The sequence below is a fragment of the Klebsiella sp. HN106 genome (genome assembly GCF_051209435.1).
Lineage (GTDB): Bacteria > Pseudomonadota > Gammaproteobacteria > Enterobacterales > Enterobacteriaceae > Klebsiella > Klebsiella oxytoca.
In genome coordinates this window covers 1-57,159 of sequence record NZ_JBLURD010000009.1, presented here as the reverse complement: position 1 = coordinate 57,159, position 57,159 = coordinate 1, and the positions used below count along the sequence as shown (strand labels likewise).

Genomic DNA, 57,159 nt, shown 5'->3' with positions numbered 1-57,159 from the left:
CATGTCGCCCGCAATACCGCGCTGGCGGGGCTGGGCGCGGCGATTGTTTCGAGCTGGGCGGTAGCGGAGGATATTGCCGCCGGGCGGCTGGTGGAGCTATTCCCGCAGTGGCGTGCCTCTCCGCTGCCGGTACATCTTGTCTATCCCTGGGCACGCTATTATCCGACGCGGTTGCGTAAGTTTCTCGATTTGATGCGCGAGGTTATGCCGCAGATTGCGGGGATGCAGCGACCGGAAGGGGAATAAAAAAAGACCGGCCGCTGGGGCCGGTCTGGTAGGCGTTACTCTACGGGCTGCGGACGGGTAGGCCCGGCAGCGGCTTTATGGGTCGCGCTATGGCCACCAGCAGCGCCCTTACCGTCAAAATCAAAGCTCGGGCGAACCCAGTCGCTTTGACGAGGCGCTTCAGGGACGTAGTCTGGCGCAGGCGCGCGGGTCATCGGCGCGGTGGCGTGACGATTGGCGACCTTAACGACCGGCACAGTCGTGACAACAGGTTGAGTCTTCACTACCGGCTCTGCCGCCGGTGCCGGCTCAACCACCGGTTCGGAGACGACAGGCGCTTCTTCAACAGCGGCCGCGGCTTCTTCAACCGCAGCAGGTTCAGCGACCGCTGCTTCCGGCTCGACAGCCTCTTTCGCCACGACGTCGACAGCTTCTGCGACAACCTCTTCGGCGACGGTTTCATCAGCCTCGGCAATCAGCTGCGGCTGTTCATCAACCGGTGCGGCGATAGCTTCCGGGTGCGTGGTTTCGACAACCGGAGCTTCAGGTTCGTTCATCATCGCCACAGGCTCAGAGATGACGACCGGCTCAACAACGCGCTCTTCAACTATCTCCGGGGCAACCACTTCAGAGACAGCCGGTTCAACGGCGGCCGCAGGGGTGATAACGGGGTCAACCGCGGTGGTAGCGAACTCCTGTACCTGCGCTTCTTCTTGCTGCTGGTCCTGCGGGCGAACGACAGGGTAACGGATCCACACTTTACCAGATGCCATTTCCGGCGATGCGCAGGCTACGGTCAGCGGCATCGGGGATTGCGTCGGGTAACGCTCATCACGGTAGCGACGACGGCGTTGGCCGCTTACGCGCAGGTGACGAGGGGAACGGCGCGAACGACGCGGCATACCGTTAGCTTCGCGTGCTTCGCCAGTATCGTCATGTTCCGCAGCGGTTTCAACAACTGCCGGCAGGTCGACTTTCGCCAGTTCCGTGCGCGGAGCTGCGGCCTCGGGTTGGACGGCTGGCGCTTCGATGACCTGAGGCGCGGCTACCGGCTCGACAACCTGCTCAGCGGCAGCAGATTCAATACGTACCTTCTGCGACAGCTGGCGCGGCTTGCGGCGCGGCATGGTCTGCACGCGTTCTTCCTGCTCGCTATCCTGTACGACCGGTTCTTCACGAGTTTGCGCTTTAGCTTCCTGCTGAACCTGACGCTTCTCGTCGTTACGACGGCGATTGCGTTCACGGCGCGGCGGTTGATCATCGCGAGCTTTGCCTTTATCGCTATCTTCTGCCGTTGTCTGGCGGATGTCGCGAGGTTCGACGTTCTGCTGCTTCTCGCGGCGGTTACGGCGGTTTTCTTCGCGAGATTCACGAACTTCGCTATTCTCGGCACGATTGTCGCGGTTGTCACGATTATCGCGGTTATCCCGATTATCGCGGCGGTCGTTGCGATCGCGGCGGTTGTTGGCGCGCGGTTTGCGACGTTCCTGCTGGCGCTCGGATTTCTCCTCCGCTTTTTTCTCAACCTGGACTTCAGCCGGCTTAGTTTCTTCTGCGCCGGAGAAGATATTTTTCAGGGCGCTGAAGAAGCGTGCAACCAGACCCGGCTGCGCTGGCGCTGCCGACTTAGGTGCGGAAGCGGCTGGTGTTCCGACGGCAACCGTAGCTTTAGCAGGCTCTTGCTGAGCCGGCGCTGGTGGGGCATCAGGCATGACAAAAGCGGCCAGCGCCGGTTGCTCCGGAAGTTTACGCTCGGCCGGCTCTTCATCAGAAGGCATAGCCATCTCTTCTTCGTGCAGTTTCGGCAGCAGATAGCTCAGCGTGGAGGTCTCTTCACCCTTACGTACGCGCAGAACGGAGTAGTGCGGCGTTTCCATCTGATCGTTTGGCACGATGATGACGCGTACATCGGCCTGGCGGGTTTCAATGGCGCTTACCGCAGCACGTTTTTCGTTCAGGAGGTACGAAGCAATCGGCACCGGAACGATAGCGTGAACTTCTTTAGTGTTCTCTTTCAGCGCTTCTTCTTCGATCAAGCGCAGAATGGAAAGCGACAGCGATTCGTTATCGCGTACGGTACCCGTTCCGCTACAGCGCGGGCAGACGTGATGGCTGGACTCGCCAAGCGACGGGCTCAGACGCTGACGCGACATCTCCAGCAGGCCAAAGCGTGAAATGTGGCTGATCTGGATGCGCGCTCTGTCCTGGCGTACGGCTTCGCGCAGGCGGTTTTCTACCGCACGCTGGTGACGTACCGGGGTCATATCGATGAAGTCGATAACGATCAGACCGCCGAGGTCGCGCAGGCGCAGCTGGCGAGCAATTTCATCGGCCGCTTCCAGGTTGGTGTTAAACGCCGTTTCTTCGATGTCGCCGCCGCGGGTAGCACGGGCGGAGTTGATATCGATAGCGGTGAGCGCTTCGGTGCTGTCGATTACGATAGAACCGCCAGAAGGCAGGCGCACTTCACGCTGGAAAGCGGATTCAATCTGCGACTCGATTTGGTAGTGGCTGAACAGCGGAATTTCACCGGTGTACAGCTTGATTTTGCTGCTGAAATCCGGACGCCCAAGAGCCGCGATATGCTGGCGCGCCAGCTCAAGCACTTTCGGGTTGTCGATAAGAATTTCGCCGATATCCTGACGCAGATAGTCGCGGAAAGCGCGCACAATCACGTTACTTTCCTGATGGATCAGGAACGGAGCAGGGCGGCTTTCAGCGGCTTTCTGGATGGCTTCCCAGTGCTTCAGGCGGAAGCTTAAGTCCCACTGCAGCGCTTCGGCGGATTTGCCGACGCCAGCGGTGCGAACGATAAGTCCCATGCCATCCGGCAGCTCAAGGCTGGCCAGCGCTTCTTTCAGCTCGGTACGATCGTCACCCTCGATACGGCGTGAAATACCGCCAGCGCGTGGGTTATTCGGCATCAGTACCAGGTAGCTGCCCGCCAGGCTGATAAAGGTGGTCAGCGCGGCGCCTTTATTGCCGCGCTCTTCTTTATCAATCTGCACAATCACTTCCTGACCTTCACGCAGCACGTCCTTGATGTTAGGGCGGCCGTGGGAACTGTAGTTGGCAGGGAAGTATTCGCGGGCAATTTCTTTAAGAGGGAGGAAACCATGACGCTCGGCGCCATAATCAACAAACGCGGCTTCGAGACTAGGTTCAATACGAGTGATTTTGCCTTTGTAGATGTTCGCTTTTTTCTGTTCGTGCCCGGGGCTTTCGATATCCAGGTCGTACAGGCGCTGCCCATCAACAAGGGCGACGCGCAACTCTTCCTGCTGAGTTGCGTTGATTAACATTCTTTTCATCGTAACTTACTCATTATTCTTACATTGACGACTAAGCTACGGGCAGAGTAACGCCTTACCGGGGGAAACCGATGGCCTCGTGTCTGTTTCACGTCGCCAACCTCACGGTTGTCGCGCGCTTAAGAGGCGCAGAGTGTCGGTCGCCTGTATTTCAAACGGAAACACAGCGCAATTATCAGGGGAACTGCCTGGGATGTATCACCAGAGAAGATTCCATTTATACCCATCGTTTTTCAAGCAGCAGGCGTGGCGGCTTAACCTGCTCATTCTAATCATTTGATCGAAATGAGCGCCGGGATATCCCAGTGTGAACGCCTTCCTGCGACGTGAAATCCATAGAGCCTGTACCGGTAAGGACTGCAACCCGCAGCCCGCTAACTGTCTGAAAGATCAATACGTCTTACGCCATTGCTGCGTTGATGATCGGTCAGACAAAATTGGTCATTCCGCTAATTTCTTGTTCTAACAAGTTTCAGCACGGAAAACGGCATCATTATTCCATTGCTAAGCTCGTTATAGCAAGTTGACTTTCACCTTTTATCACCCGGTTACCCACAGTTTTTTCACCCGCGTATACGGATTGTTCTAATAACAAACAAAACGATGATGAAGCATGCGGCGAAAACCGGATGATAATAAATATAAGCATATAAAAATGAGTGGCGCTAATGCGTCGGGCTATTTAGAATCGCGCACCATGAAAACTGAGATCCCAAGCGTAAAAATGGTTGCCATTGCTGATGATGAAGCAGGGCAACGTATCGACAACTTTTTGCGTACGCAGCTGAAGGGCGTACCAAAGAGTATGATTTATCGCATCTTGCGAAAAGGCGAGGTGCGGGTCAATAAAAAGCGCGTCAAGCCTGAGTATAAGCTGGAAGCCGGCGACGAAGTGCGCATTCCGCCGGTCCGCGTCGCGGAGAAAGAAGAAGAGGCGGTCTCTCCCCACCTGCAGAAAGTTGCTGCGCTGGCCGATGTGATTTTATATGAAGACGATCATATTCTGGTGCTTAATAAACCTTCCGGGACAGCGGTACACGGCGGCAGCGGGTTGAGCTTCGGCGTGATTGAAGGTCTGCGCGCGCTGCGCCCGGAAGCGCGCTTCCTTGAGCTGGTGCATCGCCTCGATCGCGATACCTCTGGCGTTCTGTTGGTCGCCAAAAAGCGTTCCGCGCTGCGTTCCCTGCACGAGCAGCTGCGCGACAAAGGAATGCAAAAAGACTACCTGGCGCTGGTGCGCGGGCAGTGGCAGTCCCACACTAAAGTGGTGCAGGCTCCGCTGCTGAAGAATATTCTGCAGAGCGGTGAACGCATCGTGCGGGTTAACCAGGAGGGGAAACCGTCGGAAACGCGTTTTAAAGTCGAAGAGCGTTATCCCCATGCGACCCTGGTGCGCTGCAGCCCGGTAACCGGCCGTACCCATCAAATCCGCGTGCATACCCAATATGCCGGTCACCCTATCGCTTTTGACGATCGCTACGGCGACCGGGAATTCGATAAGCAGCTGTCAGGCACCGGCCTTAACCGGCTGTTCCTGCATGCGGCGGCGCTGAAGTTTACGCATCCGGGGACAGGGGAAGTGATGCGTGTTGAAGCGCCTTTAGATAACCAGCTTAAGCGTTGCCTGCAGGTTTTACGTAACACGAAGTGATACGGACTTGCTCAGGGCTTGAGCCACTTATCAAGCCAGGGGAACACTTCATCCTGCTGTTCTTGATAAAAGACGTGGCCCAGTTCCGGCCACGTTCTGGTCTCCAGCTTATCCTGCGCGTTCTGTGACGCCCATACGTTATGCACCTTAGCGAAGGCGTCATTAACGGCTGCAGCGGGAAACAGCTTATCCTGCCCTCCGCTATAAATCAGCATCGGCCTGGGCGCTGCAATGCTGGCGATGTCGGGAATATCAAGATGTCCGGCCAGGCCCGGATGAAGCATATAAAACGCCGATTGACCGCGCAGAACGTTGTTGCCTGGCTGCATCAGGCCGTTCCAGGTACCGAACCAGGAGATCGCGGCAGTGGCGGCGACTTTGTCAGACAGGGCGGCCAGTTGCCAGGCGCGAAAACCGCCCATTGAAAAACCCAGTACCCCGATGCGTTTATTATCAACCTCTTTTAACGTACTGACGAAATCCACGGTTCGCAGATCTTCATAGGCGACTTCCCCTGCCAGCGAGCGCCCAAGGTTAAAATAGTTACTGGCCAGCGCCTGCTGCTGCTCGTAGGTCATGGGGCCGCGATCCCCCCAGCCCGGGCTATCAATGGCGATGACAACATACCCGCGCTGCGCCAGCTCATCGCCGATGAACCGACCGCTGAAAAATTTATCTGCCCATGCCTCGGCGCTGGCCAGGCGTGCGGCATCCCGCAAAGGACGAATCAGTTTCTCCTTGCCTATGTCAAATTTTGAGCCATGGTCGTGCAGCAGGACAATGGCCGGGTGAGGGCCTGCTGATTTGGGCGTTAACATCAGAGCGGCAATCCGGTTTTCATCTGTGACGTTAAATGCCAGTTTCTCGGCGCGATAGGTGCCCCGATCTTCGCTCATCAGCGTTTGTGGGGTGAACGGGCTTGCTGATGTCGGCGTTAGCAGGGATTGCCGAAGCAGCGTGCGGGCGTGCTCTCGCCATTGATCGAAATGACGATACTTTCCAGAGAGCCACGAGTCCGGATACGTCATCTGCGCTTTCAACTGTTGCCAGGAGGCGGGTAAATTGCCTTCTACGACGCCCTGGCGCTGCCAGTCGCTCGCGTTGACGCTGGCGGCGGCCAGCAGGGTGAGGGTCAAAAGCGTAGCGCGAAAAGGCATAGTGGCTCCATTTTTAAAATAAAACGTTGTTTTATTATTTTAATGGTGCGGCAAAAATAAACTGTGACAGGTAAGGCATTACTGTTGTGGGGGAGTACGCGTTGAACTGCTGCGTGGCGTTAAACAAACTCGACGCGGATGGATCTGTGACTTAAGTTATTGATAAACGGCGTTATGGCATCGGGAAAAACACACCCTCTCCGATGCCATGCGTCATTATGTTCAGGTGAGCAGGGGATTGAATCCTTCCCGGCGCAGCATTTGACATAACGCGATGAGCGGTAAACCGACCAGCGCGTTAGGATCGCGGCCCTCGAGTCTCTCGAACAGCGTGATGCCTAATCCTTCGCTTTTGAAACTGCCGGCGCACTGCAGCGGATTTTCTTTGCGGATATAGCTTTCAATTTCCCGATCGCTTAAATGGCGGAAGTGGACGTCAAAGGGTTCACATTCAGTTTGTAGATGACCCCTGGCAGAGTTATATAGCGCGAGGCCGGTGTAGAACGTGACGATGGTGCCGCTGGCCTTTCTCAACTGGCGATGGGCGTTCTCTTCGGTATGCGGTTTGCCGGTAATTTCACCGTCCAGGACACAAACCTGATCGGAGCCTATAATGAGGTGCTGCGGATAGCGTGCGGCGAGGGCCTGCGCTTTTGCCTGCGCCAGACGCATCACCAGCTGGCGGGCGGGCTCGCCGGGCAGCGGGGTTTCATCTACGTCCGGCGCCGCGCATTCAAAAGGCACCGACAGCTTTTCCAGCAGCATTCGCCGCCAGGGCGAGGTTGACGCGAGGATCAGTTCAGACATATTTTTTCATCCACATATAGCGCTTCGCAGAGCATCATTTTAAACTATGCGCCGCAATGTGTGCGAATAAATGGCAAAAGGCAACCTGAGGCTGCCTTTTTCTTTGACTCTATGACGTTACAAAGTTAATATGCGCGCCCTATGCAAAAGGTAAAATTACCCCTGACTCTCGATCCGGTTCGCACGGCTCAAAAGCGCTTAGATTACCAAGGTATCTATACCCGTGATCAGGCTGTGCGCGTCGCTGATTCTGTTGTCAGCGTGGACAGCGATGTGGAATGCAGCATGTCGTTCGCTATTGATAACCAGCGTCTTGCCGTTTTAAGCGGCGATGCGACGGTGTCGGTAACCCTCGAATGTCAGCGTTGCGGGAAACCGTTCCCCCATCATGTTCACACAACGTATTGTTTCAGCCCCGTCAGAAATGACGAACAGGCCGAGGCACTGCCGGAAGCGTATGAGCCGATTGAGGTTAACGAATTCGGTGAAATCGATCTGCTGGCGCTGGTTGAAGATGAAATTATCCTCTCCTTGCCTGTAGTTCCGGTGCATGATTCTGAACACTGTGAAGTGTCCGACGCGGACATGGTCTTTGGTGAACTGCCTGAAGAGGCACAAAAACCAAATCCATTTGCCGTATTAGCCAGCTTAAAGCATAAGTAATTGAGGAGTAAGGTCCATGGCCGTACAACAGAATAAACCAACCCGTTCCAAACGTGGCATGCGTCGTTCCCATGACGCTCTGACCGCAGTCACCAGCCTGTCTGTAGACAAAGCTTCTGGTGAAAAACACCTGCGTCACCACATCACTGCCGACGGTTTCTACCGCGGTCGCAAGGTTATCGCTAAGTAATCACGCATTACTCCATGGATTTCGCGTTGCAAGAAGACGCAAGCGAGAGAAGCGCCGGGAGCATAGCTCACTATGTGACTGGTGTGAACGAGCGCAGTCAACGCACTTGCAGCGCGAAAGACGAAGAGTAAAAGCGTGATGAAGCTTAGTGAGGATCTCCCCGGGTAACTGGGGAATAACCGAACCGAGCAGCGACGATACCTTGACACGTCTAACCCTGGCGTTAGATGTCATGGGCGGGGATTTTGGCCCTTCCGTGACAGTGCCTGCAGCATTGCAGGCACTGAACTCTAATTCACAACTCACACTTCTTTTAGTCGGCGATCCCGACACTATCGCGCCATTACTTGCCAAAGCTGATTTTGAACAACGTTCACGTCTGCAGGTTATCCCTGCGCAGTCAGTTATTGCCAGTGATGCCCGGCCCGCGCAAGCGATTCGCGCCAGCCGCGGTAGCTCAATGCGCATTGCGCTGGAGTTAGTAAAAGAAGGGCGGGCGCAGGCCTGCGTCAGCGCGGGTAATACCGGAGCGCTAATGGGGCTGGCGAAGCTGTTGCTCAAACCCATTGAGGGGATTGAGCGCCCTGCGCTGGTTACCATGCTGCCGCACCAGCTGAAGGGCAAAACGGTGGTGCTGGATTTAGGCGCCAACGTGGATTGCGATAGCACTATGCTGGTGCAGTTTGCCGTCATGGGGGCGGTCCTTGCGGAAGAAGTTATTGGTATTAAGGATCCCCGCGTTGCGCTTCTGAATATCGGCGAAGAAGAGATGAAAGGTCTCAGCAGCATTCGCGACGCGGCGGCCGTTTTGAAAACTTTGCCAACCCTCAACTATATTGGGTATCTGGAAGCCAACGAGTTGTTGACGGGGAAAACGGATGTGTTGGTTTGTGATGGATTCACGGGCAACGTCACATTAAAAACGATGGAAGGTGTTGTCAGAATGTTCCTTTCACTGTTGAAATCACAGGGAGAGGGGAAAAAAAGGTCGTGGTGGCTGCTTTTATTAAAGCGTTGGTTACAAAAAAGCCTGTCGAGGCGATTCAGTCACCTCAACCCCGACCAGTATAATGGTGCCTGTCTGTTAGGATTACGCGGTTCCGTGATCAAAAGTCATGGGGCTGCCAATCAGCGCGCTTTTTGCGTGGCGATAGAGCAGGCAGTGCAGGCTGTGCAGCGGCAGATTCCTCAGCGAATTGCCGCTCGCCTGGAATCTTTATACCCTGCAGGTTTCGAATTGCCTGAGGACGGCAGAAGCGGGAACGCCAGGCCTCAAAGCCCGGTGACCGGAAACGACTGACGCCTCGCAGTTTGAGTTAACCAGGTATATTACCCAAGAGTGACTGAGCGTACATGTATACGAAGATTATTGGTACCGGCAGCTATCTGCCTGAGCACGTGCGTACGAACGCTGAACTGGAAAATATGGTCGATACGTCAGACGAGTGGATTGTCACTCGTACCGGTATCCGTGAGCGTCGTATTGCCGCGCCGAACGAAACAGTTGCTACCATGGGCCTTGAAGCCGCTAAGCATGCGCTGGATATGGCGGGCGTAAAGCCGGAGCAAATTGGTCTGATTATTGTTGCGACCACCTCCGGTACCCATGCGTTTCCCAGCTCGGCTTGCCAGATTCAATCAATGCTGGGTATTAAAGGTTGCCCGGCCTTCGACGTCGCTGCGGCCTGCGCGGGTTTCACCTACGCGCTCAGCGTTGCCGATCAATACGTGAAAAACGGCGCGGTCGATTACGCGCTGGTGATCGGCGCTGATGTTCTGGCGCGTACCTGCGATCCTGCCGATCGCGGAACCATTATCATTTTCGGCGACGGCGCAGGTGCCGTGGTGCTGGGGGCTTCCGAAGAGCCGGGTATTATCTCTACGCATCTGCATGCGGATGGGAGCTACGGCGAACTGCTGACGCTACCGAACGCCGATCGCGTCGATCCGGAAAACCCGATCTTCCTGACCATGGCGGGCAACGAAGTCTTTAAAGTGGCCGTGACCGAGCTGGCTCATATCGTCGATGAAACTTTAGCTGCGAATAATCTCGAGCGTTCGTCGCTGGACTGGCTGGTACCACATCAGGCTAACCTGCGTATTATCAGCGCCACGGCGAAGAAGCTGGGCATGTCGATGGACAACGTCGTCGTCACGCTCGACAGGCACGGTAATACTTCAGCCGCTTCTGTGCCTTGTGCGCTGGATGAAGCCGTGCGCGATGGCCGCATTCAACGTGGTCAGCTTATTCTGCTGGAAGCCTTTGGTGGCGGTTTCACCTGGGGTTCCGCGCTGGTTCGTTTTTAGGATAAGGATTTAAACATGACGCAATTTGCTTTTGTTTTCCCGGGACAGGGCTCTCAGAGTGTCGGGATGCTGTCAGATATGGCGGCCGCTTACCCGGTAATCGAAGAGACGTTCCGTGAAGCCTCTGCGGCGTTGGGTTACGATCTGTGGGCGCTTGCACAGCAGGGCCCGGCGGAAGAATTAAATAAAACCTGGCAGACCCAACCGGCGCTGCTGACCGCTTCCGTTGCGCTCTATCGCGTCTGGCAACAGCAGGGCGGAAAAGCGCCGATGATGCTGGCTGGCCATAGCCTTGGCGAATATTCAGCGCTGGTATGCGCGGGCGTTATCAATTTTTCCGACGCCGTTCGCCTTGTTGAACTGCGCGGTAAGTTCATGCAGGAAGCGGTTCCGGAAGGTACCGGGGCGATGTCTGCGATCATCGGTCTTGACGATGCTGCGATTGCGAAAGCCTGCGAAGAGTCTGCCGAAGGGCAGGTGGTTTCTCCGGTGAACTTTAACTCGCCGGGTCAGGTCGTTATTGCCGGTAATAAAGAGGCCGTAGAACGCGCAGGGGCGGCCTGTAAGGCTGCAGGCGCTAAACGTGCTCTGCCGCTGCCGGTCAGCGTCCCATCCCACTGCGCGCTGATGAAGCCCGCAGCGGAGAAACTGGCCGTTGAGCTGCAAAAAATAACCTTCAACGCGCCAGCTATTCCAGTCGTGAATAACGTTGACGTGAAAAGTGAAACGACGCCTGAAGCTATTCGCGATGCCCTTGTCCGTCAGCTGTATAGCCCGGTTCAGTGGACCAAAACCGTTGAATTTATGGCATCACAGGGCGTAGAGCATCTGTATGAAGTTGGCCCGGGTAAAGTCCTCACCGGTCTGACTAAACGTATTGTTGACACCCTGACCGCTTCCGCGCTTAACGAGCCGGCAGCTATGTCTGCGGCGCTTGAGCAATAAAAGAGGAAAACCATGAGTTTTGAAGGAAAAATCGCGCTGGTTACCGGTGCAAGTCGCGGGATTGGCCGCGCAATCGCTGAGACGCTCGTTGCCCGTGGGGCAAAAGTTATCGGTACTGCGACCAGCGAAAGCGGCGCGCAGGCGATTAGCGATTATTTAGGTGCTAACGGGAAAGGCATGCTGCTGAATGTGACCGATCCTGCATCTATCGAATCTGTTCTGGGAAATATTCGCGCAGAATTTGGTGAAGTTGATATCCTGGTGAACAATGCCGGGATTACTCGTGATAACCTGTTAATGCGCATGAAAGATGACGAGTGGAACGATATTATCGAAACCAACCTGTCATCTGTTTTCCGTCTGTCAAAAGCGGTAATGCGCGCTATGATGAAAAAGCGTCATGGACGTATTATCACTATCGGTTCTGTGGTTGGTACCATGGGAAATGCGGGTCAGGCCAACTACGCTGCGGCGAAAGCGGGTCTGATTGGCTTCAGTAAATCACTGGCTCGCGAAGTTGCGTCCCGCGGTATTACTGTAAACGTTGTTGCTCCGGGCTTTATTGAAACGGACATGACGCGTGCGCTGACCGATGAGCAGCGTGCGGGTACGCTGGCGGCAGTTCCTGCGGGGCGCCTTGGCTCTCCAAATGAAATCGCCAGCGCGGTGGCATTTTTAGCCTCTGACGAAGCGAGTTACATCACTGGTGAAACTCTGCACGTCAACGGCGGAATGTACATGGTCTGACCGAGATTTGCGCAAAACGTTCAGGAACCGCGCAGTCCGTGCGGTTCTCTGTAATGTTTTGTACAAAATCATTTGCGTTATGAGGGCAAACAGCCGCAAAATAGCGTAAAATCGTGGTAAGACCTGCCGGGATTTAGTTGCAAATTTTTCAACATTTTATACACTACGAAAACCATCGCGAAAGCGAGTTTTGATAGGAAATTTAAGAGTATGAGCACTATCGAAGAACGCGTTAAGAAAATTATCGGCGAACAGCTGGGCGTTAAGCAGGAAGAAGTTACCAACAATGCTTCCTTCGTTGAAGACCTGGGCGCTGATTCTCTTGACACCGTTGAGCTGGTAATGGCTCTGGAAGAAGAGTTTGATACTGAGATTCCGGACGAAGAAGCTGAGAAAATCACTACTGTTCAGGCTGCCATTGATTACATCAACGGCCACCAGGCGTAAGTGAACATCTCCAGGCGGTCACTCGACCGCCTGAGTTTTATCCATATTTTGTCCCACAAGAATCTATTTTCCCTCCCTGGAGGACAACCGTGTCTAAGCGTCGTGTAGTTGTGACCGGACTGGGCATGTTGTCTCCTGTCGGCAATACCGTAGAGTCTACCTGGAAAGCTCTCCTTGCCGGTCAGAGTGGCATCAGCCTGATCGACCATTTCGATACTAGCGCCTATGCAACGAAATTTGCTGGCTTAGTAAAGGATTTTAACTGTGATGACTTCATCTCGCGTAAAGAACAGCGCAAGATGGACGCCTTCATTCAATATGGAATTGTCGCTGGCATTCAGGCCATGCAGGATTCTGGCCTTGAAGTGACGGAAGAGAATGCTACCCGCATCGGTGCCGCTATTGGTTCCGGTATTGGCGGACTTGGCCTGATCGAAGAAAACCACAGTTCGCTGGTAAAAGGCGGACCGCGTAAGATCAGCCCGTTCTTTGTTCCTTCCACAATCGTTAACATGGTGGCCGGGCATCTGACCATCATGTTTGGTCTGCGTGGACCAAGCATTTCCATCGCGACCGCCTGCACCTCTGGCGTCCACAATATTGGTCACGCAGCGCGCGTTATCGCTTATGGCGATGCTGACGCAATGGTTGCCGGTGGCGCAGAAAAAGCCAGTACCCCTCTGGGCGTAGGCGGCTTTGGTGCAGCACGAGCGCTCTCCACGCGCAATGACAACCCGCAGGCGGCAAGCCGTCCATGGGATAAAGAGCGTGATGGTTTCGTACTGGGCGACGGCGCAGGCATGGTCGTGCTGGAAGAGTACGAACACGCGAAAAAACGCGGCGCGAAAATCTATGCGGAAATCGTCGGTTTTGGTATGAGCAGCGATGCCTACCATATGACTTCACCGCCGGAAGATGGCGCTGGCGCAGCGCTGGCGATGGTTAACGCTATTCGCGACGCGGGCATTGAAGCAAGCCAGATTGGCTACGTCAACGCTCACGGGACTTCTACGCCGGCAGGCGATAAAGCAGAAGCGCAGGCGGTGAAATCCGTCTTCGGCGACGCTGCCAGCCGCGTAATGGTCAGCTCGACTAAATCCATGACCGGCCACCTGCTGGGCGCGGCGGGCGCAGTAGAGTCTATCTACTCCATCCTCGCGCTGCGCGATCAGGCCGTTCCGCCAACCATTAACCTGGATAACCCGGATGAAGGTTGCGACCTGGACTTCGTTCCGCACGAAGCGCGCCAGGTTAGCGGAATGGAGTATACCCTGTGTAACTCCTTTGGCTTCGGTGGTACCAACGGCTCGCTGATTTTCAAGCGCGTCTAGCGGTCGATGCAGTCAATAAAAAACGGCACGTTTATACGTGCCGTTTTTTTATGTCTGACGTTAGAGGGCAGAGGCATTCGCTATCAAGGCGTCAGCATAATGTTATTTGTAGGTCACAGTAAGTAACAGGGTTGAATGAAAACTCCCTCCGGTGACACGATCGGAGGTGGCATACATTCGAGAGGACAACTCTATGGTCCTTCCTGTTTCATAAGCAGTTCCAGTCATTCCACCAAAGCAATTTTGCAAATAACCACCATCTTTGCCAAAGGCCGATTGCAGTGCAATACCTGTGGCACTTCCGTCATTTTTTGCCAGACATTTATTGGATGGATCTGGCGTACCGGAGAAGTTAACAATTATGTCCGTTGTTGACGGTGGGCAAGAGGTGAATACGATGGTGTAATTCTGCCACTCGCTGGCATCCCCTGCCCTGGTAAAATCAGATGTCTTTGAATCCGGGAATGTAATGGTCTGATTGAGCGAATGTGCAGTATCTACCGTGCAGGCAGAGGCGACCACCGTCCCCGTCAGATTAATGTCTGTCGCAAATGCCGGAACGGCGGTCATCATTATCCCGAGCGCAGCCGTAAGGCATGAAATAACCTCTATTATTCGCAGTCTCATTATTTATATCCGGTCTCTTAAGTTATCCTACGGATAGGTGATGGTGGCCTGGACTTGAGCTGAAATGGTGCCCGGCAGAGGATTCCATTTAGAGACGGCACGGGCGCGCAAGTTGATTATGTAGACTCCTCCTACTTCGAGATTTTCCAGCGTGGTCCCATTTTTGTAAGCGGTTTCTGACAGGGTATTGGTTAATTCAACCATGACGCGTTGAGCGGTCCCGGTATTTTTGTAATAAGCCGGATCGTCATCATCGCTAGTACCCGTGAAGGTCACATTAAAGAATCTGGCCGAAGGGGGGCAAACAAGCTCAAGATCTGCGGTTTTCCATTCACTGCCGCTGCCTGGTTCAAAAATATCTCCGGCCCGAATAGAATCTCCCAGATCAATAGAGAGGGTTTCATTACCGCCATTGACCTCGCAAGGAGAGGCGATAACTTTTCCCGTGATATCGATATTGACCGCGTGGCTTAAAGGCGTGAATAATCCGCAGCTGGCGGTAACTAAGGTTGCCAAAAGTCCTTGTTTAATTTTCATTTCCTTTCCTTGTTTAGTTATAGGTTAATTTGAGTTCGATAGCGGATTTCACTTCGCCAGCCGTCACGCTTGCAGTATTCTCAATATAATAAGCAACTTTAAATTCAGGGATTTCATATTCACCTGAACCTGCGTAATCACTGAGTGCTATTGAGCTATTAACCGTATGGGGTGTTCCGTCGGCATTCTGGACCTGAATGTAAACGTTTTGCGCGTAGCCATCGCCATTAACGGCGTTGAGTATTCCATTTGAGGCATCGCGCGCGCCGTAAACGGCACTAAAGTTATAAGAAATACCGTCAATCGCGCCGGGACAGTTGATTAATTTGATGGTCGGAGCTTCAGTAATAGTTTGCGCACCATTTTTCAGCTTATTACCGTAAAGCGCAGGAAGCTTTATTTCCGTCGGTGCATCTACCGTGCAGGAAGTTGTTTTAGGTTGCGACGCAATCGTTGAGCTATAAATACCGTGAGTGAATACAGCGGTACCCCTTCCATCTGGGTTGTAAAAAGTGGCAGTTACCTGCGGTGCGCTGGTAATTTTACCGGCAGGGATCTTATTTGTCAGCCTGACAAGTCGGTATTTTACGTGGACGTAAGTGCTTATATCTGCAGCGACCTGCTGCCCTAAATTGAAGCGACTATTCGGAGTCGATTCTGTGCCTCCACCCGCATCAGTCAGTGTATCCACGCTCGTTTTATATTGAATGCCAATACCCGGATTGCTGGTCGCGTAGATATTGTCACCGACCAGGGGTCCGTTAATTGAAAGGGCAATATAAGAGCCGGTTGTATCACTCCTCGATACCGTTGTCGGCAGCGATCCCGCTTCCTCCCAATAGGTCGTTTCTCCAGGGTTAGCTGGCAGCGTGAAATCACCAAATTTATAGTTCATTACGCTTCCCCTGACCGCATCAAAATAGTCTGCATGCGCGGGGAAGAGGGCAAAGAAAGTGATTGCCGCGATGGGTAAATAGAGTTTTGCTTTCATCTCGTGGCGCCTTTTCCTTTCTATTGGCAGGAGGATGTTAGTTCAGCGACCCCGCTTGCGGGGTCGACGTCAGGTAGCTGCCAGAGAAACTCGCACTGTTCTGACGCTGTTTGCCCCCATTTTGCCGTGGCGGTACCGTTAGTCGGCATGCCGGTAAGATAAACTTGCCCGCCGTCGCCGACGATAGAACCGGACGGCTTGTCGACGCCGTTGATTGAGACCATTGCGCCAAAGGGGACGACGTCACCGCTGCGGCGAATGAGCGTCATTAACACTCGTTTGCCGACGTGAGCCGCAAAGTGGGTGCGGACGATGGCTCCACGAGTGGGCGTAACGGTTTGTGAGGTCAGCTCTACGTCGGCATTATCCGGTAGCGTCGCCGTATCCAGGGAAATCACGCTTTCACGATAGGGGGAGACATACGGAACAATGGTATAGCCGCGATAATCGGTTTTTACCCCTGTTTGATTCATTACCGTCACGCCATCTGCACCGGGCGCTTCGACCAGGGCTGCAGTTTCGCCTAACTCCTGACTGAGCGTCAGGCCGTGAGCGTGGGCGACGATTCCGCCGTCGATACCATAGTTGACGCGGCGCTGATCGCGGTCATAGCTGTACGCCGAATTGACCCGGGCATAGGTGCCCTGATAGTCAAGACTGGCATAACCACCATTGCCTTCACCGTGATTTGTCTGGCTTTGCTGGATGTTCCAGTTCAGATTGTTGTCTGCCAGCGTAGAGCCATTCATCCCCAGATTATGGCTGGTGCTACCGTGCTTACTGGTGTTCAGACTGTAGGTAGCGTAGTTATTACCTGACCAGAGATCGAAAGGAACGTTGATGTTAAATGAGAAGATCTGATCTTTATCATAAACTTTTTTATTGTCGGTATCGGTGGTGTTTTCGTTATAGCTATAGTTGAGGTTGTAAGTTACTCCTGCCCAGTTGTTACTATATCCCACGCTGATGGAGCGCATTTTACGCTCGCTATTCCAGTAATCCTCACTCATCATGTTGAGGGTGAGCGAACCCAGGTTTTGGCTGATATTCTGGTTAAGCTGAAGCTCGGCGCGATTGCGGCGGCGATCGTTTTGACTTTTCCAGTCGTTATCGCGCCACGTGTCCAGTACCTCTGACAGGCTATAGTAGCCCGAGGTTGAGTATCGATAGCCCGCAATTGAGAAATTGGTTCCCGTTTCAATAATGTTCTTACTGTAGCGTATGCGCCATGATTGACCACTTTCTTTGCTTTCGTCCTGTTTTCTTGACCATGCCTGCGCGCTGTCTATCGATAGCGCTCCCAGCATTCCTAAATTTTTACCTGCACCCAGAAGGACGGACTGGTAATGTTGAGAGAACTGACCGCCGCTATAAACGGTAAAGCCTGCCGGTAGACCGTAAATGACGGTCCCTTGCGTAAACGTGTCTTTATTAATATCGCTGTCATAAGGGCGGTACTGGCCGCTGGTCAGACTATATTTCAACCGGCCTTCACGCTGCAGTACGGGAAGGGAGGCAAAGGCGATTTTCTGATGTTGTTCGCTGCCGTCAGCTTCTTTAATCGTGACGTCAAAATCGCCGCTGCTGCCGGTGGGGTACATGTCAGCGATCTCAAACGCTCCCGGAGAGACATAGCTCTGATAGATGGTATAGCCGTTCTGTTTAACGATCACCTGAGCGTTAGTGCGTGCAATACCGCGAATTACTGGCGCATAGCCGCGGAGGCTATCGGGAAGCATATCGTCATCGGAGGCGAGCTGCGCACCACGGAAGGGGACGCTGTCAAAGATGTCCGAAGGCGCGGTGCTGTCGCCAATTGTGAGCTGGCTTTTCAGGGCGATGATATTGCGCTGTGCATAGGTATAGAGTGAATCCCAGCTCTCCTGTGCTTGCCCACCGCTGCTGTTACGGTTCCAGGTCGTGTAGTTGCGGATTCGCCAGGGGCCGATATTTAAACCGGGTCTTAAGTTCAGATAATAGCTGTTCGAGTCTTCTGCGCCGCGTTGACGAGCTTCGGTATTGGCGCCGCTAAAGTTGTAGTTCAGCAGTAGCGCATTAATTCCTTCGTCTAGCCGCTCCGGAGCCACATAGCCGCGGGCATGGTTGTTTAATGCAGCTTGTGGAATAGAGAGGCGTAGCTGCTGGCGATCGAAGACAAATTCCGCATTGGCCTGTGGAATAACCTGTAAGTTGGCGCAATCTTTACCGTCAGCAAGCTGGGGAAATGACTGTGTACGGATACCAAATTTTTGTAATGCCTCAAGGCTAAGACAGGGCTGGAGCGTAGCGTTGCCCTGGCTATCTTTTTGCATTACAAAGTCAATATCATATAGACCGACTGATGTTTTATTGACGATAACGTCAACATGATAGTTTCCCGGTATCTGGCCGATGCCTTCTTCAAAAGCAGAGAGGTCGGTCAGATCCTTTCCCGGCCCATCGATCCCGAGAAAGGCCGGATTAAAATACTCGCGAGCTAATGCGGTATTATGAATAGATAAAGCACACTGCAAGGCAATAAAGCAGGCGATACGACTGAGCGTTATTTTCTTTTTGTAGGCGTCTACATTCATCCCGATATCCTTTCGGTGCTAACACTGGTTAGCGTTATAAACGTGCTCGATGCTCTTTTCCGACGGAGCCATAATCAGTAATCAGCGTCCATACCACATCGCCGCTCGCGCCGGCAGGAATGGCAAAGCTAACCGAGCTCTTCGGTGCAACCCAGGCGGCATTTTTTACCGAAGTATTGCCCATTTTGATGGTACTGAAGTTCATGTAGTACGCTGTAGGATTGCTAACGATCAGAGTATTACCGTTACGCTGCCAGGTTAATTTTTCGGCAATATCTTCCGGCATTTTGATAAGCGCCTGGGGGCGATATATTAACTTGATGCGCGTTTTTATGGCTATTTGCAGGCTATTTACATTATCCTGCTTCTCCGTCGAAGGAATAGATTTAATATTCATCCAGTACAGAGACTCCCGGTCCTCAGGTAAGTTACCGCCGGTGCGAATTATTCTTAGCGTGTTCTCTTGTCCAGGCCCGAGACGAAAGAGCGGTGGAGTAACCATAAAGGGTGATTTATCGTTTTTTTTTTCGCCGCTATCGCTCCAGGATTGTATCAGATATGATGATTTGTCAGGATTTTTTACGCTAATTGAAGTCTCCTTTTTATCACCGTTATAAATAACGCGCGTTCCACCGATAATAACGCCGGCTTGAGCTGATACTGTCATCATTAATAGCGTTGTGGCAATTAATACTAAGCTTTTTTTCATTGGCAATATCCCGAAAAATAAAGCCGGGTTTCCGGCCTTATTTTTGTATGGTTGTGATAAATGAAGAAAGGGGCGATCAGTTGTAGGTCAGCGTGAAGTTTACGGTACCATTAGCATCACCGGCTTTCACTGTATCTGTGGTTGCGATATAGCGAGCGAAGAAGTTAAGAGTGGTTTCTTCAGCTGCATTGTTGCTAATAGTTACCGGTCTGGAAGACGTGCCCAGCGGCAGCGCCGAGGTATCGTCGTTGAGTAACTGAATCGCCACGCCTTCAGCAACATTTTCACTACCCGCACCGGTCAACTGTAAATAATCGGTATTGATGCTATCCGGAGTACCGTCATATTTAACGCTAATCGGCTTACCCAACAGGTCTTCCGGGCATTCCGTCAATACCAGCGAGAAGCGAGTGGTCGCCGCCGTGTCGCCAGCAGCCGGCAGTGCGGTTTTAGAGACTTCACCGAGCTTCACATCCTGTGCGCTGGTGACTCCGCCATTAATTTTACAACCGGTTTCTGTTATTTTACCGGTAAAATTAATCTGGCCATCCTGTGCTGATGCAGAAGAGGCAATCCCCATGGTGGCAACAAAAGCGATAGTAGCTAATTTTAATTTCATTGATGAGTCCTTGATAAAGATAAGTGACGATGATTTTTCCATTTCATCGATAGGGAAATAATAGTCGTACAGAATTTAATATTAATTTCGGGCAATTTGATTATAGGTATTCTTAGTGATGTGGGTAGCTATGTTTTCTAAAACTGGATTGTAGATTTTTTTAAAAATCAATATTTATTATGTGATTTTTCATGTGAATAGTATTACTTGATGTGTATCCTTATTATTTCTCTGAATGCTTTGATGGAAGGTAAAATCAATTTTTGTGGATTATGAATTCACTAATTATGGCAACTAAACAAGTAGGCACAGAAGGGTTTATTGATTTGTACAGATGGTTGCATAATGCGTCCTCTGAAGGCACTCTTATCGTTATTATTAATGAGGGGGGTGAATGTATCTACTGAATGGCGCATGGGCGAATGTGTTACCGGTGAACGATCGCGGCGTGCAGTTTGGCGACGGCTGTTTTACCACCGCGCGAATTGTGGCGGGACAGGTTCAGTTCCTCAACGCACACCTGACTCGGCTACAAACGACCTGCAAAAAGCTCTTTATCCCCTTTAACGACTGGGAATTGTTGGCAGGGGAGATGGCACGCCTTGCGCAGCCCCATTCTGATGGCGTGCTGAAAGCGATCATCACGCGCGGAGTGGGCGGTCGAGGCTATAGCGCCGCAGGCTGCGTAAATCCCAGCCGCATCCTCAGCGTATCGCCTTACCCGGCTCACTACCACCGCTGGCGTAAAGAAGGGATCTCCGTCGCGCTGAGCCCGGTTCAGCTGGGATGCAACCCTTTACTTGCCGGACTCAAACACCTTAATCGCCTTGAGCAGGTGCTGATTCGTTCTCATCTTGAGCAGACGGATGCCGATGAGGCGCTGGTCCTTGACAGCGAAGGGGGGCTTACGGAATGCTGTGCCGCGAACATATTCTGGCGTACAGGCTTTGACGTCTTTACCCCGCGCCTCGATCGGGCGGGAGTCAACGGCATTATGCGTCAACACATTCTCGCTAAGCTGGCACCATCGCCGTTTCGCGTTGTCGAAGTCACCATGCGCCCCGATGCGTTACGCGAAGCCGACGAGGTCGTTGTCTGTAACGCATTGATGCCGCTGGTGCCGGTTCGCCGCTGGGACGATAAATGCTGGTCCGCGCGCGAGCTTTACCATTTTTTAGCCCCCTTGTGTGAGCTGTCTGATTAGTCATGAAGAAAATGTTACGTTTCATCCTGCTATTGGTGGTGGTGGTGGGCATCGCCGCCGGCGTCGGTATGTGGAAAGTTCGCCAGCTGGCGGACAGCAAATTACTGATTAAAGAAGAGACCATCTTTACCCTTGAGACCGGCACAGGTCGCCTGGCGCTTGGGCAGCAGCTCTACAGCGATAAAGTGATCAACCGACCTCGGGTGTTTCAGTGGCTGCTGCGAATTGAGCCTGAGCTATCCCACTTTAAAGCCGGAACCTATCGCTTCACGCCTGAGATGACAGTACGTCAAATGCTGCAGCTGTTAGCCAGCGGCAAAGAGGCCCAGTTTCCGCTACGTTTCGTGGAAGGGATGCGGGTGAGCGACTACCTGCGCCAGCTGCGCGATGCGCCCTACGTAAAGCATACGCTGGCGGACGATCGCTATGAAACCGTCGCAAAGGCTCTCGATCTGGAGCATCCCGATTGGGTCGAAGGATGGTTCTGGCCGGATACCTGGATGTATACCGCCAACACCAGCGATGTGGCGATCCTTAAGCGCGCGCATCAGAAGATGGTTGCCGCGGTCGATAAAGCCTGGGAAGGGCGGATGGATAATCTGCCGTACAAAGATAAAAATCAGCTGCTGACCATGGCCTCGATCATTGAGAAAGAGACCGCAGTGGCCGAAGAGCGCGACCGCGTAGCCTCGGTGTTTATCAACCGCTTACGTATCGGCATGCGTCTGCAAACCGATCCGACCGTGATTTACGGCATGGGTGCGGGTTATAATGGTAAGTTGACGCGTAAAGACCTGGAAACCCCAACCGCTTACAACACCTATGTCATTAACGGCATGCCGCCCGGCCCGATAGCCGCGCCGGGAGAAGCCTCGCTGAACGCCGCCGCGCATCCGGCAAAAACGCCGTACCTCTATTTTGTCGCGGACGGGAAGGGCGGACATACGTTTAATACCAACCTGATCGGCCATAACCGCTCGGTTCAGGATTATCTGAAAGTACTTAAGGAAAAAAATGCGCAGTAACTATATCGTCATCGAGGGCCTGGAGGGCGCAGGGAAAACCACCGCACGTAATCTTGTGGTAGAGACGCTAAAACAGCTGGGCATTAGCGACATGGTGTTTACCCGCGAGCCGGGTGGCACTATCCTGGCCGAGAAGCTGCGCAGCCTGGTGCTGGATATACAGTCCACCGGCGATGAAGTTATCAATGATAAAGCCGAAGTACTGATGTTTTACGCGGCGCGCGTGCAGCTGGTTGAGACGGTGATTAAACCCGCGCTGGCCCGCGGCCAGTGGGTCATTGGCGATCGTCACGATCTCTCGACCCAGGCCTATCAGGGCGGCGGCCGCGGTATCGACCAAACGATGCTGGCAACCCTGCGCGATGCGGTACTGGGCGATTTTCGTCCCAATCTGACGCTCTACCTGGATGTGACTCCCGAGGTAGGGCTGAAGCGCGCCCGCGCTCGCGGCGAACTCGACCGTATCGAACAGGAGTCGCTCGATTTCTTTAACCGCACGCGCGCGCGCTACCTTGAGCTGGCGGCGCAGGACGACACCATACGCACCGTTGACGCCACCCAGCCGCTTGAGGCCGTTGAGCGCGATATCCGCGCGGTGGTGAATCAGTGGGTCGCGGAGCAGCGCGCATGAAATGGTATCCGTGGTTACGTCCCTCTTTTGAACAGCTAGTTTCCGGCTATCAGGCGGGACGGGGTCACCATGCGCTACTGGTTCAGGCGCTGCCGGGTATGGGAAGCGATGCGTTAATTTACGCGCTGTGTCGTTTTCTGATGTGCCGGCAGCCGGAGGGGCATAAAAGCTGCGGTCGATGCCATAGCTGTCAGCTGATGCAGGCCGGGACGCATCCGGATTATTATGCGTTGATCCCGGAAAAGGGGAAGAGCTCGCTCGGGATTGACGCCGTGCGTGAAGTGAGCGAAAAACTCTATGAACGAGCCCGTCTGGGCGGCGCGAAGGTCGTCTGGATAGACGATGCCGCTCTGCTGACCGACGCGGCGGCCAACGCCCTGCTGAAAACCCTGGAGGAGCCGCCGGAAAATACATGGTTCTTCCTTGCCTGTCAGGAGCCCGCACGACTGCTGGCCACGTTGCGCAGCCGCTGCCGGTTACATCATCTTGCTCCGCCTTCTGAACAGTATGCGCTGGCGTGGTTAGAGCGAGAAGTGACAATGTCACAAGATGCATTGCTCGCGGCACTGCGGCTCAGCGCCAATGCCCCGGCGGCGGCGCTGGATCTGCTGCAGGACGCTCACTGGAGCGTGCGGCTGCAGCTTTGCCAGACCCTGGGTGCTGTTTTAACCCACGGCGACTGGCTGTCTCTGCTGCCGGTATTGAATCATGAGCAGGCCGCGATTCGTCTGCATTGGCTGGCATCACTGCTGGTCGATGCACAAAAAAGGCAGCAGGGAATTACGCTTATCAGCAATCCCGATGCCTGGCCTCTGGTAAATCGACTGGCCGCTGCGCTGCCGGCCGCGCGTTTACAGGCGATCGCGCGCGACGTTAACGCCTGCCGCGAGCAGTTGCTGAGCGTTGTCGGTATCAATCGCGAACTGCTGCTTACCGAGCGCCTTCTGCGCTGGGAACATTACCTGCAACCTGGGGCGGTCCTTCCCGTATCCCACCTCTGAGAGAGACATTATGTTTTTAGTCGACTCCCATTGCCATCTCGATGGCCTGGATTATCAAACGCTGCATAAAAACGTGGACGATGTGCTGGCTAAAGCCGCCGCCCGCGATGTGAAATTTTGCCTGGCGGTGGCCACAACCCTGCCGGGATATCGCGGTATGCGCGAGCTGGTGGGCCAGCGTAACGACGTCGTTTTCTCCTGCGGCGTGCATCCGTTGAACCAGGATGAAGAGTACGACGTTGAGGCGCTGCGCCAGCTCGCCGCAGAGGATGGCGTGGTGGCGATGGGTGAAACCGGACTGGATTATTTCTACACGCCGGAAACCAAAGCGCGCCAGCAGACGTCGTTTCGCGACCATATCCGGATAGGCCGGGAGCTGAATAAGCCGGTTATCGTGCATACCCGAGATGCCCGCGCCGATACGCTGGAAATTTTACGCGAAGAAAAAGTGACGGATTGCGGTGGCGTACTACACTGTTTCACTGAGGATAGAGAGACAGCGGGTAAGCTGCTGGATATGGGGTTCTACATCTCGTTTTCCGGCATTGTGACGTTCCGTAATGCGGAGCAGCTTCGCGATGCAGCGCGCTATGTACCTCTCGATCGCCTGTTGGTAGAGACCGATTCGCCGTATCTGGCTCCGGTACCGCATCGTGGTAAAGAGAACCAACCGGCATTGGTCAGGGATGTCGCCGAGTATATGGCGGTTCTTAAAGGCGTATCGCTGGAGCAACTGGCACAACAGACCACGGAAAATTTCGCGACGCTTTTTCATATCGACCCCTCCCGGCTGCAACCTCTCTGATATTCCTTATTATTTTAAGGCTCGTAATTAATAGCTAAAGCGAGTAAAGTTCACCGCCACAAATGGGGCGGTGAAGGTTTTTTGGCAACATTCAGACACGACTTATGTAAACCAGTGTAAGTTTTTGGCTCGTGTCTGATTGAAACGTGATAGCCGTCAAACAATCATCCCGGTAATTATTTTACTCTGTGTAATAAATAAAGGGCGCTTAGATGTCCTGTCCACGGCGCGGTTCTCCCCCCGGGCCAATGCGTGAAAGCGTAAAAAAGCACCAAATACTCAGGAGCACTCTCAATTATGTTTAAGAATGCATTTGCTAACCTGCAGAAGGTCGGTAAATCGCTGATGCTGCCGGTATCCGTACTGCCTATCGCAGGTATCCTGCTGGGCGTCGGTTCCGCAAACTTCAGCTGGCTGCCAGCCGTAGTTTCCCACGTCATGGCAGAAGCGGGCGGTTCAGTCTTCGCTAACATGCCGCTGATTTTTGCTATCGGTGTCGCACTTGGCTTCACCAATAACGACGGCGTATCCGCTCTGGCATCGGTCGTCGCTTACGGCATCATGGTGAAAACCATGTCCGTGGTTGCGCCTCTGGTTCTGCATTTACCTGCTGAAGAGATTGCGGCTAAACACCTTGCAGATACCGGCGTACTCGGCGGTATCATCTCGGGTGCCATCGCAGCGTACATGTTCAACCGCTTCTATCGCATCAAGCTGCCTGAATATCTGGGCTTCTTTGCGGGCAAGCGTTTTGTGCCAATTATCTCCGGTCTGGCAGCGATTTTCACGGGCGTGATCCTGTCCTTTATCTGGCCGCCGATCGGTACTGCCATCCAGACGTTCTCCCAGTGGGCTGCTTACCAGAACCCGGTTGTCGCGTTCGGTATCTACGGCTTCATTGAACGTTGCCTGGTGCCGTTTGGTCTGCACCATATCTGGAACGTACCTTTCCAGATGCAGATTGGCGAATACACCAACGCAGCAGGTCAGGTCTTCCACGGCGATATTCCGCGCTACATGGCAGGCGACCCAACGGCGGGCAAACTGTCCGGCGGCTTCCTGTTCAAAATGTACGGTCTGCCGGCTGCCGCTATCGCTATCTGGCACTCTGCTAAGCCAGAAAACCGCGCGAAAGTGGGCGGTATCATGATCTCCGCAGCGCTGACCTCGTTCCTGACCGGTATCACCGAGCCGATCGAGTTCTCCTTCATGTTCGTTGCGCCGATCCTGTACATTATCCACGCGATTCTGGCGGGCCTGGCCTTCCCGATCTGTATCCTGCTGGGTATGCGTGACGGGACGTCGTTCTCTCACGGCCTGATCGACTTTATCGTTCTCTCCGGCAACAGCAGCAAGCTGTGGCTGTTCCCGATCGTCGGTATCTGCTACGCGATCGTGTACTACGTGGTCTTCCGCGTGCTGATTAAAGCGCTGGATCTGAAAACCCCGGGTCGCGAAGATGCAACCGAAGACAGCAAAGCTGGCGCGACCAGCGAAATGGCTCCGGCACTGATCGCTGCTTTCGGCGGTAAAGAGAACATTACTAACCTTGACGCATGTATCACTCGTCTACGCGTGAGCGTGGCGGATGTGGCGAAAGTTGATCAGGCTGGCCTGAAAAAACTGGGCGCCGCAGGCGTGGTTGTTGCAGGTTCAGGCGTTCAGGCTATTTTCGGTACTAAATCCGATAACCTGAAAACTGAAATGGATGAATACATCCGCAACAGCTAAGTTGTGATATGGGGAGACTAAGGCAGCCAACTGGCTGCCTTTTTTAATGGCCGCAGGCGTTAAAAGCGCGCCCGCGGATTTTGTCACGTTAACCAGAGATCAGAACTGATAGCTGGCGGTAATGCTGAAGTTGCGCGGTTCGCCGTAGACAATTGAGCCATCGATGTTGGTGTCGTAGGTTTTATCGAACAGGTTATTGACGTTACCCTGCAAAGCAAAATTTTTAGTGACCTGGTAGCGAGTGAACAAATCAACCAGTGCGTAGCTGCCCTGTTCCGCACGGAAGGTGCCGTATGGCGTCGCGGTATCTTTATATACCCGGTTCTGCCAGTTAACGCCGCCGCCAACGGTCAGTTCAGGCATTACCGGCAGACGGTAGCTGGTAAACAGTTTGACGCTGGTTCGCGGCAGGTTGGGATTCACCGCATTGCCTTCATTATCTTCAGCGACAAAACGCGTCGCCCCAAAGGTCATCTGCCAGTTATCGGTAATCGCACCGTTGATTTCGAACTCCACCCCTTTGCTCACGGTTCCATCGACGGTTTTATAGGCTGCTTCGCCGTTGCTACCGGGGATTTGCCCGCCGGTCGCCTGGCCGAGATTATCCTGCTCGATGCGGAATATCGCGAGAGTCGTGGTTAATCGGCTGTCCATCCAGTCCGACTTCAGGCCCACTTCATAGTTATTCCCGGTAATCGGTGTCAGATACTTACCCGAGCTATCGCGCTTGTTCTGCGGCTGGAAGACCGAGGTATAGCTGGTGTAGGCCGACCAATTGTCGTTTATGTCGTAAACCAGCCCGGCGTATGGGGTGGTATGATTTTTCTCCATGTTGTAGGTCAGCGTCTCAATGCTCCAGTTGTTATAGCGGACGCCAAGGATCAGATGCAGCGGATCAAGCAGGGAAATACGCGTCGCGGCATACACCGATTTCATGCGCGTGGTATCGTCCTGCGCCAGACTCTGCGGGCCCCAGCTGGTTTCCGGGAACCCAGCGCTATTGAAGCTGTAGAAGCTGCCAATCTCATTGGGGAAGACGTTTGCCCACGAGCTGAAATAGCGGTTATTTTGCTTGCTGTAGCTGCCGCCTATCATCAGATTATGCTGGCGACCGAACAGGTCATAGCCGCCGTCGGTGAACAGATCCACGGCGTCGACTTTACGCTTTCCGCTATTCCAGCCGGTACCGCCTACGTAGTCATAGCCCGGACCGTAGCTGCTATAAGGCCCCTCCAGCATCCCGGTCGCTTTATTGACGTAAGCATCCACGTACATCATTTTGCTGTCGAACTTGACCTCGGAGTGAGTGGCGTTCAGCGTTGCCTGCCAGGTATCGGCAAAGCGTTGTTTCAGCGTAACGAAGACTTTATTGATCTCTTTGTCGTTATAGGCCCAGTCTGGAGCGGTGCTGTGGGCGCGATCGTAACGGTTTGTGCTGCCATCGGTATTCCAGCGCGGCAGACCGCCCCATGTCGGGCTATTGACGTTGATACGCTGATACTCGTAGCCGGCGGATAAACTGGTCGACGTCGCGAGATCCGCATCCACAATCCCCGAGAAGAACGTTTTTTCGCTGTTGTAACGATCGAGCCATGAGTCATTATTTTGATAACCAGCGATAATGCGCGCCCGCACGTTGCCATCTTCGGTTAGCGGGCTTTGCATATCGGCAACGTAGCGCTGCTTGTTCCAGCTGCCGTACTCCGCAGAGACATTTCCCTTGAACTCGCGGCTGGTCGCATGCTTACGGATCATATTGATCGACGCGGCGGGATTACCGGTGCCGGTCAGCAGACCATTCGCGCCGCGGACGACCTCCACCCGTTCGAAAAGGGCCATATCGGAAAGCGCGTCGCCCAGATTCCAGCGGGATTCAAACCAGGTCGGAATGCCATCGACCATATAGTTATCGATCTCAAAACCACGAGAGTAGTAGCTGGTGCGGTCAGAATCTGCCTGGCTGCTGCTGATCCCCATGGTGTGCTCCATCACATCACCCAGCGTTTGCAACTGCTGATCGCGCATCCGTTGTTCGGTGATGATACTGACCGATTGCGGGATATCGCGTTGGGCCATCTCCATTTTTGTCCCTGCGGAGGTGGTTTTGACGCTGTAATCCTGTTCTTGCGTATCCGAAGCGCTATCTGCGGAACCTTCTACAATAATAGTGTCTTCGGAGTGACCGGCAGCCTGGCTAAGGTTTGGGGAGAGCGCCAGCGCTATGCCCATCGCAAGCAGGGATGGAGCGTTACGCCCATCCCGGGAATGAGTGGAGAGAGACATCATAAACCCTTGATCATGAGATAATTGTTATTCGCTACGGCTCTCTGGCCGCGGTCGATCGTAAGCGCACTGCATTCATTTTGAATACAAATGAGAAATATACGCATTAATATTTAAACTGTAAATAAGGGTAAGCATGAAGGTCATAAAGGCGTTATTTCTGCCGTTGCATCGTTTCCAGGTAATAAACGATTAATCCGTCGGCAGCCAGGCGCTTTGTGGCGTAAGAAAAAACGCATTCAGGTTGAAAGAGGGGGAGTAACTCGCTCATACTCTTAGAGGAATTCCGTGCGTCCGCGTTTACCTGCAGGGGCAGGCCAGTGCACGGTATAAAAATGATTAAGGAATCAGTCATGGCAGAAGAAACGATTTTCAGCAAAATCATTCGCCGGGAGATCCCGTCGGATGTGGTTTATCAGGATGAGCTCGTTACCGCTTTTCGCGATATCTCTCCGCAGGCGCCGACCCATATTCTGATCGTTCCCAATATCCTGATTCCCACCGTCAATGATGTGACCGCAGAGCATGAGCTGGCTCTGGGGCGCATGATGACCGTAGCGGCGAAAATCGCCCGCGACGAGGGGCTCGCCGACGATGGCTATCGCCTGATCGTTAACTGCAATCGCCACGGCGGCCAGGAGGTCTATCATATCCATATGCACCTGCTGGGCGGCCGTCCGTTAGGCCCGATGCTGGCTCATAAAGGTTAAACTCCATGCGTGCAGCCCATATCGGCGCATTACTGGCCGTGACATTACTGGCCGGGTGCAGTTCGCATCCGGAAATACCGGTCAGCGATCAGCAAAGTCTGGTGATGGAATCAAACGTACTGGCAGCAGGAATCAGCGCTGAAGTACCAACGGTAACTGCATCCGAGATTCAGGCGACGGCGACCACCAGATTGTTCAATGAACGCCAGGTTCCGGTGACCGTGCATTATCGCTTTTTCTGGTATGACGCCAGGGGACTGGAAATGCATCCGCTGGAGTCTGCACGCAGCATAACGGTTCCTGCGCACTCTTCCGTTACGCTTTATGGCAGCGCCAATATTCTGGGGGCGCACAAGGCCCGACTTTATCTTTATCTGTAAGAGGTAATCGTAATGATTAAACTATGTCGCTATGCATTAGTTACCGCACTGGCGATATTCCTTGCCGGATGCGTGGGTCAACGTCAGGAACCCGCTCCCGTTGAGGAAGCGCAGCCGAAGCCGCAGCAGCCTGTTCAGCCGCAGCCGACTGTGCCGACTATTCCCGTGATACCGACCCAGCCGGGTCCGATTGAACACGGCGAGCAGCCTGCGCAGCCGGCGCCGCGCGTGCGTCATTTTGACTGGCACTCCGCGGTGCAGCCGATGATTGGTCAGATGCTGCAGGCCAGCGGCGTAAATGCGGGCAGCATTTTGCTGGTCGACAGCGTCAACAACCGCACTAACGGCACGTTGAATGCGGGTGAAGCCACCACGGCGCTGCGTAATGCGCTTGAGGGTAACGGAAAATTCACCCTGGTTTCCCAGCAGCAGCTGGGCGTGGCCAAACAGCAGCTTGGCCTGTCGCCACAGGATAGCCTTGGTAGTCGCAGCAAAGCGATGGGCATTGCGCGCACCGTTGGCGCACAGTATGTGCTCTATTCCAACGCAACCGGCAACGTCAATTCACCTGAGCTGAAAATGCAGCTGATGCTGGTACAAACCGGCGAAATTATCTGGTCGGGTAAAGGTGCTGTTCAGCAACAATAAGCTCACGCGCGACGAAGTGCTGTCGCGCTTTTTCCCCCACTATACGCCTGTCGCCGCGCTGTCCGAAACCGGGCTGAGCGGCGGCAGCTGTATTCTCAGCGATGGCCGGCGAAAGCGGGTGCTGCGCCAGCCGCACGACCCGCATGCGCCGTCCTGCGACTTCCGCCGCCAGTACCGTGTGCTTTCCCGCCTTCCCAATACCTTAGCGCCTGCGCCGGTTTTTTATTCTCCCGCCTGGATGGTGGTGGAATATTGCTCTGGCGACGTGGTCAACGCATTACCGGAGTGTCCGGCGCTCGCAGGGTTGCTGTATCATCTGCACCGGCAGCCACGCTTTGGCTGGCGTATCGCGCTGCGGCCGCTGCTTGAGCGTTACTGGCAGCAGTGCAGTCCTGCGCGCCGTACACCGCTGTGGCTACGGTGGCATAAGCGGCTGCTTCGCCGGGGCGAACCGCAGCCGTTACGTCTGGCGCCCTTACATATGGATGTCCATGCGGGCAACATTGTTCGCGGCGAGGCGGGACTGCGGCTGATTGACTGGGAATATGCCGGCGATGGCGATATCGCGCTGGAACTGGCGGCGGTGTGGATCGACCCCGTTGCGCATCGCCAGCTTACCGCAGAGTATGCGCGACAGGCGCACATTGATGAGCTTCAGCTCTGGCGGCAAATTCAGCGCTGGCGCCCTTGGGTGCGGCTGCTGATGGCGGGCTGGTATGAACGACGCTGGCAGCAAACCGGCGACCGGCAGTTTATCACGCTGGCCGATGAGATATGGCGTCAGTTAGACAAAAAATAAAAGGATAAGAGAGGTGGCTGTGGGCCCGGTAATGTTGGATGTCGAAGGTTTTGAACTGGATGCGGAAGAGCGTGAGATTCTGGCGCATCCTTTGGTTGGCGGGCTGATCCTGTTTACCCGCAACTATCACGATCCGGCGCAGCTGCGTGAGCTGGTTCGCCAGATCCGCGAGGCTTCGCGCAACCATCTGGTGGTGGCGGTCGATCAAGAAGGCGGTCGCGTGCAGCGTTTCCGCGAGGGCTTTACCCGTCTTCCTGCAGCGCAATCCTTCGCCGCCCTGCTAGGCATGGAAGAGGGCGGCCGGCTGGCCGCAGAAGCCGGTTGGCTGATGGCCAGCGAAATGATCGCTATGGATATTGATATCAGCTTTGCGCCGGTGCTGGATGTCGGACATATCAGCGCCGCTATTGGCGAGCGCTCTTATCATCAGGACCCCGACAAGGCGCTGGCGATAGCTCGCCATTTCATCGATGGCATGCACGGCGCGGGTATGAAAACCACCGGCAAGCACTTCCCGGGGCATGGGGCGGTGACGGCAGACTCTCACAAAGAGACGCCGCGCGATCCGCGTGCGGAAGCGGAAATTCGCGCGAAAGATATGGCCGTGTTCCGCACGCTGATCGGCGAGCAGCGTCTGGATGCTATTATGCCCGCCCACGTTATTTACAGCGACGTTGACCCCCGTCCCGCCAGCGGCTCCGCGCACTGGCTGAAAACGGTCCTGCGCGGCGAGCTGGGATTTGACGGCGTAATATTCTCTGACGATCTGTCAATGGAAGGCGCGGCGATTATGGGCAGCTATGCCGAACGCGGCCAGGCGTCCCTGGATGCGGGTTGCGATATGATCCTTGTCTGCAATAATCGTAAGGGTGCGGTCAGCGTGCTGGATAACCTGTCGCCGATCAAAGCAGAGCGTGTTACGAAATTGTATCATAAAGGTTCCATTAGCCGTCAGGCGTTAAGGGATTCCGCCCGCTGGAAGACAATAAGCGCGCAGCTGGAGCAGCTTCACGCGCGCTGGCAAGAGGCGAAGTCCGCGTAATATACCTGAAAGGCGTTGTTGTCTGGTGAGGATGCGATGATTATCTATTTACATGGTTTTGACTCAAACAGCCCCGGTAACCATGAGAAGGTGCTACAGCTTCAGTTTATTGACCCCGATGTCCGGTTGATTAGCTACAGCACGCGGCATCCTAAACATGATATGCAGCATTTGTTAAAAGAAGTCGATAAAATGCTGCAGCTAAGCGCCGACGATCGACCCCTCATTTGCGGCGTGGGTCTCGGTGGTTTCTGGGCGGAGAGAATTGGCTTTCTTTGCGATATTCGCCAGGCCGTTTTCAACCCCAACCTGTTTCCTGATGAAAACATGGAAGGCAAGATTGACCGGCCGGAAGAGTATGCTGATATCGCCACCAAGTGCGTGAATAATTTCCGTGAAAAAAACCGCGACCGCTGCCTGGTGGTGCTGTCACGACAGGATGAAGCGCTGGATAGCCAGCGTTCTGCGGACCTGCTGCACCACTACTATGAGATCATCTGGGATGAAGAACAGACCCACAAGTTTAAAAATATCTCCCCGCATCTCCAGCGAATAAAAGCCTTCAAAACCCTCGGCTGATCGCTCCCGGCCCGCAATGTGAAAACAATGCGGGCTTTTTTTATCCATTTCTGCGATTGCGCGCTCAAAAAATATGCAGTAAAACTTGATGCATATCAATTTTGGTATGACCAATGCACCGTTCATGTTATTCTCGATCTCGCTGAATGGTTTCAATGCCGTAACCTGTTGTTAATTAAAGGCTATATCAATAACCTTTAATTAACAATTGGTTAATAATTTTAGGGGGTCGCGTGACTACACCATTGAAAAAAATAGTGATTGTGGGTGGTGGTGCCGGTGGGCTGGAGCTGGCTACCCAGCTGGGTAAAAAGCTGGGCCGCAATAAGAAAGCCAAAATTACGCTGGTCGATCGTAACCACAGCCACCTGTGGAAACCGCTGCTACATGAAGTAGCGACCGGTTCACTTGATGAAGGTGTAGACGCGCTGAGCTACCTGGCCCACGCCCGTAACCACGGCTTCCAGTTCCAGCTGGGGTCAGTGGTAGATATTAACCGCGAGACCAAAACGATCGCCCTTGCTGAACTGCGTAACGAAAAGGGTGAGCTGCTGGTACCTGAACGTAAGCTGCCTTACGACACGCTGGTGATGGCGCTGGGAAGTACCTCTAACGATTTCAATACGCCAGGGGTTAAAGAAAACTGCATTTTCCTCGACAACCCGCACCAGGCGCGTCGTTTCCATCAGGAAATGCTGGATCTGTTCCTCAAGTACTCGGCGAATCTTGGGGCGGACGGTAAGGTGAATATCGCCATCGTAGGCGGCGGCGCAACCGGCGTTGAGCTGTCGGCCGAGCTGCATAACGCGGTGAAGCAGCTGCACAGCTACGGCTATAAAGGTCTGACTAACGAAGCTCTGAACGTGACGCTGGTTGAAGCCGGCGAGCGTATTCTGCCGGCACTGCCGCCACGTATCTCCGGCGCGGCGCACAACGAGCTGACCAAGCTGGGCGTTCGCGTTTTGACCAAAACCATGGTCACCAGCGCCGATGCTAACGGTCTGCACACGAAAGAAGGCGAATTTATTAACGCGGATCTGATGGTCTGGGCGGCCGGCATTAAAGCGCCGGACTTCATGAAAGAGATTGGCGGCCTGGAAACCAACCGCATTAACCAGCTGGTGGTTGAGCCGACGCTGCAAACCACTCGCGACGAAGATATCTACGCCATTGGCGACTGCGCCTCCTGCGCCCGTCCTGAAGGCGGTTTTGTCCCACCGCGCGCTCAGGCTGCGCACCAGATGGCGACCTGCGCTCTGCACAATATTCTGGCGCAGATGAAAGGTAAACCCCTTAAAGCCTATACCTATAAGGATCACGGTTCGCTGGTGTCGCTCTCCAACTATTCCACCGTGGGCAGCCTGATGGGCAACCTGATGCGCGGTTCAATGATGATTGAAGGGCGCATTGCGCGTTTCGTCTATATCTCTCTGTACCGTATGCACCAGATTGCGCTGCACGGTTACTTCAAAACCGGCCTGATGATGCTGGTAGGGCGTATCAACCGTATTATTCGCCCGCGTCTGAAGCTGCATTAATGTTGTTCGGGCGGCAGAGCCAAAAGGTGCTGTCGCCCGGATCCCTCCGCTAAGCTTTCCCCCGGAAATATCCAGAATATCCTCCTGTCTTTTCCGTAAAACCCCCTCAGATTTCTCCGAATCACCTTGATTTGCCGTACGTTCACGCACTTTTCATCCGCTTTCTTATTTGCAAGGCTTATGGCTGAGCGGCAAACTTAGCGGTAATAGCAACAAAGGAGGATGTCCCGTGAATAAATCTATGTTGGCGGGTATAGGGATTGGCGTGGCTGCCGCGCTGGGCGTTGCAGCCGTTGCCGGTCTTAACGTGTTAGATCGCGGACCGCAGTATGCGCAGGTGGTGTCCAGTACGCCGATAAAAGAGAGCATTAAAACCCCGCGTAAAGAGTGCCGAAACGTCACCGTCACTCATCGTCGCCCGGTGCAGGATGAAAACCGTATTGCCGGTTCAGTCTTAGGCGCAGTGGCCGGCGGGGTGATTGGTCATCAGTTCGGCGGCGGCCGCGGCCGCGACGTTGCCACCGTCGTGGGCGCGCTGGGCGGCGGCTATGCTGGTAACCAGATTCAGGGCTCAATGCAGGAAGGGGACACCTACACAACCACGCAGCAGCGCTGTAAAACGGTGTATGACAAATCGGAAAAAATGCTCGGCTATGACGTCACTTACAAAATCGGCGACCAGCAGGGCAAAATCCGTATGGATCGTGACCCTGGCGCGCAAATCCCGCTGGACAGCAATGGTCAACTGATTCTGACTAACAAAGCGTAAAAAAGATGTTTATCTCTATTAGCCCCTCAGTCGCTCAGGCCGAGGGGCTTTTTTTATCAGAAGCTCAGTGCGTAGTTCAGGCCAAAGGTACGGCCGCGACCTTTATATTCGTACAGAGAGCTGCTGCCGTAGGTTGGGCTGTAGAGCAGCGGCGCGCGCTGGCCCCAGACGGTGACATAATCTTCATCAAGCAGGTTCTCGATACTGAAGGTCAGTTTGCCAAGAGGTAGCGCGTAGCTGCCGATAAAGTCCACGGTATTATAACCATCAAGCTTATTGCCGCTGGCATCGCTGAGATCGAATACCTGTTGGCTCTGTATCCGCAGCGACCACGGTTCGGGCGCCCAGCCAACCCAGGCGGTGGCTTTTGACGGCGAGGCGAGCGTCACGTCCCACTTCTGCCAGCTACCGTCACTCTTCACCTGAGATTTCAGCACGTTAAAGTTAGCTCCGGCGCTCCAGTCGCTATTCGGGAAGAAGTAATCTACGGCCCCTTCAAGGCCGTAAATACGGCGTTTATCGGACTGCACGTCGATGGTCATGTCGGTACGGTTAACGACAATCGTCTTATCGGAGGTCGAATAGTATGCCGCCAGCTGGGTGCGCAGGTTATCACCGGTATAGCGCCAGCCCAGTTCGTAAGAGTTGACTTTGATCCCCTGCAGCGGCGAGTCGCCGACGTTAACGCTGGAGAGAAGCGGGAGATGGCCGTTGACCGCCGCGCCGTACTTGCCGATGCCGTAGTATTTCCCCGGGTCCGGTAGCTCAACGCCCTGAGAGAAGTTAAACCAGGTTTGCTGGCGGTCGGTGAGATGAGCAACGATCCCGGCGTTAAACAGGAAGTTATCGTAATCGGTTTTTCCGCCCGGAATGGCATCCGCCGAGCTGACCTTACCGCCGGCGACATCCTGCTGCTGGGCATAGCCAACAAAGTCATCGACCCGGTTTTCCGTCCACTGGTAACGTACGCCGCCGCTGAGGGTGAAAATATCGTTCAGATCGTAGCTGGACTGCAGGAACGGCGCCAGGTTGGTAATGCTGTAGCCGGGATAACGGCCAGTGGTATAGATTGCCTGGTTATTCAGGCCCCCGGAAGACATTGATCGATTCAGATCGAAGAACATCTGATTGGCGTTGAACGTTTCGTGGTCCGCATCCAGCCCCCAGGTCAGGTCCCATCCGTCCAGCGGCTGGCTGTTAAGGGTGACTTTCGCCCCGTATTGATCGGTATCCTGTTTTGAGGATGAGAAGCTGCTAACCTGGCCTTTGCTCAGCGTAGGGAAGGGATAAAAGGACAAGGATTCATCGCGATAATAAACCTGACTGACGAGGTTCTGGCCAAGGAAATCGGCATCGGAATACTGCAGGCTAATGAGGTGACGCTCGGTGCCGGGTACGCGGTCCGAGTTCAGACCATCGGTGGTAAAGGCCTTGCCGTCGCCGGTCACCGCCGACATATTTTTCCCCAGGTACAGGCCATAATCGTCGCCCTGGCTTTTATAATACTGCGTAACCAGCTGCAGCTGACGGTTATCGTCAATTTCAATGGTTCCCGTCCCCATGACGTCGAGGCGATCGGAATGCTGCAGGCCGGTCTGGGTATTATCCAGGATTAGCGCATCGTGGTTACCGTCATACCAGCCGCCGAAGCGCTGATAAGCGACCGACAAACGACCGGAAGCGTGGTCGGTACCGCCGCTGACCGCTGCCGCCACGCGTTCATCGCGATCGTTGCTATTAGCAAAGCCGGATTTGCCTCCCAGTTCCAGATCGACCTGACGCTCTTGTTGTCCCTTTTTGGTGACGATATTGATAAGACCACCGGTACTGCCGCCGCCGTAGAGCGAGGTGGCGCCGGAGATCACCTCAATGTGTTCAATGTTAAACGGATCGATTGAATCCAGCTGGCGACTGTCGGTACGGGAGGAGTTAAGGCGAACGCCATCGATCAGGACGACGATCGCGCGGCCGCGCATGTTCATGCCGTAGTTGGTGCGTCCCTGGCTGCTGACGTCGATGCCAGGGATCAGCTGCGCAAGCACATCTTTAAATTCTTTACCGCCCTGTACCTGCTGTTCAATCTCCTGGCCTTCAATGACCCAGGTGGTCTGCGCCATTTCAGCGACGGTGCGATGCGTTCGGTTAGCGCTGACGATCATATTGTCATCAGCGGCCCAGGCGGGCAGGGCGGTTGCCAGCAGCAGTGGGTTGAGTACCCAGAGACGCTTGTTCATGCTCATTCCTTTTATGAGTTTATGCCCGTCATTCTTCAAGTCGCAGGTGTTGGCTTTGGATTACTCGGCCCATCCATGGCGCTGGCCCCTACGGGGCCAGCACTAGCGCAGTTCAAGGCACAAGTACCTTGTCCTGCAACTCGAATTAGTTAGGGCTAACGATATCGTTGTTTTAATTTTCCGGTACGGGTGCACCGGTTGTTACAGGGTGAAATAAACAGAAATGTTTAAGGCTGAATTCTGCCCGTATTGATTATTGTTATCAATATCATTCTCGAGAAAAAAACAAATAAACGACTGAAAACATGACGTAATGTGTGGGTAAGGCGGGGTGAAACCGGTGGTGCGCCCACCGGTAAAGGAGAAATTAGCGCTGAAGAACCTGGGGCCACAACCGCAGCGTGGTTTCGGCAATTTGCATGATTTTAGTGAAATCGGCGCCTTCGCGGGCGCTGATGGACATCCCCTGCAGTATACAGTTCAGGAACTGCGCCAGCTGATGAACATCGCCGTCTGGCGGCAGTTCGCCGCGCAGCTGCCGCTGCTGGAGAAAATGAGTGAGCGTCTGTTCCTGCATCGCGTGCCGCGACTTCACGGTATTGGCGATATCGGTTGAGGAGGCCGCCAGCGCCGCAGAGGTATTGATCATAAAACAGCCTGCTGGCGTCTCTTTGCTGGTGAAGCAGGTCGCGACGGCGGTGAAATAATCGCGCAAGGCCCGATCGACGGTTTTCTCGTCGTCAAACAAAAGCGCCTCATGCCTGGCGGCAAAACGCGAGATGTAGCGATCCAGCACCGCCCGAAACAACCCCTCTTTATTCACGAACTCGGCATAAAGCGTTGGCGCTTTTGCGCCCGTCGCCTCGACTAGATCGGCGAGAGAGGTGGCTTCATAGCCGTGCTGCCAGAAGAGTGTCATGGCCTTATCCAGCGCCGCTTCCCTGTCGAACACTTTAGGTCGGCCACGGCTTTTTTTCGTGCAACTTTGAACGTCAGTTGTCATGGTGCCGCTGTACCTGTGTTGGTGTGTTGAAGAAGCATTATAAAAATAAAGCTGATGGGCTGCCAGCGATGCAGGCCTAAAAATAAATAATTCATATATGTATGAATTTTAAGCTGTTTGTAAATAGTTAAACGAACGTTATAAAAATAGTTTGACGTGTGATGTGGATCACATTATTATTTACCTATCGATCGTTAAGTAAATGCGTTCGTCCCTACAAAAATATTCATCTGCACAGGTTTAATAATCATGAAAAATGTTAAAACATTAGCCATCGCCGCTGTTCTCAGCTCGCTCTCTTTCGCCAGCTTTGCCGCTGTTGAAGTTCAATCCACTCCGGCAGGCCAGCATAAAATCGGTACCGTTTCCGCCTCTGCTGGTACCAACCTGGGTTCTCTGGAAGATCAGCTGGCGCAAAAAGCGGAAGAGATGGGTGCAACCTCTTACCGTATCACTTCAGTAACCGGTCCAAATACCCTTCACGGAACCGCGGTTATCTATAAGTAATTTAGCACCACCCCTGTTTTGCCACTGACCACGCGCGGTTCTGACCCCCTTCAGTTGACCGCGCGAAGTAAGAAGTAAGTTATTCCCTGCTGAGACGCGGCGCCCACCCCTTTATAGCGCCGCGAAACGCAGTAAAGCTGTACTCTGTTTGATTATTGCCATAAAAAAACCGCCTCAGTGAACTGAAGGCGGTTTTTTTACGTCCGTTAGCGGATGAACTATAGCGACTGTTCGCTGGCCCGAGGGTGACGGGTCACATCAACCGGCATACCGGAGCGCAGCATCATTGCACGTTCCATCACTTCGGTATCGGTCAACTGCGCCTGTTTGAAAGCCTGCATGCTGTCAGTGAGCGTAATCGGCAGGGTCTGCGGATCGTCGTCAATATGCTTTGACAGCGGCTGGTGCACTTCTACCAGACGGGTACCGTTCGGCTCAACGGATACCTTAATGGGCGTATTGATTATCGTCACTCGGGTGCCCGGGCTAATTTCATTGTACAACGCTTTGATATCATCATCGCGCAGACGAATACAGCCGGAGCTTACGCGCATGCCGATACCGAAATCGGCGTTGGTGCCGTGTAGCAGGTAGACGCCGCCGTACGCTGCCAGACGAATGGCGTGGTGGCCCATCGGGTTATCCGGCCCGGCGGGCATAACGGCAGGCAGGTCAATGCCCATCGCCTTATAGCGGGCGCGAATATTGGCCGTAGGCGTCCAGGTCGGGTTGGCGCGTTTGTCGGATACGGTGGTGACCATCGTTGGGGTGATGGTATCACCGCCGAGCTGGCCGATGCCGATAGGGTACACGGTCACTTCATTTTTGCCCGGCGGATAGTAATAGAGACGAAGTTCGGCCAGATTCAGGACTAATCCTTCCCGCGTTGCATCGGGCAACAGCGTTTGCAGCGGGATGGTCAGTACGCTACCGGCTCGCGGAACGTAAGGATCCACGCCGGGGTTCGCCTGAAGCAGGGCCAGAAAACCGACGTTGTACTTCTTAGCGATCGCTTCCAGCGAGCCGCCGTTATTCTCGACCACGTGGAACTGGTTCTGCCCGACCAGACGGCTGCCCGGAGGCGGCAGGGGCCAGGTATTGGCGCGAGCGGGCAGCGCCAGCGCGGCGGCGATAGCCATCATCCCCAGCCAGAAAGAAAGTCGCGAAAAGCTCTTCATTACCTTAATTCCATATTAAGTAAGCGGTTATTTTTATACGAAAAGTCCCTGAGATTATGGTCGAAAGAGTGTGTGGAAGTGCAGAGGGATTGCAAACTGTTTGTAAATTTTGCCGAATATGAGGGGGCCGGGATACGACGCGCGGATCGTATCCCGGGCACCGTTAAGCGGTGGCGTTCTCTTCCAGCTGAAGCATAAACTGGCGCACCCAGTCCATCCGCGTTTTACGCTCGGCGAGGTCCTGCGTAAATTTGAGGCGCGTCGGGCCATCCAGTCGATAGTGCTGCGGCTGCTTCTGCAGCAGGCCAATCAGCCACATCGGATTAACGTTATTCTTCTCGTTAAACTCAATGGTGCCGCCTTTTTCATTGCTCTCAAGCTTGCGGATCCCCAGCTTCTGCGCCTGCTGGCGCAGCCGGGCGATATCGAGCAGATTCCGGGCCGGATCCGGCAGCAGGCCAAAGCGATCGATAAGTTCGACTTTGATCTCCTCCAGCTCATTCTCACTCTTCGCGCTGGCAATGCGTTTGTAGAACGACAGGCGAGTATTCACATCCGGGATAAAGTCGTCTGGCAGCAGCGACGGCATCCGTAGCTCAACTTCGGTTTGCTGGCTGGTGAGATCTTCCAGCGAGGGCTCGCGCCCGGCCTTCAGCGCGTCAACGGCGTTTTCCAGTAGCTCCATATAGAGGGAGAAGCCGATGGTTTCCATAGAACCGCTCTGATCTTCGCCCAGCAGCTCGCCCGCGCCGCGAATTTCGAGGTCATGGGTCGCCAGCGCAAAGCCAGCGCCGAGATCTTCCAGCGATGCAATAGCCTCAAGGCGTTTTTGCGCATCGGGGGTCATCGCTTTCGGATGCGGCGTCAGCAGCCAGGCATAGGCCTGATGGTGCGACCGGCCAACGCGTCCGCGTAGCTGATGCAGCTGAGCCAGGCCGAAGTGATCGGCACGCTCAATAATAATGGTGTTCGCCGTGGGTATGTCGATCCCGGTTTCGATAATGGTGGTACAGACCAGCACGTTAAAACGCTGGTGATGGAAATCGTTCATCACCCGCTCGAGCTCGCGCTCGCGCATCTGTCCATGACCGATGGTAATGCGCGCTTCCGGCACCAGCTCCGCCAGCCTCTCGGCGGCTTTCTGGATGTTTTCCACGTCATTATAGAGGTAGTAAACCTGGCCGCCGCGCAGCACCTCACGCAGGATCGCCTCGCGTACCACCAGCGCGTCATATTCGCGCACGAAGGTTTTGACCGCCAGACGGCGGGCGGGCGGCGTGGCGATGATCGAAAGATCGCGCATACCGCTCATCGCCATATTCAGCGTGCGCGGAATAGGCGTCGCGGTCAGGGTCAGGATATCGACGTCGGCGCGCATTGCCTTGATGCGCTCTTTGTGACGCACGCCAAAGCGGTGCTCTTCATCAACAATCAGGAGACCGAGATCGCGCAGCTTAACGTCCGGCTGCAGCAGTTTATGGGTGCCGATAAGAATATCGATTTTTCCTTCCGCGACTTGCTCAAGGATCTGCGCCTGCTCTTTGGCGCTGCGAAAGCGCGAAAGCATCTCAATACGCACCGGCCAGTTAGCAAAGCGATCGCGGAAGTTATCGAAGTGCTGCTGGGCGAGCAGGGTGGTTGGCACCAGCACCGCCACCTGCTTATGGTTTTCGACCGCCAGGAAAGCGGCGCGCATCGCCACTTCCGTTTTGCCGAAGCCAACATCGCCGCACACCAGACGGTCCATCGCCAGAGGCTGGCACATATCGCTCAGGACGGCGTTAATAGCCTGCGCCTGGTCGGGCGTGGTCTCGAACGGGAAGCTGTCGCAAAACAGCTGATACTGCTGTTTATCATGTTTAAACGCATAGCCGGCTTTCGCCGCGCGCTGGGCATAGATATCCAGCAGCTCGGCGGCCACGTCGCGCACTTTCTCGGCCGCTTTCTGCCGCGCTCGCGCCCAGACGTCGCCGCCCAGTTTATGCAGCGGCGCATTCTCTTCCGCCCCGCCCGCATAGCGGCTAATCAGATGCAGTGAGGACACCGGGACGTACAGTTTGGCGTCGTTGGCGTAGGTCAGCATCAGGTATTCGCCATTAATGCCGCCCGCTTCAAGGGTCGTCATTCCGGCATAGCGCCCAACTCCATGCTCAAGATGCACCACCGGCTGACCGATATGCAGCTCCGCCAGGTTACGAATCAACGTATCCGGATTGATGGTGCGGCGTGAATCCTGACGACGGCGGGCAACGCGCTCGCCCAGCAGGTCGCTTTCGCAAATCAGCGCCAGGTTGCGCTGGCTATCAATAAAGCCATGCTCGGCGGCGCCGATCATCAAATAGCGGCCGTTACCCGTCGCCTCTTCAAGACGCAAAATATGCTTTGGCGCGATCTTGATGCGGGCCAGCATTTCACCGAGTGCTTCGCGGCGTCCCTCGCTCTCAACCGAGAAAATCACCGGCCCGCTAAAGGATTCGAGGAATCGGCGCAGGTTATCCAGCGGCGCTTTGTTCTGCGCCTGAATCGCCAGCTCGGGTAATTTTTGATAGCCGAGATTGGTATTAGCGGCCTTCTCCGCCAGGCGTTCGGTTTTGAGCTGCACGCGCGGCCATTTTTTCAGCTCGCTGAACAGTTCATCGCTGCGCAGCCACAGCTGCTCCGGCGGCAAAAGCGGACGCATCGGATCAACGCCGCGATTTTCAAAGCGAGCGCGGGTTTCATTCTGGAAGCGTTCGGCGCTGGCTTCGAGATCGCCGGTGTTGACGATCAGCGTTTTCGCCGGGAAATAGCTGAACAGCGGCGGCAGCGGTTCGTTAAAGAACAGAGGCTGCCAGTATTCGATCCCCGCAGGCAGCGTGCCTTTACTGACCTGCTGATAAACATGCTCGGCGTCGCGCTTAACCTCGAAGCGGTCGCGCCACTGGCTGCGAAACAGCTCGATAGCGGCCTGGTCGGTCGGAAATTCGTGCGCCGGAAGCAGGTTGATACTGGCGACTTCCTCCAGCGTTCGCTGGCTGTCGACGTCGAACAGACGCAGGCTATCGATCTCATCATCAAAAAAATCGAGACGGTAGGGCTGCTCGCTGCCCATCGGGAACAGATCAAGCAATGCGCCGCGCGTGGCGTACTCGCCGTGCTCCATGACCTGATCGACGTGACGATAGCCGGCGCTATCCAGCTGCGAGCGCAGCGCATCCCGCGACAGCCGCTGGCCTTTTTTCATCACCAGCGCGTGGCCGTGGAGGAAATTATGCGGACAGACGCGCTGCATGAGAGTGCTGACCGGGACGATCAGCACGCCGCGTTCCATGGTCGGGAGCTGGTACAGGGTGGCGAGACGTGAAGAGATAATATCCTGGTGCGGAGAGAAGCTATCGTAGGGGAGCGTTTCCCAGTCCGCCAGGCCTGCTACCATGCTGTCGGTAAACTGCCTGATTTCATCATTCAGACGCAGGGCGTTCTGCATATCGGGGGCTATCAGTACCACCGGGCCGCCGTGGCGCTCGGCCATTTCAGCCACCAGAGTGGCGCAGGCCGCGCCGGTCAGTTCGCCAAGCTGGCGCTGATCGCCGGCTTTAACCGGCAGAGAGTATCGGTATTGTTCAGGCATAGACGGTATCATGATCTCTTGAGGATTCGCTCTGCCGATATGGAGGGCAACTCGCTGATATTCAATAGTCTGATTATCAGCGATCGACCAGGATTCGCCAACCCGTATCGCAAATGTCATGTTACGGACGGAAATGTAACGAACTCCGATAAGCGTAAAGTTAAATAACGACTTATGTTTCTATGTTGTTGTTTATATTGATTTTTTACTGATTTTGCCAATAAAATCTACAGGTTTCAGTCATTTACGCTGCTCATAATCGCTTATATACTCGGACATCGGCTATCAGCAATCAGATGGATTACATGTATCAACCTGCCGCACTTTTTATCGGCCTTCGCTATATGCGCGGGCGCGCAGCCGACCGCTTCGGTCGTTTCGTCTCCTGGCTTTCCACTATTGGCATTACGCTTGGCGTGATGGCGCTGGTGACCGTTCTTTCGGTGATGAACGGCTTTGAGCGCGAGCTGCAAAACAACATCCTGGGGCTGATGCCGCAGGCCATTCTCAGCGCACAGCAGGGGTCTATAAACCCGCAAAAACTGCCGGAAAGCACAGCCAGACTACAGGGCGTCACCCGCGTGGCGCCGCTGACCACCGGCGATGTGGTGCTGCAAAGCGCCCGCAGCGTAGCGGTTGGCGTGATGCTCGGCATCGACCCGGCGCAAAAAGATCCATTGACCCCTTATCTGGTTAACGTGAAGCAGAGCGATCTGCAGGCCGGAAAATATAACGTCATCCTGGGTGAGCAGTTGGCAGGGCAGTTGGGGGTCAACCGCGGCGATCGGATCCGCGTGATGGTGCCTTCCGCCAGCCAGTTTACCCCGATGGGGCGGCTTCCCAGCCAGCGCCTGTTCAACGTGATCGGTACCTTTGCCGCCAGCAGCGAAGTCGATGGCTATCAGATGTTGACCAATATCGACGATGCTTCTCGCCTGATGCGTTACCCCCAGGGGAACATTACCGGCTGGCGTCTGTGGCTGAATCAGCCTCTGCAGGTCGACACGCTCAGCCAGCAGAAACTGCCGGAAGGCACCAAATGGCAGGACTGGCGAGAGCGAAAAGGCGAACTGTTCCAGGCCGTGCGGATGGAAAAAAATATGATGGGCCTGCTGCTGAGCCTGATTATCGCCGTGGCCGCCTTTAACATCATTACTTCTCTGGGCATGATGGTGATGGAAAAACAGGGTGAAGTGGCGATCCTGCAGACCCTCGGCCTGACGCCGCGGCAGATCATGCTGGTCTTTATGGTCCAGGGGGCCAGCGCCGGGATCGTCGGTGCGCTGCTCGGCGCCGGGCTGGGCGCGCTGCTTGCCAGCCAGCTCAATAATTTGATGCCGATTATCGGCGCGTTCCTAGACGGCGCCGCGCTGCCGGTGGCTATTGAGCCGCTGCAGGTCATCGTCATTGCCCTCGTGGCCATGGCGCTGGCATTACTCTCTACGTTGTATCCTTCATGGCGCGCTGCCGCCACTCAACCCGCTGAGGCTTTACGTTATGAATAAGATCCTGCTGCAATGCGACAACCTGTGCAAACGCTATCAGGAAGGCACCGTGCAGACCGACGTGTTGCACGATGTCAGCTTCAGCATTGAAGAGGGCGAGATGATGGCGATTGTCGGTACCTCCGGTTCTGGCAAAAGTACGCTGCTGCATCTGCTGGGCGGGCTGGACACGCCAACCTCCGGTGACGTTATCTTTTCCGGCCAGCCAATGAGCCGGCTCTCCGCCGCCGCCCGCGCCGATCTGCGCAATCGCGAACTGGGCTTTATCTATCAGTTTCACCATCTGCTGCCGGATTTCACCGCCCTGGAAAACGTAGCGATGCCGCTGCTGATTGGTAAACAGAAGGCGGCGGATATCGAGCGTCAGGCGAAAGCGATGCTGCGCTCTGTTGGGCTTGAGCACCGTAGCGATCACCGTCCTTCGGAGCTCTCCGGCGGCGAGCGTCAGCGCGTCGCGATTGCCCGCGCGCTGGTGAATAAACCGCGCCTGGTGCTGGCGGACGAGCCCACCGGTAACCTTGACGCCCGCAACGCCGACAGCATTTTTCAGCTGCTTGGCGAGCTGAACATCGCCCAGCGTACCGCCTTCCTGGTGGTGACGCACGACCTCCAGCTGGCAAAACGCATGAGCCGCCAGCTGGAGATGCGCGACGGGCGCCTGACAGCCGAACTCTCCCTGATGGGGGCTGAGTAATGGCTTCTCCGTTATCGTTATTAATTGCTCTGCGCTTTAGCCGTGGACGGCGGCGCGGTGGGATGGTGTCGCTGATTTCGGTTATCTCGACCATCGGTATCGCGCTGGGCGTGGCGGTGTTGATCGTTGGCCTGAGCGCGATGAACGGCTTCGAACGCGAGCTCAATAACCGCATTCTGGCGGTGGTCCCGCACGGTGAAATTGAGCCGGTAAACCAGCCGTGGAACAACTGGAACGAGGCGCTGGCGAAGGTTGAGAAGGTCAAAGGCATCGTTGCCGCGGCGCCTTATATTAACTTCACCGGGTTGGTGGAGAGCGGCAGCAACATGCGCGCAATTCAGGTGAAAGGCGTCGACCCGCAGCAGGAAAGTCGTCTCAGTTCGTTACCCAACTTTGTGCAGAACAATGCGTGGGCCAGCTTTAAAGCCGGCGAGCAGCAGGTGATCCTCGGTAAGGGCGTTGCCGATGCGCTGCACGTCAAGCAGGGCGACTGGGTGTCGATCATGATCCCTAACTCCGATGCCGAGCACCAGCTGCTGCAGCCAAAGCGCGTCAGGCTTCATGTTACCGGCATTTTGCAGCTCAGCGGCCAGCTCGATCATAGTTTTGCCATGATTCCCATGCAGGATGCGCAGCAGTACCTGGATATGGGCAGCAGCGTGACGGGGATCGCTATCAAAGTGACCGACGTGTTTCATGCCAATACGCTGGTACGCGATGCGGGCGAAGTGACCAACAGCTACGTTTACATCAAAAGCTGGATCGGTACCTACGGCTATATGTACCGGGATATTCAGATGATTCGCGCCATTATGTATCTGGCGATGGTGCTGGTGATTGGCGTGGCCTGCTTTAATATCGTCTCGACCCTGGTGATGGCGGTGAAAGATAAAAGCGGCGATATTGCGGTGCTGCGCACGCTTGGCGCAAAAGACGGGCTGATCCGCGCGATTTTCGTATGGTATGGTTTACTTGCCGGTTCGGTAGGTAGCCTGATTGGCGTGGCTATTGGCATTATCTGCGCATTTAAGCTGACCGCAATCATTAACGGTATTGAGGATCTGATCGGGCATAAATTCCTCTCCGGCGACATCTATTTTATTGACTTCCTGCCGTCTGAACTGCACTGGCTGGACGTCGTTTACGTGCTGGTGACGGCACTGTTGCTGAGTTTGCTGGCCAGCTGGTATCCCGCCCGCCGCGCCAGCCGCATTGACCCGGCGAGGGTGCTGAGTGGCCAGTAATTTATCGTCATGGTCGGCGTTGCCGATCGGTAAAGAGGAATGGCTGAAATGTACTATGGATTTGACATTGGCGGCAGCAAAATAGCGTTGGGCGTATTTGATAACGCGCGGCGGCTGCAGTGGGAAAAACGCGTCGCCACGCCAAAAGAGAGCTATGAAGATTTTTTGCAAGCGGTAGAAGCGCTGGTGGCGGAGGCCGACCAGCGCTTCGGCTGTCAGGGTTCGGTGGGCATCGGTATTCCCGGCATGCCGGAGACGGAAGACGGTACGCTATATGCCGCCAACGTCCCTGCCGCCAGCGGCAGACGGCTGCGGGCCGATCTGAGCGAGCGGCTGGGGCGCGATGTGCGGCTTGATAACGACGCCAACTGTTTTGCCCTCTCCGAAGCGTGGGACGACGAATTTACCCAATACCCGCTGGTGATGGGGATGATCCTCGGCACCGGCGTTGGCGGCGGGCTGGTGCTTAACGGTAAATCGATTACCGGGCATCGCTATATAACCGGCGAATTCGGCCATATCCGCCTGCCGGTGGATGCGCTGGAAGTCGTAGGGCGCGATTTCCCGCTTACGCGCTGCGGCTGCGGCCAACTGGGCTGCATTGAAAACTACCTTTCCGGACGCGGCTTTGCCTGGCTGTACCACCATTTTTACCAACAATCCTTAACCTCACCCGAGATCGTCGCGCTCTGGCAGCAGGGCGACGCGAAGGCGCGCGAGCACGTTGAGCGCTACCTCGATCTGCTGGCGGTGTGCCTGGGCAATATTTTAACGATTGTCGACCCGGATCTGCTGGTGTTGGGCGGGGGATTGTCTAACTTTACAGCAATAACCGAAGGGCTGGCGCAGCGCCTGCCGCGACATCTGCTCCCCGTTGCCAGCGTGCCGCGCATCGAACGCGCGCGTCATGGCGATGCGGGAGGTATGCGCGGTGCGGCCTTCCTTCATCTGACTCATTAACGACAGAGGTAGCTATGCAGTCGCGCCGCTTACATCGATTAAGCCGATTTCGCCGCAATAAGCGTCGGTTACGAGACCGTCTGCGTCAGCGGATTTTCTTCGGCGAAGATAAGGAGACACCTGAAACGATGGAAAAACCAAGAGTCGTGGTGCTAACCGGCGCGGGTATTTCGGCGGAGTCGGGAATTAAAACCTTCCGCGCCGCCGACGGCCTGTGGGAGGAGCATCGGGTAGAAGACGTCGCCACGCCGGAAGGGTTCGCCCGCGACCCGGCGCTGGTGCAGGCGTTTTACAACGATCGCCGTCGTCAGCTGCAAAGCCCGGACATTGCGCCCAATGCGGCGCATCAGGCGCTGGCGCGGCTGGAAGAGAGACTGGGTGACCATTTTCTACTGGTGACCCAGAATATCGATAATCTGCACGAGCGCGCGGGCAACCGTCGGGTGATCCATATGCACGGCGAGCTGCTGAAGGTGCGCTGTTCGTGGAGCGGCCAGGTGGTGGCGTGGACCGGTGATGTGACGACGGAAGATAAGTGTCACTGCTGCCAGTTTCCCGCGCCGCTGCGCCCGCACGTGGTGTGGTTCGGCGAGATGCCGCTGGATATGGATGAAATCTACCTGGCGCTGGCGGAGGCGGATATCTTTATCGCCATCGGTACTTCCGGGCACGTTTATCCGGCGGCAGGGTTTGTCCATGAAGCGCGGCTGCAGGGCGCCCACACGGTTGAGCTAAATCTCGAACCAAGCCAGGTAGGCAGCGAATTTGCCGAGAAACACTATGGCCCGGCAAGCGAAGAAGTGCCGCGCTTTGTGGAAAAGCTGCTGAAACAGCTGGCCGGGTAGACGCAACCTCACCAATACCGCGTTACGGAAAACAGGAGTGGCTATGGATAGCCCATTAGCACTATCTGCTGCGATATTTTTGGCCGCAGTGGGGGTTGGCCTGTGGAGTCAGTATGGCCTGCCTCGTCTTTCTGATAGCAGAAATATTCTGTTCATCCTCTCTCTTATTCTCGGCGTCGTATCCGCGGCTTCCTGCCTGTTTCATCTGCTGTTTCTGATGATTGAGGGCCAGAGCGCGCAGGGCGGTTCGGCGTGGTTCGGGCCGCTTATCGTGCTGGGCGCGTTGTGGAAGCCGCTGAATGATATTGCGGGCAAGCTTGATGCTGTCTTAACGAAAAATCAGGGCAAGAAATAATCCCGGCTTTTGCCACCGCCCGGAAAAAGCGTACGGCAATCGCCTGGGCAGGCCGCTCATGAAATTCAGGACGCCTCGGCGCCCTTTATTCATAGCGCCTTCTGCATATTGATCACCGCCCGGGCATTAGATGCGCTGGTGGCCAGCACATCAATTACGCCGGTGCGCAGCGCGCCGAGGATCGCCGTTGCCTTGGTGCTTTCCGAAGCAATGGCGATCACGCACGGGATGGCGCGAAGCTGTTCAAGGCTCAGGCCGATAACCCGATCGTTCATCACCGTATCAACCGGTTTACCCTGAATATTGAAAAAACTATAGCCAGCGAGATCGCCCACTACGCCCTGTTCCTGGCGCGCGGTCGCAATTTCCTGTGGGGAGAACCAGCCGAGCTGCACCATAAAGCTATTTTCGTTCATATCGCCAAGGCCAATGATGGCTACATCCGCCTTGCTTGCCTGTTCGAGCGTGGCTTTAATCAGCCGGTTTTGCATAAACGCTGAGCGCAGTTCCGGCGTTTCGACATAGGCCGGGGCGTACAGCGTTTCGCTAAAACCGTTGAATTTACGCGCCAGGTTTCGACTGATGTGATCGGCATCGATCAGCTGGTTGTCGCGCTTGGTGCCGCCGATACCGCAAATAAAGCGACAGTTGCGCTCTGGAAAGATCCCCACGTGGTTGGCCACGGCGGCGACGTTGCGACCCTGCCCGACGGTCACGGTCATATCGCTTTTGAGGATCCCGGCGAGATAGTTGCTGACCAGCGCCGCGACCTGCTGGCGCTGTTCATCCTCGTCGTGATGGTCCAGGGCGATAAGCGCGCGCTTGATGCCGAAATGGGAGATAAACTGCTGCTCAATCTGGGAGCTAAAGACCGGGTGGTATTTCACGCTGATCTCGACAATCCCTTCGTGGCGAGCTTTTTTCAGCAACCGACCGACCTTAATGCGTGAGATCCCAAAGCGTTTTGCAATCTCTTCCTGGGTTTGCTCCTGATCGTAATAGGCCACGGCAATTTCTGTCAGCAGCGCATAATCTGAGTCTTGTTCAGTCATAGTTATCGCCTGGTGTTTCCATCTTTGATGTCTCCCTAATACTACTGCGCCTGAAGAATAAATTCCTCTGTAACGCGTTGAACAATGTCGCAATAGCCGTTGGCATCCCATGCCGCGCGGCCAATAAACAGTCCGTTAACGTCATCCTGCTGAAGCAGTTCTACGGCATTTTGCCGATTGACGCTACCGCCGTACAGCAGGGGAATGCGCTGTCCGATTTCTTCGCCGAAGGTCTCGCATAACGCCTGACGCAGCGCCCGGTGGATCTCTGCGGCCTGCTCCGGCGTCGCCGGCGTGCCGTGTTCGCCGATAGCCCATATGGGCTCATAAGCAACCAGAGTGTGTAAAACCTGCTGTTCATTCAGGCCATAAAGCGCGATTTTCATCTGCCGCACTACCGTTTCCCGTGAGACCTGCCAGCGTTTTTCATCGGCGCTGTCGCCGATACAGATCAGAGGTCGAAGGCCGTGGCGCAGGGCGCGATGCACTTTTTGGTTAATGGCGGCGTCGGATTCATTGAACGCGCCGCGACGCTCGGAGTGACCAAGCTCGACCAGGGAGGCGCCGGTTTCAGCCAGCATGGCGGCGGAAATTTCACCGGTCCAGGCGCCGTTTTCCGCTTCATGCATATTCTGCGCGCCGGTCAGGCAGGGGATCTGATGCTGCTGTAGATACTGGCTGACGGGATAAATGGCGGTGAAAGGGGGAATAATAAACGGCTGGATTTTCGGATGCCTCACCTGCGGTAACCGCTGCGCCAGCGTTTCACAAAAGGCCATGGCTTGCGATAACGGTTTATTCATTTTCCAGCTGGTTCCTAACCAGATTTGTTCCATCTTGTTCTCCATAATAGGTAAATCAATAGCTTGTCGTGAAATGGCTTTCGCTTATGAGAGAGATTGAACTTTTTATCACCCAATGAACATATGTTAGATCACATTTTTTTATAAAATAAATCTATGGATTTTTTTATGTGATCTAAATCACTAATAACCTCTCAATCATCAGGTAATGTTTTGAGCATATGATTCACTATTGAACATATGAACAAACCGAACTTCACTACGAGAGGTCCACGATGTCACAAGAGAAAAAGCCCGTTGTCGCACTTACCATTGGCGATCCTGCCGGGATTGGTCCGGAGATTTCAGTCGCGACGATGATGGAGAAAAGCGTCTACGACGAGTGCAAACCTTTTTTGATTGGCTCAGCGCCGATTATCGCCAGAGCAATGAAAATCATGGGCTGTGATTTTCCGATTAACAAAATTAGCCATCCGCAGGAAGCTCGCTTCAGCTGGGGTACGCTGGACGTGCTGGAAACCGGTGAGTATGACTGCGAGAGCATTGAATGGGGCAAAGTGCAGAAGCTGGCGGGGCAGATGTCGCTGGACTATGTGCTGAAATCTATCGAACTGGGGAAAGCCGGCCTGATCGATGTGGTCTCTACCGCGCCGATTCATAAAGAAGCAATCAAGCTGGCGGGATGTAAACTGCCGGGTCATACCGAAATCTATCAGGTTGAAACGCAATCCGATTATGGCCTGACCATGTTCCACGTTCATAACCTACGGGTCTTCTTCGTGAGCCGTCATATGGCGCTTAAAGACGCCTGCGATTACGCCAATAAAGAGCGCGTTCTGGCCTGCGTGCAGCAGATCCACCATGAGTTTACCGCGCTGAATATCAAAAATCCGCGCATTGCGGTAGCCGCGCTGAATCCGCATGGTTCAGACAACGGCCTGTTTGGCCACGAAGAAGCCGATAACCTCATCCCGGCAGTCAAAGCGGCGCAGGAAATGGGGATTAACGCCATCGGCCCGGTGCCGGCAGATTCCGTCTTCCATCTGGGTAAACAGGGGCGCTATGACGCCATCCTCTCGCTTTATCACGATCAGGGGCATATCGCCTGTAAAACCCTCGATTTTGAGCGTTCCGTAACCATTACCTTTGGCCTGCCGTTTATGCGTAGCTCGGTAGACCACGGCACGGCGTTTGATATTGCCGGCACCGGTAAAGCGGGCACCGTCAGTATGCTGGAGTCCACAATGGCCGCGGTGAGCTACTGGAAAATGAAAAACCACTAATCGCTGAGGTTAATGCGAAGCAAAAGGGCAGAGAAATGGAAAAACATCTGTTAATTAGCAAAGGCTGTAAGGGCTGGGGCGGGCCGCTGACCATTAATATTAGCCAGGCGAAAAAGATTGCTTATATCACCGGGGGGATTTGTCCCCCGGTTGTTGAGCGCCTGAGCGAACTGACCGGCTGGCCTTCCGTCGACGTATTTAAAAACGGCGAGCCGCCGGAAGAGGAGATCGGTCTGATGGTTATCGACTGCGGCGGCACGCTACGCTGCGGTCTCTATCCCAAACGCGGTATTCCGACGATTAACCTCCATCCCACCGGTAAAAGTGGTCCGCTGGCGGAGTTTATTCATGAAGGGATCTACGTCTCCGGCGTGACGCCAGCCTGTATTGAAATGATCTGGCCGCAGGGGGAAGGCGGTAAGCTGGGGATCGTGGCCGACGATCTGACCGGTGCGACCACCGTCGGGGTGCTGCTGGCGCGTAGCGGGTTAAAAACCGCCGCATTCTTCGATACTGAATCCTTCGCCCGCAATGAGGTGGAGTATCCGGCGATGGTCGTCAGCAGCGACAGCCGTCCTTTGCCGAAAGCGGAAGCCCAGCAGCAGGTCAGCGCCGCGGTGAAGCAGCTGCAGGCGCGCGGCGCGCACTACTTTACCAAGCGTATTGATACCACGCTGCGCGGCGGCATCGGCTTTGAAATTGATGCCATGCTGGAACAATTGCCGCTGGAAACGGTTGCCGTCGTCGTGCCGGCGATGCCGCAGTCGCGGCGTATTCTGGTTGGCGGCTATTCGGTAATTGACTCCGTCGCGCTTTCGCGAACCGATGTCGCACGCGATGTGCGTACTCCGGTTACCGAATCCTGGGTGCCGGGATTGCTGGCGGCGCAGACCCATCATCAGGTCGGGCATATCGCGCTGGCGTCGGTAATGAAAGGCGAGGAGCAACTGCAGCGGGATCTCCAGGAACAGCAGCAGCGCGGCGTGCGGGTGATCGTCGTCGATGCGATTACCGTTGACGATGTCGATGCGATTGCCGGGGCGGTGGTGGCGCTGAACTGGAACGTGCTGGCGGTCGACCCGGGGCCTTTTACCGAGCGGCTTGCGGTCCGTCGTGGCCTGATGCGGGAAGCGCGCAGCAGCGCAACAGCGTCGTCAGGGGCGGAAAACCCGCGCGGTTCGATTCTGGTGGTTGCCGGTAGCGCCACGCCGGTGACCAAAAAGCAGCTTCAGTACCTGATCGCTAATGATGAAAGAGTGTGTCACATCCCTGTTGATGCCGAACTGCTGGTTGACAGGAAAAACGCCGCTGAAATCGAAGTGAATCGCGTGGTGCAGCATGCCCGGCAGTGCGTGCCGGCGCAGCAGAACGCTATCTTCGTTTTTGAATCCGCGTTAACCGGGCGGCTGCTGAATCTTCAGGAAGAAGAGCAGCGCTTTGGGCTGGTCCACGGACAGGCTGCGGAAAATATTAACCAGGGACTGGGGAATATTGTTCGTGAAGTGCTTAACTGCGCAGCCGGAGAAATTAAAGGCCTGTATATGACCGGCGGCGATACGATGGTAAATGTTCTTAAAGAGCTTGGCGCTACCGGCATTGAAATGATCGACTACGTGATACCGCAAACCGATATGGTGCGTATTATCGGCGGCGATTATGCGGGATTGATTTGCGTCGGCAAAGGCGGTTTAACCGGACCAGAAGATATTATTAGCACGATTGTTGAAAGAATTTATAAAGAAGCGCAGCTATAACCCACAGGTCATATAAATAAAAAGCGACGTAATGGTCGTCCGGGTAGTATTGCGTCGTTATCTCTGTTAAATCATAATTTATGAGTTACCCTATGAACATAAATATATTAGAGAAGATGAATAAGGTGCCAGGCGGTTTAATTATTATTCCGTTGCTCGTGGCGATTCTTATTAATACCTTTGCTCCAGAAGTCTTGGGCATCGGCGGCCCGACGACCGCATTATTCAAAGTCGGTTCCAGCGCAATGATGGGGATTTTTCTGCTGATTTGTGGTACCTCGATCAATATCCGCCAGGCCGGCCTGCCGCTCTATAAAGGCGCGGTGCTGTTGTTGCTGAAATGCCTCGCCGGCGCGCTGGCCGTATGGGTGGCCGGGGCGATGTTTGGCCCCAACGGTTTCCTCGGTATTTCGACCCTGGCGCTGATTGCCTGTTTAACCAGCTCCAACAGCTCGCTATATATCGCGCTGTGCAGCAACTACGGCGATGCCAGCGATGCCGGGGCGATCTCCGTCTTCTGCGTCAAGGATGGGCCCTTTGTTACCATGATGGTGCTGGGGGTCAGCGGCCTGGCCAATATTCCTTTCGCCGCGCTGCTATCGATGCTTATCCCGCTGCTGATTGGTATGCTGTGGGGCAACCTTGATGAGCGTTTCAAACAGCTGTGCGCCGCCGCTCAGCCGCTGATTATCATTATTATGTCGTTTGCCATCGGCGCCAATTCCAGCATTAACACGGTCTTTACCGCCGGACTGTCCGGGATCCTGCTTGGCATTATCTCTGCGCTAACCGGCATTGTGTTCTATTTTATCTACAACCTGTTCCTGAAGAAGAAAACCGCGCTGGGCGCCGCGCTGGGGACAACCGCCGCCAGCTCTGCGCTGACGCCGGCAATGGTGGCTCAGGCCGATCCCTCGCTGGCGATGTACGTGGATGCCGCGACCGCGCAGCTGGCGACGGCGAGCATCATCACCATGATTACCGCGCCGATACTGGTGGCCTGGTTTGATAAGCGTCTGAAAAAGCGCGCGCCGAGGGTTGAACCGGTAAAAGAAGAAACCAGTGAAGAGAAAGTGACATTATCTTCGCCTGCCACCAAAGGGAACAAATAATATGACTGCGCCGTTGTATTCATTACTTATCACGGCTGTCGGGAAATATGTCAAAGACTATCTACAGGAGCATCAGCTGATTTTATTTTCTGAATCCGTTCCTGACGATATTGCGATGTATTGCGCCGTACATCAGAGCAGTGAGCTGACAGCTGAATTGGCACCCGGGCAGATAATGAAAATAAATGAGACTATTTATCGAGTCACGGCGGTAGGTGGTGTTGCAACGGCAAATTTAAAACAGCTTGGCCATATCACTTTAAAATTTGATGGCGCTGCCACCGCTGAATTACCGGGGATGGTGCATCTCAATGGTGACGTCCCCCAGAATATTCAGCGTGGCGACCAAATCTTTTTCTATCCGGAACTAAATTAAGACGTACAGCTAAATTAAGGAAATTATCATGAAAACAATCGCTATTGGTGCGGATGATGCCGCCTATGCTTTTCGCGACGCTATCGTCGCTTATCTGAATGGGCAGGGAATTAAGGTCGCGGATTACAGCAGCGATAAACGCCAGGGCAGCATGGTCTACCCGGATGTTGCCCACGCGGTGGCAATGTCAATAAAGCAGGGCGAGCACGATCGCGGCATCCTGATTTGCGGCACCGGTATTGGAATGAGCATTGTGGCGAATAAAGTGCCGGGGATACGAGCCGCCCAATGCCACGATACTTTCTCCGCCGAGCGGGCGCGCAAAAGTAATAACGCGCAGATTATCACTCTTGGCGCGCGCGTGATTGGCCCGGAGCTGGGCAAAAAAATTATTCAGGCCTGGCTTGAATCCGAATATGAAGGCGGCGGCTCCGCGTCAAAAGTGGAGCGTATCGACTATTACGAACACCAGCATGCCAGAGATTAATATCCGCAGTCGTAATATAAGGAACAGACTATGAGCCAGTTAGACGAACTGAAAAAATACACCACGGTGGTTGCCGACACCGGCGATATCGAATCGATTAAAAAATTTGCCCCGCAGGATGCGACTACCAACCCTTCACTGGTGCTGAAGGCCGCGCAGCTCCCGCAGTATCAGGCACTCATTGCCGACGCCATCGGCAAGGCGCGTCGGCAGGGCGGCAGCCCGGAAACGCAGCTTATAAACGCCTGCGATCAGGTGGCGGTGGATATCGGTACCGAGGTGCTGCGTCATGTGCCCGGGCGTATTTCTACCGAAGTCGATGCCCGTTTTGCCTGGGATCGCGGGATGTGCGTGTCGAAGGCGCGCAAGCTTATTCAGATGTATGAAAAGAACGGCGTCGGGCCGGAACGCATCCTCATCAAACTTGCCGCCACCTGGGAGGGGATTCGCGCCGCAGAGGAGCTGGAACAAAGCGGTATCAACTGTAACCTGACCCTGCTGTTCTCCTTTGCCCAGGCGCGGGCCTGCGCCGAAGCCGGCGTCTTTTTAATCTCGCCGTTCGTAGGGCGTATTTACGACTGGTATCAGAAAAACCAACCGCAGTCGGAGTATCAGGTCGACAGCGATCCGGGCGTGGTTTCCGTGCGCCAGATTTATCAGTACTACAAATCGCACGGCTACGACACCGTGGTGATGGGGGCCAGCTTCCGCCGTATCGAGCAGATCCAGGCGCTGGCAGGTTGCGATCGCCTGACTATCTCCCCGGCGCTGCTTGATGAACTGGCCGCCAGTGAAGGGACGCTGAGTCGCCAGCTGGCGCCCGGCTGCGTGACGGAAACCCGCCCCAGCCCGATGACTCAGGCGGAGTTCCTCTGGCAACATCATCAGGATCCGATGGCGGTGGAAAAACTGGCGGAAGGTATCCGCCTGTTCGCGGTCGATCAGGTCAAACTGGAAAATCAGATTCAGCAGATGCTGTAAGGGCAGGAAAAGAGACTTATGAATACCACAAAAACCACCCGCAGCCTGTGCGCCAACGCGCTGCGAGCCCTGAGCATGGACGCAGTACAGAAAGCCAAATCCGGCCACCCGGGTGCCCCGATGGGTATGGCTGACATTGCCGAAGTCCTGTGGCGTGATTTCCTGAACCATAACCCGCAGAACCCGTCCTGGGC

54 protein-coding genes and 1 pseudogene (1 of these 55 only partly in view) are annotated in these 57,159 nt (G+C 54.8%); 39 read left to right on the top strand and 16 right to left on the bottom strand.

Annotated elements, in window-relative coordinates; translation table 11 throughout:
• On the top strand, positions 1-246 hold the final stretch of the coding sequence (locus tag ACSIPU_RS19805; RefSeq protein ID WP_004112158.1) for a LysR family transcriptional regulator. The gene continues 690 nt to the left of window position 1, outside the view; the window shows 246 of its 936 coding nt (coding positions 691-936); its start codon lies beyond the left edge, outside the window; it ends in the stop codon at positions 244-246.
• A 35-nt stretch (positions 247-281) separates the two neighbouring features.
• Here the strand turns inward: ACSIPU_RS19805 and rne are convergent, their stop codons facing one another.
• A complete protein-coding gene (gene rne / locus ACSIPU_RS19800; RefSeq protein WP_017146133.1) occupies positions 282-3,536 on the bottom strand; it encodes a ribonuclease E in 3,255 nt (1,084 codons plus the stop codon).
• 697 nt (positions 3,537-4,233) lie between these two features.
• Between rne and rluC the strand changes: the two genes are divergently transcribed.
• Entirely contained in the window at positions 4,234-5,187 is a 954-nt protein-coding gene (rluC, locus tag ACSIPU_RS19795) for a 23S rRNA pseudouridine(955/2504/2580) synthase RluC (protein ID WP_098992436.1), read from the top strand.
• 11 nt (positions 5,188-5,198) lie between these two features.
• On the opposite strand, the gene ACSIPU_RS19790 is transcribed toward rluC, so the two are convergent.
• On the bottom strand, positions 5,199-6,344 hold the full coding sequence (locus ACSIPU_RS19790; RefSeq protein WP_004101071.1) for a dienelactone hydrolase family protein: 1,146 nt from the start codon (positions 6,342-6,344) through the stop codon (positions 5,199-5,201).
• A gap of 222 nt (positions 6,345-6,566) precedes the next feature.
• Positions 6,567-7,151, bottom strand: a complete 585-nt coding sequence (locus ACSIPU_RS19785; protein ID WP_004101073.1) for a Maf family protein — start codon at positions 7,149-7,151, stop codon at positions 6,567-6,569.
• A 141-nt stretch (positions 7,152-7,292) separates the two neighbouring features.
• Between ACSIPU_RS19785 and yceD the strand changes: the two genes are divergently transcribed.
• From yceD to fabF, 8 genes are all read left to right on the top strand, one after another.
• Positions 7,293-7,814: a 23S rRNA accumulation protein YceD gene (gene yceD / locus ACSIPU_RS19780; protein WP_004101075.1), complete on the top strand. Its 522-nt coding sequence runs from the start codon at positions 7,293-7,295 to the stop codon at positions 7,812-7,814.
• Positions 7,815-7,830: 16 nt separating this feature from the next.
• Positions 7,831-8,004 carry a 50S ribosomal protein L32 gene (rpmF, locus tag ACSIPU_RS19775; RefSeq protein WP_004101077.1) on the top strand — a complete coding sequence of 58 codons (174 nt, stop codon included), beginning with the start codon at positions 7,831-7,833 and terminating at the stop codon, positions 8,002-8,004.
• A 202-nt stretch (positions 8,005-8,206) separates the two neighbouring features.
• Positions 8,207-9,304, top strand: coding sequence for a phosphate acyltransferase PlsX (gene plsX, locus ACSIPU_RS19770; protein WP_024274027.1), 1,098 nt, complete (start codon positions 8,207-8,209; stop codon positions 9,302-9,304).
• A 53-nt stretch (positions 9,305-9,357) separates the two neighbouring features.
• A complete protein-coding gene (locus tag ACSIPU_RS19765; protein ID WP_004101080.1) occupies positions 9,358-10,311 on the top strand; it encodes a beta-ketoacyl-ACP synthase III in 954 nt (317 codons plus the stop codon).
• A gap of 15 nt (positions 10,312-10,326) precedes the next feature.
• Complete coding sequence (gene fabD, locus ACSIPU_RS19760; RefSeq protein ID WP_004112164.1) at positions 10,327-11,256, top strand: ACP S-malonyltransferase; 930 nt, start codon at positions 10,327-10,329, stop codon at positions 11,254-11,256.
• Positions 11,257-11,268: 12 nt separating this feature from the next.
• Positions 11,269-12,003, top strand: a complete 735-nt coding sequence (gene fabG, locus ACSIPU_RS19755) for a 3-oxoacyl-ACP reductase FabG (RefSeq protein ID WP_004101082.1) — start codon at positions 11,269-11,271, stop codon at positions 12,001-12,003.
• Positions 12,004-12,213: 210 nt separating this feature from the next.
• Positions 12,214-12,450, top strand: a complete 237-nt coding sequence (acpP, locus tag ACSIPU_RS19750) for an acyl carrier protein (protein ID WP_000103754.1) — start codon at positions 12,214-12,216, stop codon at positions 12,448-12,450.
• Positions 12,451-12,539: 89 nt separating this feature from the next.
• Positions 12,540-13,781, top strand: coding sequence for a beta-ketoacyl-ACP synthase II (gene fabF / locus ACSIPU_RS19745; protein WP_004101085.1), 1,242 nt, complete (start codon positions 12,540-12,542; stop codon positions 13,779-13,781).
• Positions 13,782-13,883: 102 nt separating this feature from the next.
• Here fabF and ACSIPU_RS19740 read toward each other — a convergent pair whose 3' ends face one another.
• The 6 genes from ACSIPU_RS19740 to ACSIPU_RS19715 form a co-directional block, all read right to left on the bottom strand.
• On the bottom strand, positions 13,884-14,354 hold the full coding sequence (locus ACSIPU_RS19740) for a fimbrial protein (RefSeq protein WP_224226618.1): 471 nt from the start codon (positions 14,352-14,354) through the stop codon (positions 13,884-13,886).
• Between the two features lie 81 nt (positions 14,355-14,435).
• The gene (locus ACSIPU_RS19735) at positions 14,436-14,945 is read right to left on the bottom strand and encodes a fimbrial protein (protein ID WP_017146128.1); all 510 of its coding nucleotides are present in this window, start codon (positions 14,943-14,945) and stop codon (positions 14,436-14,438) included.
• A 13-nt stretch (positions 14,946-14,958) separates the two neighbouring features.
• On the bottom strand, positions 14,959-15,936 hold the full coding sequence (locus tag ACSIPU_RS19730) for a fimbrial protein (RefSeq protein WP_004101090.1): 978 nt from the start codon (positions 15,934-15,936) through the stop codon (positions 14,959-14,961).
• Positions 15,937-15,956: 20 nt separating this feature from the next.
• Positions 15,957-18,509 (bottom strand): fimbria/pilus outer membrane usher protein, encoded by a 2,553-nt coding sequence (locus ACSIPU_RS19725; protein WP_196557993.1) that lies wholly within the window; start codon positions 18,507-18,509, stop codon positions 15,957-15,959.
• Between the two features lie 34 nt (positions 18,510-18,543).
• On the bottom strand, positions 18,544-19,218 hold the full coding sequence (locus ACSIPU_RS19720; protein WP_196557992.1) for a fimbrial biogenesis chaperone: 675 nt from the start codon (positions 19,216-19,218) through the stop codon (positions 18,544-18,546).
• Between the two features lie 76 nt (positions 19,219-19,294).
• Positions 19,295-19,837 (bottom strand): fimbrial protein, encoded by a 543-nt coding sequence (locus ACSIPU_RS19715; protein ID WP_004112172.1) that lies wholly within the window; start codon positions 19,835-19,837, stop codon positions 19,295-19,297.
• Positions 19,838-20,231: 394 nt separating this feature from the next.
• Here ACSIPU_RS19715 and pabC point away from each other — a divergent pair, with 394 nt between their 5' ends.
• The 6 genes from pabC to ptsG all read left to right on the top strand — a co-directional run bounded on the left by pabC (position 20,232) and on the right by ptsG (position 26,234).
• Entirely contained in the window at positions 20,232-21,041 is an 810-nt protein-coding gene (pabC, locus tag ACSIPU_RS19710; protein ID WP_196557991.1) for an aminodeoxychorismate lyase, read from the top strand.
• Between the two features lie 2 nt (positions 21,042-21,043).
• On the top strand, positions 21,044-22,066 hold the full coding sequence (gene yceG, locus ACSIPU_RS19705; RefSeq protein WP_196557990.1) for a cell division protein YceG: 1,023 nt from the start codon (positions 21,044-21,046) through the stop codon (positions 22,064-22,066).
• Positions 22,056-22,697 (top strand): dTMP kinase, encoded by a 642-nt coding sequence (gene tmk, locus ACSIPU_RS19700; protein WP_004101099.1) that lies wholly within the window; start codon positions 22,056-22,058, stop codon positions 22,695-22,697. The genes yceG and tmk overlap by 11 nt, the downstream gene beginning before the upstream one ends.
• Positions 22,694-23,698: a DNA polymerase III subunit delta' gene (gene holB, locus ACSIPU_RS19695; RefSeq protein ID WP_196557989.1), complete on the top strand. Its 1,005-nt coding sequence runs from the start codon at positions 22,694-22,696 to the stop codon at positions 23,696-23,698. The genes tmk and holB overlap by 4 nt, the downstream gene beginning before the upstream one ends.
• Positions 23,699-23,708: 10 nt before the next feature.
• The gene (locus ACSIPU_RS19690) at positions 23,709-24,503 is read left to right on the top strand and encodes a metal-dependent hydrolase (RefSeq protein WP_004112178.1); all 795 of its coding nucleotides are present in this window, start codon (positions 23,709-23,711) and stop codon (positions 24,501-24,503) included.
• A 297-nt stretch (positions 24,504-24,800) separates the two neighbouring features.
• Positions 24,801-26,234 (top strand): PTS glucose transporter subunit IIBC, encoded by a 1,434-nt coding sequence (gene ptsG, locus ACSIPU_RS19685; RefSeq protein ID WP_004101102.1) that lies wholly within the window; start codon positions 24,801-24,803, stop codon positions 26,232-26,234.
• A gap of 99 nt (positions 26,235-26,333) precedes the next feature.
• Here ptsG and fhuE read toward each other — a convergent pair whose 3' ends face one another.
• Positions 26,334-28,517 carry a ferric-rhodotorulic acid/ferric-coprogen receptor FhuE gene (gene fhuE, locus ACSIPU_RS19680; RefSeq protein ID WP_196551108.1) on the bottom strand — a complete coding sequence of 728 codons (2,184 nt, stop codon included), beginning with the start codon at positions 28,515-28,517 and terminating at the stop codon, positions 26,334-26,336.
• A 353-nt stretch (positions 28,518-28,870) separates the two neighbouring features.
• Here fhuE and hinT point away from each other — a divergent pair, with 353 nt between their 5' ends.
• From hinT to ACSIPU_RS19640, 8 genes are all read left to right on the top strand, one after another.
• Positions 28,871-29,227, top strand: a complete 357-nt coding sequence (gene hinT, locus ACSIPU_RS19675) for a purine nucleoside phosphoramidase (RefSeq protein WP_004112181.1) — start codon at positions 28,871-28,873, stop codon at positions 29,225-29,227.
• Between the two features lie 5 nt (positions 29,228-29,232).
• Positions 29,233-29,607, top strand: a complete 375-nt coding sequence (locus ACSIPU_RS19670) for a YcfL family protein (RefSeq protein ID WP_004101105.1) — start codon at positions 29,233-29,235, stop codon at positions 29,605-29,607.
• Positions 29,608-29,619: 12 nt separating this feature from the next.
• On the top strand, positions 29,620-30,255 hold the full coding sequence (gene lpoB / locus ACSIPU_RS19665) for a penicillin-binding protein activator LpoB (protein ID WP_004101106.1): 636 nt from the start codon (positions 29,620-29,622) through the stop codon (positions 30,253-30,255).
• Entirely contained in the window at positions 30,236-31,054 is an 819-nt protein-coding gene (gene thiK / locus ACSIPU_RS19660) for a thiamine kinase (protein WP_004101107.1), read from the top strand. The genes lpoB and thiK overlap by 20 nt, the downstream gene beginning before the upstream one ends.
• A gap of 31 nt (positions 31,055-31,085) precedes the next feature.
• Positions 31,086-32,096 (top strand): beta-N-acetylhexosaminidase, encoded by a 1,011-nt coding sequence (gene nagZ, locus ACSIPU_RS19655; RefSeq protein ID WP_029779317.1) that lies wholly within the window; start codon positions 31,086-31,088, stop codon positions 32,094-32,096.
• A 36-nt stretch (positions 32,097-32,132) separates the two neighbouring features.
• Positions 32,133-32,675, top strand: coding sequence for an alpha/beta hydrolase YcfP (gene ycfP / locus ACSIPU_RS19650; RefSeq protein ID WP_004101110.1), 543 nt, complete (start codon positions 32,133-32,135; stop codon positions 32,673-32,675).
• A 233-nt stretch (positions 32,676-32,908) separates the two neighbouring features.
• Positions 32,909-34,213 carry an NAD(P)/FAD-dependent oxidoreductase gene (locus ACSIPU_RS19645; protein ID WP_004101125.1) on the top strand — a complete coding sequence of 435 codons (1,305 nt, stop codon included), beginning with the start codon at positions 32,909-32,911 and terminating at the stop codon, positions 34,211-34,213.
• A 229-nt stretch (positions 34,214-34,442) separates the two neighbouring features.
• Positions 34,443-34,982, top strand: coding sequence for a glycine zipper 2TM domain-containing protein (locus ACSIPU_RS19640; protein WP_004101127.1), 540 nt, complete (start codon positions 34,443-34,445; stop codon positions 34,980-34,982).
• Between the two features lie 56 nt (positions 34,983-35,038).
• Here ACSIPU_RS19640 and ACSIPU_RS19635 read toward each other — a convergent pair whose 3' ends face one another.
• Positions 35,039-37,216, bottom strand: coding sequence for a TonB-dependent siderophore receptor (locus tag ACSIPU_RS19635; RefSeq protein WP_196557988.1), 2,178 nt, complete (start codon positions 37,214-37,216; stop codon positions 35,039-35,041).
• 367 nt (positions 37,217-37,583) lie between these two features.
• Positions 37,584-38,219 (bottom strand): TetR/AcrR family transcriptional regulator, encoded by a 636-nt coding sequence (locus ACSIPU_RS19630; protein WP_004101129.1) that lies wholly within the window; start codon positions 38,217-38,219, stop codon positions 37,584-37,586.
• A 249-nt stretch (positions 38,220-38,468) separates the two neighbouring features.
• Between ACSIPU_RS19630 and bhsA the strand changes: the two genes are divergently transcribed.
• Positions 38,469-38,726 carry a multiple stress resistance protein BhsA gene (gene bhsA, locus ACSIPU_RS19625; RefSeq protein WP_004131427.1) on the top strand — a complete coding sequence of 86 codons (258 nt, stop codon included), beginning with the start codon at positions 38,469-38,471 and terminating at the stop codon, positions 38,724-38,726.
• 218 nt (positions 38,727-38,944) lie between these two features.
• On the opposite strand, the gene ldtC is transcribed toward bhsA, so the two are convergent.
• Positions 38,945-39,904, bottom strand: a complete 960-nt coding sequence (gene ldtC, locus ACSIPU_RS19620) for a L,D-transpeptidase LdtC (protein WP_004112192.1) — start codon at positions 39,902-39,904, stop codon at positions 38,945-38,947.
• 163 nt (positions 39,905-40,067) lie between these two features.
• On the bottom strand, positions 40,068-43,514 hold the full coding sequence (mfd, locus tag ACSIPU_RS19615) for a transcription-repair coupling factor (RefSeq protein WP_017146119.1): 3,447 nt from the start codon (positions 43,512-43,514) through the stop codon (positions 40,068-40,070).
• A gap of 39 nt (positions 43,515-43,553) precedes the next feature.
• Here mfd and ACSIPU_RS19610 point away from each other — a divergent pair.
• From ACSIPU_RS19610 to ACSIPU_RS19580, 7 genes and pseudogenes are all read left to right on the top strand, one after another.
• Positions 43,554-43,634: pseudogene (locus tag ACSIPU_RS19610) on the top strand (hypothetical protein); the annotation flags it as partial.
• A gap of 185 nt (positions 43,635-43,819) precedes the next feature.
• Positions 43,820-45,019, top strand: a complete 1,200-nt coding sequence (lolC, locus tag ACSIPU_RS19605) for a lipoprotein-releasing ABC transporter permease subunit LolC (RefSeq protein ID WP_017146117.1) — start codon at positions 43,820-43,822, stop codon at positions 45,017-45,019.
• Positions 45,012-45,713 (top strand): lipoprotein-releasing ABC transporter ATP-binding protein LolD, encoded by a 702-nt coding sequence (lolD, locus tag ACSIPU_RS19600; RefSeq protein WP_017146116.1) that lies wholly within the window; start codon positions 45,012-45,014, stop codon positions 45,711-45,713. The genes lolC and lolD overlap by 8 nt, the downstream gene beginning before the upstream one ends.
• Positions 45,713-46,957 carry a lipoprotein-releasing ABC transporter permease subunit LolE gene (gene lolE, locus ACSIPU_RS19595; protein ID WP_016807634.1) on the top strand — a complete coding sequence of 415 codons (1,245 nt, stop codon included), beginning with the start codon at positions 45,713-45,715 and terminating at the stop codon, positions 46,955-46,957. Before lolD ends, lolE begins: the two co-directional genes overlap by 1 nt.
• Positions 46,958-47,005: 48 nt before the next feature.
• Positions 47,006-47,917, top strand: a complete 912-nt coding sequence (gene nagK, locus ACSIPU_RS19590; RefSeq protein WP_004101137.1) for an N-acetylglucosamine kinase — start codon at positions 47,006-47,008, stop codon at positions 47,915-47,917.
• A 14-nt stretch (positions 47,918-47,931) separates the two neighbouring features.
• Positions 47,932-48,762 (top strand): Sir2 family NAD+-dependent deacetylase, encoded by an 831-nt coding sequence (cobB, locus tag ACSIPU_RS19585; protein ID WP_004101139.1) that lies wholly within the window; start codon positions 47,932-47,934, stop codon positions 48,760-48,762.
• A gap of 43 nt (positions 48,763-48,805) precedes the next feature.
• The gene (locus ACSIPU_RS19580; protein ID WP_016807637.1) at positions 48,806-49,117 is read left to right on the top strand and encodes a hypothetical protein; all 312 of its coding nucleotides are present in this window, start codon (positions 48,806-48,808) and stop codon (positions 49,115-49,117) included.
• Positions 49,118-49,206: 89 nt separating this feature from the next.
• Here the strand turns inward: ACSIPU_RS19580 and ACSIPU_RS19575 are convergent, their stop codons facing one another.
• Positions 49,207-50,169: a sugar-binding transcriptional regulator gene (locus tag ACSIPU_RS19575; protein ID WP_004101147.1), complete on the bottom strand. Its 963-nt coding sequence runs from the start codon at positions 50,167-50,169 to the stop codon at positions 49,207-49,209.
• A 41-nt stretch (positions 50,170-50,210) separates the two neighbouring features.
• Entirely contained in the window at positions 50,211-51,005 is a 795-nt protein-coding gene (locus tag ACSIPU_RS19570) for a triose-phosphate isomerase (protein WP_142472486.1), read from the bottom strand.
• Between the two features lie 242 nt (positions 51,006-51,247).
• Here ACSIPU_RS19570 and pdxA point away from each other — a divergent pair, with 242 nt between their 5' ends.
• From pdxA to ACSIPU_RS19535, 7 genes are all read left to right on the top strand, one after another.
• Positions 51,248-52,255, top strand: a complete 1,008-nt coding sequence (pdxA, locus tag ACSIPU_RS19565) for a 4-hydroxythreonine-4-phosphate dehydrogenase PdxA (RefSeq protein ID WP_004101149.1) — start codon at positions 51,248-51,250, stop codon at positions 52,253-52,255.
• Positions 52,256-52,290: 35 nt separating this feature from the next.
• Positions 52,291-54,009 carry a four-carbon acid sugar kinase family protein gene (locus tag ACSIPU_RS19560; protein ID WP_016807639.1) on the top strand — a complete coding sequence of 573 codons (1,719 nt, stop codon included), beginning with the start codon at positions 52,291-52,293 and terminating at the stop codon, positions 54,007-54,009.
• 92 nt (positions 54,010-54,101) lie between these two features.
• Positions 54,102-55,121 (top strand): 2-keto-3-deoxygluconate permease, encoded by a 1,020-nt coding sequence (locus ACSIPU_RS19555; RefSeq protein WP_004101158.1) that lies wholly within the window; start codon positions 54,102-54,104, stop codon positions 55,119-55,121.
• A 1-nt stretch (position 55,122) separates the two neighbouring features.
• Entirely contained in the window at positions 55,123-55,497 is a 375-nt protein-coding gene (locus tag ACSIPU_RS19550) for a PTS glucitol/sorbitol transporter subunit IIA (protein WP_004112203.1), read from the top strand.
• Positions 55,498-55,525: 28 nt separating this feature from the next.
• Positions 55,526-55,984 carry a ribose 5-phosphate isomerase B gene (gene rpiB, locus ACSIPU_RS19545; protein ID WP_004101165.1) on the top strand — a complete coding sequence of 153 codons (459 nt, stop codon included), beginning with the start codon at positions 55,526-55,528 and terminating at the stop codon, positions 55,982-55,984.
• A gap of 30 nt (positions 55,985-56,014) precedes the next feature.
• Positions 56,015-56,965, top strand: a complete 951-nt coding sequence (tal, locus tag ACSIPU_RS19540; protein ID WP_004112205.1) for a transaldolase — start codon at positions 56,015-56,017, stop codon at positions 56,963-56,965.
• 18 nt (positions 56,966-56,983) lie between these two features.
• A partial coding sequence (locus ACSIPU_RS19535; RefSeq protein ID WP_172696758.1) for a hypothetical protein occupies positions 56,984-57,159 on the top strand: 176 nt, incomplete at its 3' end.

What these genes read in the sequence shown, in the direction of transcription:
- ptsG (WP_004101102.1), top strand. Translation starts at nt 24,801, where the DNA reads ATGTTTAAGAATGCATTTGCTAACCTGCAGAAGGTCGGTAAATCGCTG.
- rpmF (WP_004101077.1), top strand. Translation starts at nt 7,831, where the DNA reads ATGGCCGTACAACAGAATAAACCAACCCGTTCCAAACGTGGCATGCGT.
- fhuE (WP_196551108.1), bottom strand. Translation starts at nt 28,517, where the DNA reads ATGTCTCTCTCCACTCATTCCCGGGATGGGCGTAACGCTCCATCCCTG.
- ACSIPU_RS19670 (WP_004101105.1), top strand. Translation starts at nt 29,233, where the DNA reads ATGCGTGCAGCCCATATCGGCGCATTACTGGCCGTGACATTACTGGCC.
- nagZ (WP_029779317.1), top strand. Translation starts at nt 31,086, where the DNA reads ATGTTGGATGTCGAAGGTTTTGAACTGGATGCGGAAGAGCGTGAGATT.
- lolC (WP_017146117.1), top strand. Translation starts at nt 43,820, where the DNA reads ATGTATCAACCTGCCGCACTTTTTATCGGCCTTCGCTATATGCGCGGG.
- pdxA (WP_004101149.1), top strand. Translation starts at nt 51,248, where the DNA reads ATGTCACAAGAGAAAAAGCCCGTTGTCGCACTTACCATTGGCGATCCT.
- tmk (WP_004101099.1), top strand. Translation starts at nt 22,056, where the DNA reads ATGCGCAGTAACTATATCGTCATCGAGGGCCTGGAGGGCGCAGGGAAA.
- ACSIPU_RS19735 (WP_017146128.1), bottom strand. Translation starts at nt 14,945, where the DNA reads ATGAAAATTAAACAAGGACTTTTGGCAACCTTAGTTACCGCCAGCTGC.
- tal (WP_004112205.1), top strand. Translation starts at nt 56,015, where the DNA reads ATGAGCCAGTTAGACGAACTGAAAAAATACACCACGGTGGTTGCCGAC.
- acpP (WP_000103754.1), top strand. Translation starts at nt 12,214, where the DNA reads ATGAGCACTATCGAAGAACGCGTTAAGAAAATTATCGGCGAACAGCTG.
- rluC (WP_098992436.1), top strand. Translation starts at nt 4,234, where the DNA reads ATGAAAACTGAGATCCCAAGCGTAAAAATGGTTGCCATTGCTGATGAT.
- lolD (WP_017146116.1), top strand. Translation starts at nt 45,012, where the DNA reads ATGAATAAGATCCTGCTGCAATGCGACAACCTGTGCAAACGCTATCAG.
- ACSIPU_RS19550 (WP_004112203.1), top strand. Translation starts at nt 55,123, where the DNA reads ATGACTGCGCCGTTGTATTCATTACTTATCACGGCTGTCGGGAAATAT.
- mfd (WP_017146119.1), bottom strand. Translation starts at nt 43,514, where the DNA reads ATGCCTGAACAATACCGATACTCTCTGCCGGTTAAAGCCGGCGATCAG.
- rne (WP_017146133.1), bottom strand. Translation starts at nt 3,536, where the DNA reads ATGAAAAGAATGTTAATCAACGCAACTCAGCAGGAAGAGTTGCGCGTC.
- rpiB (WP_004101165.1), top strand. Translation starts at nt 55,526, where the DNA reads ATGAAAACAATCGCTATTGGTGCGGATGATGCCGCCTATGCTTTTCGC.
- cobB (WP_004101139.1), top strand. Translation starts at nt 47,932, where the DNA reads ATGCAGTCGCGCCGCTTACATCGATTAAGCCGATTTCGCCGCAATAAG.
- pabC (WP_196557991.1), top strand. Translation starts at nt 20,232, where the DNA reads ATGTATCTACTGAATGGCGCATGGGCGAATGTGTTACCGGTGAACGAT.
- ACSIPU_RS19790 (WP_004101071.1), bottom strand. Translation starts at nt 6,344, where the DNA reads ATGCCTTTTCGCGCTACGCTTTTGACCCTCACCCTGCTGGCCGCCGCC.
- ACSIPU_RS19765 (WP_004101080.1), top strand. Translation starts at nt 9,358, where the DNA reads ATGTATACGAAGATTATTGGTACCGGCAGCTATCTGCCTGAGCACGTG.
- ACSIPU_RS19720 (WP_196557992.1), bottom strand. Translation starts at nt 19,218, where the DNA reads ATGAAAAAAAGCTTAGTATTAATTGCCACAACGCTATTAATGATGACA.
- ACSIPU_RS19740 (WP_224226618.1), bottom strand. Translation starts at nt 14,354, where the DNA reads ATGATGACCGCCGTTCCGGCATTTGCGACAGACATTAATCTGACGGGG.
- ACSIPU_RS19575 (WP_004101147.1), bottom strand. Translation starts at nt 50,169, where the DNA reads ATGACTGAACAAGACTCAGATTATGCGCTGCTGACAGAAATTGCCGTG.
- ycfP (WP_004101110.1), top strand. Translation starts at nt 32,133, where the DNA reads ATGATTATCTATTTACATGGTTTTGACTCAAACAGCCCCGGTAACCAT.
- bhsA (WP_004131427.1), top strand. Translation starts at nt 38,469, where the DNA reads ATGAAAAATGTTAAAACATTAGCCATCGCCGCTGTTCTCAGCTCGCTC.
- ldtC (WP_004112192.1), bottom strand. Translation starts at nt 39,904, where the DNA reads ATGAAGAGCTTTTCGCGACTTTCTTTCTGGCTGGGGATGATGGCTATC.
- ACSIPU_RS19570 (WP_142472486.1), bottom strand. Translation starts at nt 51,005, where the DNA reads ATGGAACAAATCTGGTTAGGAACCAGCTGGAAAATGAATAAACCGTTA.
- nagK (WP_004101137.1), top strand. Translation starts at nt 47,006, where the DNA reads ATGTACTATGGATTTGACATTGGCGGCAGCAAAATAGCGTTGGGCGTA.
- hinT (WP_004112181.1), top strand. Translation starts at nt 28,871, where the DNA reads ATGGCAGAAGAAACGATTTTCAGCAAAATCATTCGCCGGGAGATCCCG.
- yceD (WP_004101075.1), top strand. Translation starts at nt 7,293, where the DNA reads ATGCAAAAGGTAAAATTACCCCTGACTCTCGATCCGGTTCGCACGGCT.
- lpoB (WP_004101106.1), top strand. Translation starts at nt 29,620, where the DNA reads ATGATTAAACTATGTCGCTATGCATTAGTTACCGCACTGGCGATATTC.
- ACSIPU_RS19785 (WP_004101073.1), bottom strand. Translation starts at nt 7,151, where the DNA reads ATGTCTGAACTGATCCTCGCGTCAACCTCGCCCTGGCGGCGAATGCTG.
- ACSIPU_RS19725 (WP_196557993.1), bottom strand. Translation starts at nt 18,509, where the DNA reads ATGAATGTAGACGCCTACAAAAAGAAAATAACGCTCAGTCGTATCGCC.
- ACSIPU_RS19580 (WP_016807637.1), top strand. Translation starts at nt 48,806, where the DNA reads ATGGATAGCCCATTAGCACTATCTGCTGCGATATTTTTGGCCGCAGTG.
- ACSIPU_RS19555 (WP_004101158.1), top strand. Translation starts at nt 54,102, where the DNA reads ATGAACATAAATATATTAGAGAAGATGAATAAGGTGCCAGGCGGTTTA.
- ACSIPU_RS19715 (WP_004112172.1), bottom strand. Translation starts at nt 19,837, where the DNA reads ATGAAATTAAAATTAGCTACTATCGCTTTTGTTGCCACCATGGGGATT.
- yceG (WP_196557990.1), top strand. Translation starts at nt 21,044, where the DNA reads ATGAAGAAAATGTTACGTTTCATCCTGCTATTGGTGGTGGTGGTGGGC.
- fabD (WP_004112164.1), top strand. Translation starts at nt 10,327, where the DNA reads ATGACGCAATTTGCTTTTGTTTTCCCGGGACAGGGCTCTCAGAGTGTC.
- lolE (WP_016807634.1), top strand. Translation starts at nt 45,713, where the DNA reads ATGGCTTCTCCGTTATCGTTATTAATTGCTCTGCGCTTTAGCCGTGGA.
- ACSIPU_RS19630 (WP_004101129.1), bottom strand. Translation starts at nt 38,219, where the DNA reads ATGACAACTGACGTTCAAAGTTGCACGAAAAAAAGCCGTGGCCGACCT.
- ACSIPU_RS19730 (WP_004101090.1), bottom strand. Translation starts at nt 15,936, where the DNA reads ATGAAAGCAAAACTCTATTTACCCATCGCGGCAATCACTTTCTTTGCC.
- fabG (WP_004101082.1), top strand. Translation starts at nt 11,269, where the DNA reads ATGAGTTTTGAAGGAAAAATCGCGCTGGTTACCGGTGCAAGTCGCGGG.
- holB (WP_196557989.1), top strand. Translation starts at nt 22,694, where the DNA reads ATGAAATGGTATCCGTGGTTACGTCCCTCTTTTGAACAGCTAGTTTCC.
- ACSIPU_RS19690 (WP_004112178.1), top strand. Translation starts at nt 23,709, where the DNA reads ATGTTTTTAGTCGACTCCCATTGCCATCTCGATGGCCTGGATTATCAA.
- ACSIPU_RS19635 (WP_196557988.1), bottom strand. Translation starts at nt 37,216, where the DNA reads ATGAACAAGCGTCTCTGGGTACTCAACCCACTGCTGCTGGCAACCGCC.
- ACSIPU_RS19560 (WP_016807639.1), top strand. Translation starts at nt 52,291, where the DNA reads ATGGAAAAACATCTGTTAATTAGCAAAGGCTGTAAGGGCTGGGGCGGG.